At 58.3% G+C, this 57,671-nt stretch carries 48 protein-coding genes (2 of these 48 running past the window's edge); 33 read left to right on the plus strand and 15 right to left on the minus strand.

All coding sequences use genetic code 11. The annotated features are described in order from the left end of the window. Positions 1–1,403, minus strand: the beginning of a protein-coding gene (locus tag H7F20_RS03040) for a glycosyl hydrolase (protein WP_185784657.1). The gene continues 1,729 nt to the left of window position 1, outside the view; 1,403 of the gene's 3,132 nt are visible here — the first part of the coding sequence; the start codon lies at positions 1,401–1,403; its stop codon lies beyond the left edge, outside the window. A gap of 167 nt (positions 1,404–1,570) precedes the next feature. Then, positions 1,571–2,113 carry a porin family protein gene (locus tag H7F20_RS03045; RefSeq protein ID WP_185784658.1) on the minus strand — a complete coding sequence of 181 codons (543 nt, stop codon included), beginning with the start codon at positions 2,111–2,113 and terminating at the stop codon, positions 1,571–1,573. A 265-nt stretch (positions 2,114–2,378) separates the two neighbouring features. Here H7F20_RS03045 and H7F20_RS03050 point away from each other — a divergent pair, with 265 nt between their 5' ends. From H7F20_RS03050 to H7F20_RS03085, 8 genes are all read left to right on the plus strand, one after another. Further along, positions 2,379–2,645: an Ig-like domain-containing protein gene (locus H7F20_RS03050; RefSeq protein WP_185784659.1), complete on the plus strand. Its 267-nt coding sequence runs from the start codon at positions 2,379–2,381 to the stop codon at positions 2,643–2,645. Positions 2,646–2,664: 19 nt separating this feature from the next. Next, positions 2,665–3,273: a hypothetical protein gene (locus H7F20_RS03055; RefSeq protein ID WP_185784660.1), complete on the plus strand. Its 609-nt coding sequence runs from the start codon at positions 2,665–2,667 to the stop codon at positions 3,271–3,273. A 120-nt stretch (positions 3,274–3,393) separates the two neighbouring features. Further along, positions 3,394–3,756: a hypothetical protein gene (locus H7F20_RS03060; protein ID WP_185784661.1), complete on the plus strand. Its 363-nt coding sequence runs from the start codon at positions 3,394–3,396 to the stop codon at positions 3,754–3,756. A gap of 119 nt (positions 3,757–3,875) precedes the next feature. Further along, positions 3,876–5,471: a serine hydrolase gene (locus tag H7F20_RS03065; protein ID WP_185784662.1), complete on the plus strand. Its 1,596-nt coding sequence runs from the start codon at positions 3,876–3,878 to the stop codon at positions 5,469–5,471. Then, the gene (locus tag H7F20_RS03070; protein WP_255443964.1) at positions 5,468–7,009 is read left to right on the plus strand and encodes a glycoside hydrolase family 30 beta sandwich domain-containing protein; all 1,542 of its coding nucleotides are present in this window, start codon (positions 5,468–5,470) and stop codon (positions 7,007–7,009) included. The genes H7F20_RS03065 and H7F20_RS03070 overlap by 4 nt, the downstream gene beginning before the upstream one ends. 9 nt (positions 7,010–7,018) lie before the next feature. Beyond that, a complete protein-coding gene (locus H7F20_RS03075; RefSeq protein WP_255443965.1) occupies positions 7,019–7,864 on the plus strand; it encodes an EcsC family protein in 846 nt (281 codons plus the stop codon). A gap of 178 nt (positions 7,865–8,042) precedes the next feature. Continuing rightward, on the plus strand, positions 8,043–9,377 hold the full coding sequence (locus H7F20_RS03080; protein WP_185784663.1) for a vanadium-dependent haloperoxidase: 1,335 nt from the start codon (positions 8,043–8,045) through the stop codon (positions 9,375–9,377). 118 nt (positions 9,378–9,495) lie between these two features. Further along, positions 9,496–10,563 (plus strand): P1 family peptidase, encoded by a 1,068-nt coding sequence (locus H7F20_RS03085; protein ID WP_185784664.1) that lies wholly within the window; start codon positions 9,496–9,498, stop codon positions 10,561–10,563. 12 nt (positions 10,564–10,575) lie between these two features. On the opposite strand, the gene H7F20_RS03090 is transcribed toward H7F20_RS03085, so the two are convergent. Further along, on the minus strand, positions 10,576–12,240 hold the full coding sequence (locus tag H7F20_RS03090) for a S8 family serine peptidase (RefSeq protein WP_185784665.1): 1,665 nt from the start codon (positions 12,238–12,240) through the stop codon (positions 10,576–10,578). A gap of 123 nt (positions 12,241–12,363) precedes the next feature. Here H7F20_RS03090 and H7F20_RS03095 point away from each other — a divergent pair, with 123 nt between their 5' ends. Both H7F20_RS03095 and H7F20_RS03100 read left to right on the plus strand, forming a co-directional pair. Then, positions 12,364–13,158 carry a DUF1080 domain-containing protein gene (locus H7F20_RS03095; protein WP_185784666.1) on the plus strand — a complete coding sequence of 265 codons (795 nt, stop codon included), beginning with the start codon at positions 12,364–12,366 and terminating at the stop codon, positions 13,156–13,158. Between the two features lie 108 nt (positions 13,159–13,266). Further along, on the plus strand, positions 13,267–14,601 hold the full coding sequence (locus tag H7F20_RS03100; RefSeq protein WP_185784667.1) for a Gfo/Idh/MocA family protein: 1,335 nt from the start codon (positions 13,267–13,269) through the stop codon (positions 14,599–14,601). A 166-nt stretch (positions 14,602–14,767) separates the two neighbouring features. On the opposite strand, the gene H7F20_RS03105 is transcribed toward H7F20_RS03100, so the two are convergent. The 4 genes from H7F20_RS03105 to H7F20_RS03120 form a co-directional block, all read right to left on the minus strand. After that, entirely contained in the window at positions 14,768–15,610 is an 843-nt protein-coding gene (locus H7F20_RS03105; RefSeq protein ID WP_185784668.1) for a hypothetical protein, read from the minus strand. Positions 15,611–15,634: 24 nt separating this feature from the next. Further along, on the minus strand, positions 15,635–17,038 hold the full coding sequence (locus H7F20_RS03110; RefSeq protein WP_185784669.1) for a RagB/SusD family nutrient uptake outer membrane protein: 1,404 nt from the start codon (positions 17,036–17,038) through the stop codon (positions 15,635–15,637). A 16-nt stretch (positions 17,039–17,054) separates the two neighbouring features. Continuing rightward, positions 17,055–20,096, minus strand: a complete 3,042-nt coding sequence (locus H7F20_RS03115) for a SusC/RagA family TonB-linked outer membrane protein (RefSeq protein WP_185784670.1) — start codon at positions 20,094–20,096, stop codon at positions 17,055–17,057. 349 nt (positions 20,097–20,445) lie between these two features. After that, a complete protein-coding gene (locus H7F20_RS03120; protein WP_185784671.1) occupies positions 20,446–21,366 on the minus strand; it encodes a M23 family metallopeptidase in 921 nt (306 codons plus the stop codon). 215 nt (positions 21,367–21,581) lie between these two features. Here H7F20_RS03120 and H7F20_RS03125 point away from each other — a divergent pair, with 215 nt between their 5' ends. The 4 genes from H7F20_RS03125 to H7F20_RS03140 all read left to right on the plus strand — a co-directional run bounded on the left by H7F20_RS03125 (position 21,582) and on the right by H7F20_RS03140 (position 28,086). Next, positions 21,582–22,664, plus strand: coding sequence for a 3-oxoacyl-ACP synthase III family protein (locus tag H7F20_RS03125; protein WP_185784672.1), 1,083 nt, complete (start codon positions 21,582–21,584; stop codon positions 22,662–22,664). Between the two features lie 66 nt (positions 22,665–22,730). After that, entirely contained in the window at positions 22,731–25,856 is a 3,126-nt protein-coding gene (locus tag H7F20_RS03130; RefSeq protein WP_185784673.1) for a glycosyl hydrolase, read from the plus strand. A 213-nt stretch (positions 25,857–26,069) separates the two neighbouring features. Then, positions 26,070–26,642 carry a hypothetical protein gene (locus H7F20_RS03135; RefSeq protein WP_185784674.1) on the plus strand — a complete coding sequence of 191 codons (573 nt, stop codon included), beginning with the start codon at positions 26,070–26,072 and terminating at the stop codon, positions 26,640–26,642. Between the two features lie 187 nt (positions 26,643–26,829). After that, positions 26,830–28,086 carry an NAD(P)/FAD-dependent oxidoreductase gene (locus H7F20_RS03140; protein WP_185784675.1) on the plus strand — a complete coding sequence of 419 codons (1,257 nt, stop codon included), beginning with the start codon at positions 26,830–26,832 and terminating at the stop codon, positions 28,084–28,086. Between the two features lie 62 nt (positions 28,087–28,148). Here H7F20_RS03140 and H7F20_RS03145 read toward each other — a convergent pair whose 3' ends face one another. After that, positions 28,149–28,298 carry a hypothetical protein gene (locus H7F20_RS03145; RefSeq protein ID WP_185784676.1) on the minus strand — a complete coding sequence of 50 codons (150 nt, stop codon included), beginning with the start codon at positions 28,296–28,298 and terminating at the stop codon, positions 28,149–28,151. 124 nt (positions 28,299–28,422) lie between these two features. Between H7F20_RS03145 and H7F20_RS03150 the strand changes: the two genes are divergently transcribed. Then, positions 28,423–28,806: a DoxX family protein gene (locus H7F20_RS03150; protein ID WP_185784677.1), complete on the plus strand. Its 384-nt coding sequence runs from the start codon at positions 28,423–28,425 to the stop codon at positions 28,804–28,806. A 113-nt stretch (positions 28,807–28,919) separates the two neighbouring features. Beyond that, complete coding sequence (locus H7F20_RS03155) at positions 28,920–29,624, plus strand: hypothetical protein (RefSeq protein ID WP_185784678.1); 705 nt, start codon at positions 28,920–28,922, stop codon at positions 29,622–29,624. A gap of 102 nt (positions 29,625–29,726) precedes the next feature. On the opposite strand, the gene H7F20_RS03160 is transcribed toward H7F20_RS03155, so the two are convergent. The 3 genes from H7F20_RS03160 to H7F20_RS03170 are packed head-to-tail and all read right to left on the minus strand — an operon-like array spanning position 29,727 to position 35,539. After that, a complete protein-coding gene (locus tag H7F20_RS03160) occupies positions 29,727–32,957 on the minus strand; it encodes an efflux RND transporter permease subunit (RefSeq protein WP_221898680.1) in 3,231 nt (1,076 codons plus the stop codon). Positions 32,958–32,960: 3 nt separating this feature from the next. Continuing rightward, the gene (locus tag H7F20_RS03165) at positions 32,961–34,181 is read right to left on the minus strand and encodes an efflux RND transporter periplasmic adaptor subunit (RefSeq protein WP_185784679.1); all 1,221 of its coding nucleotides are present in this window, start codon (positions 34,179–34,181) and stop codon (positions 32,961–32,963) included. Further along, positions 34,178–35,539: a TolC family protein gene (locus H7F20_RS03170; protein ID WP_185784680.1), complete on the minus strand. Its 1,362-nt coding sequence runs from the start codon at positions 35,537–35,539 to the stop codon at positions 34,178–34,180. The genes H7F20_RS03165 and H7F20_RS03170 overlap by 4 nt, the downstream gene beginning before the upstream one ends. A gap of 407 nt (positions 35,540–35,946) precedes the next feature. Here H7F20_RS03170 and H7F20_RS03175 point away from each other — a divergent pair, with 407 nt between their 5' ends. Further along, the gene (locus H7F20_RS03175; protein ID WP_185784681.1) at positions 35,947–36,642 is read left to right on the plus strand and encodes a DUF4440 domain-containing protein; all 696 of its coding nucleotides are present in this window, start codon (positions 35,947–35,949) and stop codon (positions 36,640–36,642) included. Positions 36,643–36,730: 88 nt separating this feature from the next. Further along, positions 36,731–37,984 carry a nucleotide disphospho-sugar-binding domain-containing protein gene (locus H7F20_RS03180; protein WP_185784682.1) on the plus strand — a complete coding sequence of 418 codons (1,254 nt, stop codon included), beginning with the start codon at positions 36,731–36,733 and terminating at the stop codon, positions 37,982–37,984. Here H7F20_RS03180 and H7F20_RS03185 read toward each other — a convergent pair. From H7F20_RS03185 to hemH, 3 genes are all read right to left on the minus strand, one after another. After that, on the minus strand, positions 37,981–39,378 hold the full coding sequence (locus tag H7F20_RS03185; RefSeq protein ID WP_185784683.1) for an MATE family efflux transporter: 1,398 nt from the start codon (positions 39,376–39,378) through the stop codon (positions 37,981–37,983). The two genes, H7F20_RS03180 and H7F20_RS03185, sit on opposite strands and share 4 nt — an antisense overlap. A 168-nt stretch (positions 39,379–39,546) precedes the next feature. Further along, on the minus strand, positions 39,547–41,238 hold the full coding sequence (gene ggt, locus H7F20_RS03190; RefSeq protein ID WP_185784684.1) for a gamma-glutamyltransferase: 1,692 nt from the start codon (positions 41,236–41,238) through the stop codon (positions 39,547–39,549). Positions 41,239–41,291: 53 nt separating this feature from the next. Next, a complete protein-coding gene (hemH, locus tag H7F20_RS03195) occupies positions 41,292–42,329 on the minus strand; it encodes a ferrochelatase (RefSeq protein ID WP_185784685.1) in 1,038 nt (345 codons plus the stop codon). Between the two features lie 178 nt (positions 42,330–42,507). Between hemH and H7F20_RS03200 the strand changes: the two genes are divergently transcribed. After that, on the plus strand, positions 42,508–43,581 hold the full coding sequence (locus H7F20_RS03200; protein WP_185784686.1) for a mechanosensitive ion channel family protein: 1,074 nt from the start codon (positions 42,508–42,510) through the stop codon (positions 43,579–43,581). A 38-nt stretch (positions 43,582–43,619) separates the two neighbouring features. Then, complete coding sequence (locus tag H7F20_RS03205) at positions 43,620–44,471, plus strand: N-acetylmuramoyl-L-alanine amidase-like domain-containing protein (RefSeq protein WP_185784687.1); 852 nt, start codon at positions 43,620–43,622, stop codon at positions 44,469–44,471. 128 nt (positions 44,472–44,599) lie between these two features. On the opposite strand, the gene H7F20_RS03210 is transcribed toward H7F20_RS03205, so the two are convergent. Continuing rightward, the gene (locus H7F20_RS03210; RefSeq protein WP_185784688.1) at positions 44,600–45,496 is read right to left on the minus strand and encodes a helix-turn-helix transcriptional regulator; all 897 of its coding nucleotides are present in this window, start codon (positions 45,494–45,496) and stop codon (positions 44,600–44,602) included. 191 nt (positions 45,497–45,687) lie between these two features. Between H7F20_RS03210 and hemA the strand changes: the two genes are divergently transcribed. The 13 genes from hemA to H7F20_RS03275 all read left to right on the plus strand — a co-directional run. After that, positions 45,688–46,944 (plus strand): glutamyl-tRNA reductase, encoded by a 1,257-nt coding sequence (hemA, locus tag H7F20_RS03215; protein ID WP_185784689.1) that lies wholly within the window; start codon positions 45,688–45,690, stop codon positions 46,942–46,944. Next, positions 46,941–47,855: a hydroxymethylbilane synthase gene (gene hemC / locus H7F20_RS03220; protein WP_185784690.1), complete on the plus strand. Its 915-nt coding sequence runs from the start codon at positions 46,941–46,943 to the stop codon at positions 47,853–47,855. The genes hemA and hemC overlap by 4 nt, the downstream gene beginning before the upstream one ends. Further along, positions 47,852–48,523 carry a uroporphyrinogen-III synthase gene (locus tag H7F20_RS03225; protein ID WP_185784691.1) on the plus strand — a complete coding sequence of 224 codons (672 nt, stop codon included), beginning with the start codon at positions 47,852–47,854 and terminating at the stop codon, positions 48,521–48,523. Before hemC ends, H7F20_RS03225 begins: the two co-directional genes overlap by 4 nt. Then, on the plus strand, positions 48,513–49,550 hold the full coding sequence (gene hemE, locus H7F20_RS03230; protein WP_185784692.1) for a uroporphyrinogen decarboxylase: 1,038 nt from the start codon (positions 48,513–48,515) through the stop codon (positions 49,548–49,550). Before H7F20_RS03225 ends, hemE begins: the two co-directional genes overlap by 11 nt. Then, positions 49,540–50,442, plus strand: a complete 903-nt coding sequence (gene hemF, locus H7F20_RS03235; protein WP_185784693.1) for an oxygen-dependent coproporphyrinogen oxidase — start codon at positions 49,540–49,542, stop codon at positions 50,440–50,442. Before hemE ends, hemF begins: the two co-directional genes overlap by 11 nt. Before the next feature lie 59 nt (positions 50,443–50,501). Next, positions 50,502–51,299 (plus strand): PhzF family phenazine biosynthesis protein, encoded by a 798-nt coding sequence (locus H7F20_RS03240; protein ID WP_185784694.1) that lies wholly within the window; start codon positions 50,502–50,504, stop codon positions 51,297–51,299. A 12-nt stretch (positions 51,300–51,311) separates the two neighbouring features. Further along, on the plus strand, positions 51,312–52,301 hold the full coding sequence (gene hemB, locus H7F20_RS03245) for a porphobilinogen synthase (protein ID WP_185784695.1): 990 nt from the start codon (positions 51,312–51,314) through the stop codon (positions 52,299–52,301). 67 nt (positions 52,302–52,368) lie between these two features. Next, positions 52,369–53,748 carry a serine hydrolase gene (locus H7F20_RS03250; protein WP_185784696.1) on the plus strand — a complete coding sequence of 460 codons (1,380 nt, stop codon included), beginning with the start codon at positions 52,369–52,371 and terminating at the stop codon, positions 53,746–53,748. A gap of 49 nt (positions 53,749–53,797) precedes the next feature. Further along, entirely contained in the window at positions 53,798–54,898 is a 1,101-nt protein-coding gene (locus H7F20_RS03255; RefSeq protein WP_185784697.1) for a CNNM domain-containing protein, read from the plus strand. A gap of 35 nt (positions 54,899–54,933) precedes the next feature. After that, a complete protein-coding gene (locus H7F20_RS03260; protein WP_185784698.1) occupies positions 54,934–55,404 on the plus strand; it encodes a methylated-DNA--[protein]-cysteine S-methyltransferase in 471 nt (156 codons plus the stop codon). Positions 55,405–55,656: 252 nt separating this feature from the next. Next, a complete protein-coding gene (locus tag H7F20_RS03265) occupies positions 55,657–56,370 on the plus strand; it encodes a 3'-5' exonuclease (RefSeq protein WP_185784699.1) in 714 nt (237 codons plus the stop codon). A 150-nt stretch (positions 56,371–56,520) separates the two neighbouring features. Then, positions 56,521–57,039: a hypothetical protein gene (locus H7F20_RS03270; protein ID WP_185784700.1), complete on the plus strand. Its 519-nt coding sequence runs from the start codon at positions 56,521–56,523 to the stop codon at positions 57,037–57,039. A 278-nt stretch (positions 57,040–57,317) separates the two neighbouring features. Next, positions 57,318–57,671 carry the beginning of an AraC family transcriptional regulator gene (locus tag H7F20_RS03275; protein ID WP_185784701.1) on the plus strand. The gene runs 705 nt beyond the window's last position, so 354 of the gene's 1,059 nt are visible here — the first part of the coding sequence; the start codon lies at positions 57,318–57,320; its stop codon lies beyond the right edge, outside the window.

Consider the following 57,671-nt stretch of genomic DNA (forward strand, 5'->3'; position numbering starts at 1 on the left):
AAACCGCCGTAGCTGCCCCCGTAGACAATGTCGTCGTTTTCGGGGTCCACTGCGATGTGGGCAGACTCGCCCCCGGCCGTGGCCTCCCAGTCTTCCTCCCCGATGCCGTATCCGTCCGAACGGTGGCGGATCCGGATGGTGGAATTGTCCTGCTGGGCCGCATAGATGCGGTAGGGGAAGGCGTTGTCCGTGGTCACCCGGTAGAACTGGGCCGTGGGCTGGTTGTAATAGGTGCTCCAGGTAATGCCCCCGTCATAGGAGATCTGGGCGCCCCCGTCATCGCCGATGATCATGCGCATCGGGTCCTCGGGCGCGATCCACAGGTCGTGGTGGTCCCCGTGGGGCGCGTTGAAGTCTTCAAAGGTCTTGCCCCCGTCGGTGGATTTGTGGTAGCTCACATTCATGACATAGACCACATCCTCATCCTGGGAATCGGCATAGACCCGGGTATAGTACCAGGCGCGCTGGCGCAGGCTGCGGTCGTCGTTGATCAGGTTCCAGGTGGCGCCCCCATCCTCGCTGCGGTAGAGGCCGCCCTTCTCCTTGTTTTCCACCATCGCAAAAACGCGCTGGGAATTGACCGGCGAAACAGCTACCCCGATGATTCCCAGGGTGTCTTTCGGGAAGCCTTCGTTTTTGGAAATCTCCGTCCAGGTCTCCCCGGAATCCGTCGATTTCCAGAGGGCCGAACCGTCCCCCCCGCTGCTTAGGCTGTAAGGGGTTCGCTGTACCCGCCAGGTGCTGGCGTACAGGATGCGCGGGTTGGTCGGGTCAAAGGTCAGGTCCACGGCCCCGGTCAGGTCGTTGGCGTAGAGGACCTTGCGCCAACTGGCGCCCCCGTCCGTGCTTTTGTAGACCCCCCGGTCCTGGGTGGGTTTGTAGATGTTGCCCAGCACCGCCGCAAAGACGATGTCCGGGTTTTTAGGGTGTACCCGCAGGCGCGGGATGTGCCGGCTTTTCGGCAGGCCGGCTTCCTTCCAGGTCTTCCCGGCATCCACGGATTTCCAGACGCCGTAGCCGCTGGATACATTCCCGCGGACGGTCTGCTCCCCGCCCCCTACGTAGATCACATTGGGGTCGCTTTCGGCAATTTCCACCGCCCCGATGCTCCCGCCAAAATAGCCGTCTGAGATGTTTTCCCAGGTGCGGCCCCCGTCATCGGTGCGCCAGACCCCGCCGCCGGTGGCGCCGAAGTAAAACAGGTTGGGTTTTCCAGGGACCCCGGTAACGGCCGCGGACCGGCCACCCCGGAAGGGGCCGACCAGCCGGTATTCCAGGGAGGAATACAGGGATTCGGGATAGGAAGTGGTGTTGGATTGGTTGCGGCGTTGCGCCTCGCTGTGCCAGGGTGCCAGGCACAGTAAAAGCAGGAAGAGCCCTGCCTTGAAAAGTGGGTTATTCATTTTGAGTAGTATTCGAATTAGTCAGCCGCTGAAGTTACTAAATGTTTTTTTACCGAACCGCTTCCTTTGGCCGGTGCAAATAAAAAAAGGGGGCGAATGCCCCCGATTTGTTTTCCAGTTCCGCCCTGTTTGTAAGGCGTCCTGGCTTGTTTGTAAGGTGTCCGGACCTAGAAGCGGTAACCGACACCGAGCTGAAACCCTTTGGTTTTCAGGGTTACATCCTCGAAACCTGGTTCCTCTTCGGCAATGTTGGACAAACCGAAATTGTACCGGGCATCCACAAAGAAACCAGCCGGCAATTCGTAGGCCGCGCCCAGGTTCAGGGCAAAGTTGGTAGACTTGAGCCCGTCCGTGCCGCCTTCGGCATCCACCAGGAAGCCGATTTGCGGGCCCGCCTGGATGTTGAAACCTTCCACGAGGTAGTATTTCAGCATCAACGGGACGTTGATAAAGCTCACATCTGCGTTTTTGGCGCCTTCGATGGAATACTGGATTTCGGGTTGGAAATTGAGTTTCTCTGCCACGCCTATATCCACAAAACCGCCCACAAAAATACTGGTAGCACCATCGGGGGAAAGTCCCTCCCCGTCAAATTCGAGTTTCAGGTTGGAGAAGTTGGCCCCGGCCTTGATGCCAAAGGTCAGGTTCTTGTCCTGGGCCTGCAATTGAAAGGCCACCAGGATCAAGCTGAATACAAATAGTTTTTTCATTGTTTATCAGAAAATTGGATTGTTAATAACCGGGGTAAATGTAATCTTAAAAGCGATCCGTTGGTCGGAAAAATTACGGGCCTCCAGGGCATCGAAAAAGCCCCTGAGTATCGGCCTCGAACCGTTGTTTCCGTACCCAACGCCAACCCCCGGAATGCCTGTCCGGTAACCCTTTTCTTCCGGGAAACGGGCCTCAGGCCACAACATTGCCGGGATTTACAACAAAAATCCGGCCCGGCCCCCAGTTCTGGGTTAGTTTTAGGGTATGAGACGAAACCGGATTTTATTCCTCGTCGCAGCCCTGTCCGTTTTCTGGGGGGAATCCCTCCTGGCTCAGGGAAGCCCTCCGGTACCCGCCACTGATTCCTATAACGTGGGGTACGATCTCCCCCTGGATATAGCTGCCGTAAATGGCGTTCTGGCCAACGACACGGACCCGGACCCCGGCACGGTACTGACGGTAAGGACCAACCCGGTAGCCAGCCCGGCCAATGGGACCCTGTCCCTGAACACGGACGGAAGTTTTACCTAATACGCCCAACGCAGGCTATGTGGGCCCGGATGCCTCCAGGGTGCACAACAATGCAGTTCAGACGGGATGCGGGATCCGCATCGGGAGCGGTGCCGGAGGGGGCGTCGGTATCGATGTGCAGGTGCCGGATACCGGCAACATCTTTGGGTTTTCCAGTTTCGCCGCATCCTTCGAATACCGGGACCAGGAAAGTACCGCCGATATCATCACCGCCGGGAATTTCCGCATCTACCATATCTCAGCGGATGTGCTCGGGATCCAGGTAGTTGTGATCGACGGCATTACCGGTACCCCCACTACCCATACCCAGGCCCTTGGCAATTTCCTAACCGGCAGCAACCTCTATGAGGTGGAGTATGACGAACTGACCGGGGACGTCATCTATACGGCCAACGGGACTACGACCACCTATACCGTGGCCCCGCCGAATTCCCCCCTGGACACGTCGGCGGCGGATGACATTACCTATGGCCGCTTTATGGACAATAACGGGTCCTCCCTCCCCTCCCTGTGTTATATCGCCATCCGGGATACCAGCAAACGCTGTGCGACCGGGCTGGTCAACCTCGAGGTTTTCGCATCTATCATCACCAACCGCAAGATCACCTACCGCGTAAACCCGGATTGATCCGGACAGGCCCTTTTTATCTCCACATCCTTTTACCGGGATACCCGTTTATCTCCACACCCTTTTGATTGCCGGCATGTAGTGGCCGGCCGGGAATTCGTACCTTAGGGTTTCCGCATCATGGAAGAAAACAGCAAACTCCAAACCGCCTTTTACGCCGGCCTGTTCCTGGCCATGGCCGGGGTGTTGTTCCCCATCTGGGGGGCGCCCCTGGTGTTGGGGGGCAGTGCCCTGTTGATGGCCACTACCCGAAGGTTCGGCGATCCGCATGCCCGCTGGTACCGAGTGGCCTTCCTGATGATCTGCCTGGGCGTGCTCTCCCTTTGGACGCGATTTATACTTAGCGGCTTTGATGCGGAGGCAGCCCTGGCCAATGGCTGGGGGATGCTGGTGCTTCCCTATCCGCTTGGGTGGTTCCTGATCCTGATCCTGGTGTTCATCCGGTTGTTTATGCGTAAGCGCCCACCCGGACCGGAGGAGTGAGGCTTTAGGAGGCAGAACGCCCCGGCGGACAGCTTCCCAATATTTCGTACATTCCGGAGACCGGAAAACTACCCATCCAACGAATACAAACCCATAAAAACAACCTTTACAAACAACCCATGAAAACCAAGGCACTCCTTCCCTTTGTAATGGCCCTGCTGCTGAGCCTCGGGGCCTGTAAAACCGAACCGAACACGGATGCTGGCATCCAGCCCGCGGTGGCGGAACTTCCCGCATCGGCCGCCTACCAGCCGGCCCGGTTCGAAACCGATGACCGGGCCGAAAAGATCCGGGGCGTTGGCCCCGAGCTGCAGGCCCTGATCGATAAGCGGGCAGAGGAGGCCCATATCCCGGGGATTGCCTACGGGGTAGTGGTCGACGGGGAACTGGTCCTCGCTTCCTCCACCGGGGTCCTGGACCTGGATACCGAACTCCCGGCCACCCCGGCCTCGGCCTTCCGGATCGCCTCCATGACCAAGAGCTTTACGGCCATGGCCATCGTGAAGCTCCGGGACGAGGGCAAGCTCGCCCTGAGCGACCCGGCGGAAAAGTACATCCCGGAAATGGCCGGCCTGGAATACCTGACCAGCGATTCGCCCCCCATCACCATTAAAAACCTGCTGACCATGACGGCCGGCTTCCCGGAGGACAACCCATGGGGCGACCGGCAGCTGGACGAGCCGGTGGAGATGCTCACCGGGTTGATGGAGGCCGGTGTCTCCTTCAGCAACCCCCCATCCTTTGAATTCGAGTATAGCAATACGGGCTATGCGCTCCTGGGCCATATCATCTCCCAGGTTTCCGGCCAGCCCTACCAGGAATACATCCGCGAACAGATCCTGCTGCCCCTGGACATGACCCACACCTACTGGGAGTACGACAGCGTCCCTTCAGACCTGCTGGCCCACGGGTACCGGTGGGAGAACGAGGAGTGGAAACCGGAACCCATCCTCCACGACGGGTCCTACGGGGCCATGGGCGGGCTGATTACCACCATCGAGGATTTCAGCAAGTACGTGAGCTTCCACCTGTCGGCCTGGCCGCCCAGGAGCGGGGAGGACTCCGGCCCGGTCAAAAGGAGCAGCCTGCGGGAGATGCAGCGGCCCCGGTACCCCCGACTCTACCCGGAGGGCAGGGACTGGAACGGGGAGGACTGTGCCGTCATGTCCGGGTACGGTTTTGGCCTGGGGAGCACCACTTACTGCAACGGCCTGCGGCAGGTGACCCACGGGGGAGCCCTGCCCGGCTTCGGCAGCAACTATGTGTTCTTCCCGGATTACGGGGTGGGGCTCATGGCCTTCGGCAACCGGACGTATACCTCGCCCTGGCCGCTGCGGGACATCTACCAGCTCCTCTTTGACCAACTCGACCTCCAACCGCGGAAACTCCCGGTTTCCGATATCCTGCAAACCCGGGCCGCAGAAGTGGCCGAATGGGTCCGCAGCGGCGATCCGGAAACCGAGGCCCGGATCATGGCCGAAAACTTTTTTATGGACGAATCCCGGGAGAACCGCCGGGCCTCCATACAGGAAGCCCTGGACCAGGCGGGGGAAATCGCATCCGTATCGGCCGTGGAACCGGACAACCAGCTCCGGGGCACTTTCCATTTGGAAGCAGCCAATGGCCGGGTGGTGGTATTCTTCACCCTGACCCCGGAAAAGGACCCGAAGGTCCAGCAACTCGACGTCCGCTTCGAACCCGGGGAGGCGGATTGACAAGGGAAGACCTGAACATGGAAAACCTGAACGAGGAAAACCCGAATGCGGAAAACCAGAACAGAATCCCTTCAATAACCCATCCCATGAAACACCTATCCTTTTTACCCGCATGCCTGATCCCGATCCTGGCCATGGCGCTGGCGCTACATTCCTGTTCGGAAACCGAGACCCCGCCGGGCACGGCCGTACTTTACCGCACCACCCTGGACCAGCAGCACCTGTTGACCCCGGATACCCTCGGGGTCAACTGGGCAACAGCCGGTGAAGCAGCCTCTGCCGGGGCCGACGCATCCGCCATCCCCCTGTCTATTGATACTGCCCAAACCCTGCAAACCATGGACGGGTTCGGCTTTACGCTCACCGGGGGCAGCGCCCTGAACCTGCAGCGGATGAGCGACGGGGCAAGGGCAGCCCTCCTGCAGGAGCTCTTCGGCAACGGCCCGGGGGACATCGGCATCAGCTACCTGCGCCTGAGCGTGGGGGCGTCCGACCTGGACGAATACCCCTGGTCCTACGACGATTTGCGGGCAGGGGAAACGGACCCGGAACTCGCCCGTTTTTCCCTGGGGTACGACACGCTCTACCTGATCCCCACCCTGAAGGAGATCCTGGAGATCCAACCGGAAATTGCGCTCATGGGATCGCCCTGGTCGCCCCCGGCCTGGATGAAGGACAACCGGGACACCCGGGGCGGCAGCCTGCTGCCGGAATACTACCCGGCCTATGCGCAGTATTTTGTAAAATACATACAGGGGATGGCCCGGGAAGGCATCCGGATTGATGCGGTCACCGTACAGAACGAACCCCTCCACCCGGGGAACAACCCAAGCCTGTACATGCCAGCCGAGGCCCAGGCGGAGTTTATCGCCAACCACCTGGGACCAGCTTTCCAGGAGGCGGGCATCAACACGAAAATCGTCATTTACGACCACAATGCGGACAAGCCGGAATACCCGATTTCCATCCTCGACAACCCGGAGGCAGCCCAATATATCGACGGGTCGGCCTTCCACCTCTACGGGGGGACCATCGACGCGCTGAGCGAAGTCCACGAAAAGCACCCGGACAAGCACCTGTACTTTACGGAGCAGTGGATCGGGGCCCCGGGGAATTTTGCAGAGAACTTTGCCTGGCATACCGAAAACCTGATGATCGGCGCGCCCAACAACTGGGCCAAAGCCGTCCTCCAGTGGAACCTGGCCGCCGACGAGAACCAGGACCCCCATACGGACCGGGGCGGCTGCGACCGCTGCCTGGGCGGGGTGACCCTGCAGGGGGACACCGTTACCCGCAACCCGGCCTATTACATCGTCGCCCAGAATTCGAAATTCATACCGCCGGGGTCCTTGCGCCTGGGCTCCGGGCAGGTGGAAGGTATCAACCATGTGGCCTACCGCACCCCGGAAGGGGACCTGGTGGTAGTGGTCCAGAACCCGGGGGAAGCCTCGCAAAGCCTTCGGGTGACCAACGGGGCCGTGCAACTCGCCTTTGACCTGGCCCCCGGGGAGGTGGGGACCCTGGTTTACCGGAAATAGCCGGGGCGCATGCCCCCGCATATTCGTACCTTTGAGGACGCACCCAAAACCATGGCAAAAAAGCGCAACTTACCCGCAGTCCAACAGGCCCCGACCCTGGAGCCCGCGGACCTGCGTATCCTGGAGTCGGCCAAAAAGCGGATGGAAAACATCGGCTGGGCCATGGAGGGGCTCAACCAGCTGGGCCGGTCCATCGACAAGCAGGTGGCCCGCCTTTCGGAAGGCCAGCAAAAGCAATTGAAGCAAATCAGCTACAATGTGCTTCAGAAGGTGGTATCCTCCAACCTGAAGAGCATGGACCCCGACAAGAAGAATCCCGCAAACCTCAATACCGCCTACCAGGCCATGGCCTCCCTTTCCGGGGCCATCGGGGGCGCCTTTGGTTTTATCGCCTTTGCGGGGGATATGGCCCTGACCACCAAGCTGATGATGCGCTCCATCATGGACATTGCGCGCAGCGAGGGGGAGGACCTCAGGGAACTCGATACGCAGCTCGCCTGCCTGCAGGTATTTGCCCTGGGCGGGAAATCCAAACACGACGACAACCTGGATACGGGGTATTACGCTTTGCGTATGTCCATCCGATCGGCCCTGAGGGGGGTGGCCAATCCCCTGGCCAAGGCCATCGGGCAGATAGCCGGCCGCTTCAGTGTGCAGGTGACGGAGAAGTTCGCCGCCCAGGCCGTGCCGGTGATCGGCGCCTTCGGGGGGGCAGCTATTAACACGGCCTTTATCACCCACTTCCAGAACATGGCGGAGGCGCATTTTTCCGTTAGGCGCCTGGAGCGCAAATACGGGATGGAAGCGGTGGAGGCGGCATACCACAAAATAGGGGATGAGCCGTTGGAGGAGTGAATTAGGGCATAAGCACTTTTCCATCCATTTCATTTTTCTTTTAATCACCTGATTTCATTATATTTATGAGTGCTTTTGCCGGAATCTACCCCCCGGATTTCCCGGCATCCAACCTGCTCGCCATACGTTCCCATTCAGGCAGGGCGAAACCAGATTACGGTAATTAACATCGCTTGAAATGATACGTTTAAAACTCCTCCTGAAGGGCTCTTTTCTGCCCATAGTCCTTTGTGCAGCCGCACTTACCGGATGTGCCGACCAGGAAACCCAACCTGAACACTTTTCGGCCAACATTGCAATAACCTGGAATGCCCGGATCATTGAGTTGGCCGTTGAAACTGACGGACTCTTAACGCTCAATGGTGTGCGCACCGAGGCCATGGCGTTTGCTGCGGCGCATAATGCGCTGAATGCCATTGTTCCCGTTTATGAATCCTATGACTATTCCGGAACTGCGCCGGATGCGAATCCCACGGCTGCAGTGGCCCAGGCCCTGTTCGAGGTGACAGTTGTCAATTTTCCAGATCACCGCCAGGAAATCCAGGGATGGCTGTATGAAGCACTGGATACCATTCCGAAAGGGGATGCCCGGGAATCGGGAATCCAGCTTGGAAAGGAAACTTCGCAAGCCCTTTTAGATAAACGCCGGGCCGACGGTTGGGACGGGGAAGCGGAATATACCTGGCACCCGATGGCGCCCGGGGTCTATGCAGAATTCAACGAGCATAGCGGAACCCCCGAGGGGTTTGTATTCGGGGCCGGCTGGGCCAAAGCCCGCCCCTTCCTGTTGGAATCCCCGGACCAGTTCCGTGCGCCACCTCCCCCAGAAATTTCTTCAGACGCCTATACGGAAGCCTATAATGAGGTTAAATCCGTAGGCAGTGCAGCCAGCACAAACCGGACGGACGACCAAACCCATCTGGCCATGTGGTGGAAGGATTTTGTGGAAAACTCCCATAACCGTTTGGCCCGGAAGCTCGTGGTACGGGAAGGCCTTAACCTGTGGCAAACGGTACGATGTATGGCCCTGTTGAACATGACCATCTACGATGCTTACGTAAACATTTTCGACAACAAATTCCACTACAATCACTGGCGGCCTTATACAGCAATCCGCTGGGCAGCAAACGACGAAAACCCCGACACAGAGCCCGACCCGGAATGGAACAACCTGCACAGGCATACCTATGCCTTTCCTTCATACCCGTCTGCCCACGGATCGGCTAGTTCCGCGGCCATGAGGGTACTTTCCGCGACACTGGGTACGGGTGATACCTATTCGTTTACCATGGAAACCACGGAGGTGGACAGTGCCGGCCCGTTTTCGGGAAAGATGCGCATGGACCCGCCTGTGCGATCCTTCGATTCATTTACCGAGGCGGGACTGGAAGCGGCAATGTCGCGCGTATACCTTGGGATCCATTTCAGGTATGATTCTGAAGAAGGCCACCGGTTGGGCAATCGCATCGGGGACTATGCGGTTCAAAACTTCCTTGCACCTTTGCCGCGTTGACTGGCTCTGCGCGACCCGATTCCTTATCTTAGGGCAGCTAACACCGCTGTCCATGACCCATCTTTTTACCCATCGATCCCCTGTTTCCGCCTTGTTCTTTTCCGTATTTTTCTGTCTGATGATCCATCCCTTACAAAGCCAGCAACGCCTGCGCGACCACGGCATTGAGCTGGGCGTGCTGCGCCCCGGGAAGCTGAACGCCATCACGGATGTACCCGGCGTCGCCGTGGGGCATACCACCCTCATAGAGGGTGATGCCATCCGTACGGGCGTCACCGCCATCCTCCCGCACGGGGGAAACCTTTTCCAGCAGAAAGTGCCGGCTGCCATCTATATCGGCAACGGCTTTGGCAAGCTGGCCGGCTATTCCCAGGTGGAGGAGTTGGGCAATATCGAAACCCCCATTGTGCTCACCAATACGCTGAGCGTACCCACGGCCATGGACGCCCTTATTTCCTATACCCTGGAGCAGGCCGGCAACGAGGAGGTGCGGTCCGTCAACGCGGTGGTGGGGGAGACCAACGACGGCTACCTGAACGATATTCGCGGGCGGCATGTGCAACCGGCCCATGTGCTGGAGGCCATCCGCAATGCAACCAGCGGCCCGGTGCCCGAGGGCAATGTGGGGGCAGGGACCGGTACCATGGCCTTTGGCTACAAGGGCGGGATCGGGACGGCCTCCCGGGTGCTGCCCGGCGCCTACAATGGCTATACGGTTGGGGTGCTGGTGCAGTCCAACTTTGGGGGTGTGCTCACCCTGAACGGTAAAAACCTGGGGAAAGCCCTGGGAAAGGTGCCCGTGCGCTATTCGGATACGGACGGCTCCTGCATGATGGTGGTGCTGACGGATGCCCCCCTGGATGCGCGTAACTTGAAGCGCCTGGCCAAACGCTGCATGCTGGGCCTCGCCCGCACGGGCGGCATCGCCTCCAACGGCAGCGGGGATTATGTGATTGCCGTTTCCACGGCCGCATCGAACCGCATCCCTTACACCCCGGAAGGTATGGTCGTTGAGGTGGCCACCGTATCCAACGATTTTATGTCGCCCCTGTTCCTGGCGGCCATCGAGGCTACGGAGGAAGCCATCTGGAATTCCCTTTTTATGGCAGAAACCCTGGAAGGACGGGACGGGCACCGGGCAGAGGCGCTGCCGGTGGAAAAGGTTCTGGAGCTTTTACAGAATTAAGGGGCTGCCGGATCAGGGCCGTTCCCGGTTCCGGACGGCCGCCAGTTGCAGGGCCGCAAATGCATTGAGGATACCCCCTGACCGCGATAGGCGGGAGAAGGGGACCAGTTCCCGTTCTGCCTGCTCATCCTTCTGGGGCAGGTAGACCTCCGCATCGATCCGCGTGGCGGAAGCCAGCAGGATGTCCTTGATTTCCGCCGCGCTGAAATCCGGATAATACGACCACACCAAGGCAGCCACCCGGGCCACCAAAGGGGCGGCAAAGGACGTGCCCTGCTTAAAGGCACGGGTGTTGCCGGTTTGCGCAGTGTAGATGAGGTCCCCGGGGGCGAACAGGTCCACGTTCCGCTGGCCGTAGCTGCTGAAACGGGCTACCAGCGAACGGCCCCGGCGGGGGGCCAGGGCACCCACGGTGATAAAGGACCGGGTAAATTCCCCATCCCGGGTGTAATCCAGGGGATAGTAATCCACGGCATCCAGGTCGTCCGCCAGGTTCCCGGCGGAGTGCACCAGCAGGACATCCCGCTCGGAGGCATAGCGGATGGCATCGGCCACCCACTCCGGGTAGAGCGACTGCCGCTTCCCCCAGCTCATGTTGATGATTCTGGCCCCGTTGTCCACTGCATAGCGGATGGCCAGGGCCACGTCCTTGTCGTGTTCGTCCCCCTCGGCCACCATGACCACCGGCATGATGCGGATGGGGTTGGCGATCCCCTGCACCCCTAGACCTTGGTCCCGCCGGGCGGCCAGCACCCCTGCCACCCCTATGGCGTGTTCAAAAGGGACCCGGCCCCGGACCATCGGATTGCCGTAGCGGCGGTCAAAGAAGTCGTCCGGCCGGTCGCCGATGATGGCGCGTTCGTCGTAATCCGGGTTGTAAAAATACCGGTTCTGGATGGAGTCGGTCTCCCGGTTGGTTTGGATCAGGGAATCCGACAGGTTATAGCGGAGGATGAAGTCCCGGAAATGGTCGATGGGCCCCTCGAGGCCCGGCTGGAGTTCCGCCAGGCTGTCCAGGGAGGCCCGGTTACGCAGGCGTTTCCCCAACAGGGGTTCCAGGATCCTTCTGGCATCCCGGTAGCTTCCGTAAATGGAATCCAGCAACCGGAAATTATGCCTGAAGAAGGACGAGTCTTCCCGATAGGCTGCGGCATATTTCCGCAAGGTGGCCAGTCGCCGGGGGTCGGAGTGACCCAGGGCTGCCGTGTCGGCCAATGCCAGCAGCCGGGCCGCCCGGGCGGTTTCGCGCAGCTGGTAATGCACGTCTTCCCCGTCGGAATTCCCCAGGAAATTCCAGCCGTGCACATCGTCTGTGTAGCCATTGCCGTCATCGTCCAGGCCGTTGCCGGGGATTTCCCCCGGGTGGGTCCAGAGGTTGTCGCGGATATCCTCGTGGTTGACGTCTATTTTGGTGTCGAGGATGGCCACCACCACTTCTTTGCCCTCCTGCCTGCCCCGGTTTTCGCGGAGCCAGGTGTATGCCTTGTCCAGGCTGATGCCGGGCAGGCTGTCCCGCTGCCAATCCGCATGGTGCCACCCCCGGGCCGACCGGCGCACAGGTTGGCCGGGGGCCTGCCGGTTGGGTGAATACCCATCGGTGGCTTGCCTGCCTGAAGGCTGGGCAAACATCCCGACAGTGGCAAAAACAAAAAAGAGGAGCAGCAATTTTTTAAGCATAACCGAAACCAACAGCATCACTTAAAGATACGCATTCGGGTACAAACGGGAACGTGTCGCATCGACCCTGCGGAAGTCAAAAAGAAAAAACCTTTTTGTACCTTATGCGATCAAATTCCGAGCATGAAAAAATACCTACTCCCCCTGGCGCTCCTCGCGCTGCTGATTTCCTGCAAGAATGAACCCAAGGCTGAGGAAGCCGTTGAGGAATTATCCGAAATGGCGGCCCAGGACACGGGCGAGTGGCAATACCTGTTCGACGGCACCTCCCTGGAGGGCTGGCGCGGCTACAATGCGGAGGTGATGCCCCCCGGCTGGGTGATCGAGGACAGCGTGCTCACCTTCAAGACGGAGCTGGGCCTGGAGCAGGATTACGAAGGTGGCAAGGACATCATGTACGCCGCCGAGGAATTCGAAAACTTTGAATTGTACCTGGAGTGGAAGCTGCCCGAGGGCGGCAACAGCGGCATCTTCTACCACGTGAAGGAAGGGTACGACGCCCCGCCCGTGGTGGCCCCGGAATACCAGCTCATCGACGATGAAAACTACGCCCGCATCCACGACCTGACGGAATACAACCTGAGCCTGGGCTATACGGAGAAGCCCGAAGAGCTCAAGCCCCTGCAGTCTACCGGGGCCGACTATGCGATGCACCCGCCGGACCCCGGCAAGACGCTCCACCCGGTGGGCGAATGGAACTCCTCCAAAATCGTGTTTACTCCGGAGCGGGTGGAACACTGGCTCAACGGGGAGATGATCCTGTCCTTCGTGCCCTGGGACGAGGCCTGGGAGGCACAGAAGAACTCCGACAAATGGAAGAACAGCCCGGCCTACGGAACCTTTAAAAAGGGGTACATCGCCCTGCAGGACCACGCCAGCCCGATCTGGTTCCGGAATATCAAGATTCGAAAATTGTAGGCCTGCAAGTTGGAAGCAGCCGCGCCTAAACGCACCCCGGCTGCAATTCACAAGCAGCGCCACTGAAAAAAACAATAACACTACGGAATAAGCCAAACAAACAAGACCATGAACAAACGCGACTTTATCAAGAAATCCAGCCTGGGCGCCCTTGGCGTGGCCCTGGCCCCCTCCTTTTTGCAAAAACTCCAGCTGGGCCCCCAGGACCGCCTGCGTACCGCCCATATCGGGCTGGGCGTACAGGGGCTGGCCGACCTGCAGGACACGGCTTCCCACCCGGCCGTTGAGGTGGTGGCCCTGTGCGACGTGGACAGCACGGCCCTGGCGAACGCCTCGGCACGCTACCCCAAGGCCAGGACCTATACGGACTACCGGGTGCTCCTCCGGGAGATGAAGGACCAGATCGACGCGGTAGTAGTGGCCACCCCGGACCACACCCATGCCCCGGCCTCCCTGATGGCCATGGAACTGGACAAGCCGGTGTACTGCCAGAAGCCGCTCACGCACTTTGTGTCCGAGTCCCGGGCCATGAAAAAAATGGCCGCCGAAAAAGGCCTGGTGACCCAGATGGGCATACAGGTGCACAGCTTTTACGACTACAAACTGGCCACGCTGCTCATCCGCGACGGTATCATCGGCAAGGTGCACACGGTGCGCGCCTGGAGCCCGAAGGAGTGGGGGTATAACGGTCCGGAACCAACTGGGTCCGACCCCGTGCCGGAGGACCTGGACTGGAACCTCTGGCTGGGCACCGCCCCGGAGCGGCCCTACAAAGAGGGCTTCTACCACCCGGGTGCCTGGCGGCGGATCATGGATTACGGCTGTGGCACACTGGGCGACATGGGGGTCCACATCTTCGACACCCCTTACAACGCCCTGGAGCTGGATGTGCCCCGCACCATTATGACTGAGTGCCGCCCGCCAACCGGCTTCGGCTACCCGGAGAACAATACGGTGACCTATGAATTCCCGGGTACGGACTACACGGCCCAATCCCTGAAATGGGTGTGGTACGATGGCCCCGGTGCCCCGCCCGAGCACGAGGACCTGAAGCTGCCCAACGGCGACCCACTCAACGACCAGGGCGCCATGTTTCTGGGCGAAAAGGGCAAGCTCTACCTGCCGCACTTTATGCTGGAGCCCAAGCTCATCGTGGATGGGCAATACCAGGAAATGGATGTGGAGAAGTATGAGCTGGGTACCCCCGTGCGCAATTACGCCAGCGAAGGCCCCAAGCACTACCACGAATTTGTGGATGCCTGCCTGGGCAAGGCGGAGACTTCAGCGCCCTTTGACTACGCGGCCCGCCTGACCGAGACCATCCTGCTGGGCACCATCGCCGGCCGTTTCCCCGGGGAAACGCTGCATTGGGATGCCAAGAAGGCGCGGTTTAAGGAAGGGAAGGCGAACAAATACCTTAAAGGGAAATACAGAAAGTTTTAACGAACCTGCAATCCTGTTTATTTCACAATGCAATAGGGCATATCGATGCGTGTGGGCGCATTTTTGCCGGCTTTGCAAATTCCCCCTTCCCAGGGATATATCAGCATGGGAGCAGGCCCTTAAACAGGTATCTTAAGGGCCATTAAACAACCATAATGACGCCCGGTTATACTTTGGTCAGCAAGATGCTGATGGGCACGGGTTCCCCGCAGGAACCATCCCGGTCATCCGTGAAATTGATGCTTATCGAACTATCGTCATTTTCATCATATGTGGCGGCTACCTGTGGCGGGGAAACGACGATGTTGATATTGGCGCAACCAACTGGGAGGATCACCGATTTCGAAACGACGACCTCTCCGCAAATTAGGCTGAAGCTGAACGAATAGGGGCCAAACCCGCCAAAGGCCGGATACAGCGTCGATGAAAACTCGCGGTCTGCCACGGTTTCCCCCTGGGTGAGCTCGACGGTTTCCGTGGCAAAGGTGTCAATGCCCAGAAGGCCGGGTTGCGTGACCGTCAGCTGATAGGTCCCCAGGAAATCCTGGCCTGCCCCAAAAGGGCAGAACCGGAACATCGTAACCCGGTGACTCAGCCGGCCTGTCGTCTCACCGTCCAGGATAGCCCCCTCTACACCCTCCAGATTGAGGATTACCTGTGTCTGCCCCAACTCCGGCAGCCTGTCATAATTCCCCTGTACGCGCACCCGGGCGATAAATTCGCCGGCCGGAATCACCAGGGAGGACGGATCGATGGTAACTGCATCGGGACCTGCCGGCGAATCGCCGGCGACCGTCAGGTTTACGGACCGGTCCATGTCGGAGACCGTGGTAACGCCAACGATCACCTCGGTGAAATTTGCGCCCGAATCATCCACGGGGTATAATTGGGAAGACCGGTTGAACGCGGCAAGCGCCACGCCGTTTTCCACATCGTAAATAACCCCTTCCGTCCGTTGACAGGATACCAGTAGGATTAGCGAGCAAATGGTATAAAAGACTCTTTTCATCACAATACGATTGAGTTCATATATCTAAGATCCGTATCCGGGGTTTTGTTCCATGTTGTCGTTCCCGACCAGTTCCGCAAGCGGGACCGGCGGGTTGAAACGGTAGTCGGAGACCGGAAGTTCACAATTCTGGACCTGACAGTCCCGCGGGTCCCGGTTAATTCCCGTCCCTGTCAGTTCCCGGGTGCGACGGATATCCAGGTAGCGGTGGCCCTCAAAGGCCAGTTCAATCCTCCGTTCGTCCAGGATGGCCACAACGGCCTCTTCGGGTGATGAAAAACTCTCCGGTGTCGTATCCGAACCAAACCGGGCATCCCGCAGCTGTTTCAGGGTTTGTGCGGCATCCGTCAGATTCCCCTGTCGCGCGGCCGCCTCAGCCTGTATCAGATACATTTCGGACACGCGGAATACCTTCAGGTCATTGACAAATCCAGGGTTCCTGTATTTGCCAATCAGGTGGCTGTTGTCGGCCGGGGCGCTGACTTCTGCCCAGAAATTCACATCGTACCGTACATCGTCCGGATCCAGCCGATCGAATAGCCCGTTGGACATTTCCAGAAAAGGGAAAGGTCCGCCGCCCACATTAAAGTACCAGATTTCCCCGATTGCGAAGTCCGCGGCGGTCCGCCGCAACTTGAAGATCACCTCGGTGTTGTCCGTGTCCCCGAACATTGCCGTATAGGCATCCCGGTCCGCAAGCGGGTATTTTTGGATAAGCGATCCGGCGAGGGCTCCCGCCTGGGCGTATTCCCCGGTATACAATTTTATCCGGGCTTCCAAAGCCGTTAACATATCGGGGTTAACGAATTCCACCCCATTTGATGCTGCCACCAGGTCCCGAGCCATGGACAGGTCATTTTCAATCCCTGCCAGGACTTCGGAAACCGTATTTCGCGGAAGTTCCTCGATGGTCACCACAAAGTCCACATAGGGCACGGCCAATGCGGCACCGTCCGTATAACTGGTGGCGAACCACTGCAAAAGCTCCCAGTGCGCATACGCCCGGAGCCCGAATAGCTGCCCGCGGATATTGCGCAAGGCTGCCTCCTGCCCGTCCTGCAGTTCCACCGTTTCAACGCCATCCAGCACCCGGTTGACCTGGTTGATCAGCGCGTAGCTGGCCCTCCAGAGCGAATCCGCCTCCCGGCTCTGACTGTTGAGGTTGAAATTGTAAAAATCCACCGACTGCCCTCCGCTTTCTGCCCCGATCTTTACCTCATCGGTGATGATGTCGAACCGGATATTGTGCTCCTGCATCGTGGCCCGGGCATACGCCCCATTGAGCCCTTGTTGCAGGTTTTCCAGGGTTTCAAAGGTGTTTTCATCTGAAAGGAAGCCGATCGGGGCCTGGTCCAATTGGTCGTCGCAGGAAATCATCAGTAAGATCGCCCCTGTAAATACTCCTATGGTTTTTATGAAACTTTTCATTGCTGGTTCTTTCGTTTTAGAATGAGATATCCAACCCGATTGTTAGTATCCTGGGTGTGGGGTAGGTAAAGAATTCCTCGATGAGCAGGACACTGGCCTCGGGGTCAAAGCCCCTCCATTTTGACCAGGTCACCAGATTCTCGGCCTGCAGGTAGATTCTCGCGGAGCTGAAAGGGACCCGGTCCAGGGTAGCCTGCTGCAGGCGGTAGGAAAGGATAATATTCCGCAATCGGAGGTAACTTGCATTTTCCAGATAGCGGTCTGTCAACAAATTCCGGGTACTTCCCGCACTAACCCCCGGAATCGCGGTTATATCCCCGGGTTCCTGCCAGATATCCTTCAGGGCAACCGACGTATTCAATGCCCCGATCAACGTGGGGTCTTCCGTGATCCCATAGGAATCGTTTTGCCGGTATACATCCCCCACGAACGTGAAAAGCGCATCCAGTGAAAGCCCCTTATAACTGATAGACGTCCCGAAGCCCCCGGTAATCTCCGGCAGGGTGGATTTGTCCAGGAACACCCGGTTGCTGGTATTGTAATCCAATGTCGGGTTTCCCTCCGCATCCAGGTAGACCGGTTGTCCGCTGGCCGGGTTCACCCCTGCCCAGCGGACCAGGTAGAAACTGTTGAACGGCCGCCCTTCCTGCAGGGCAACTTGCCCCCCCTCGATGAGTTCGCCATCCAACAACTCGGTAATTTCATTCTTGTTGAAAGCGGCATTTGCATTGACCGACCAGTTGAAATCAGGCGTATCCACAAAAGTTACGTCCAGGGAAGCTTCCACGCCCGTATTCTTCATGGAGCCGATGTTCCTTGAAATAATGGGAAACGTGGATAAAAGCGTATTCGGCGTCGCGTAGAAGAGGTCGGAGGTGCGCTTATCATAAAAATCCAGGGTGCCGCGCACCCGTCCCAGCAGCCCAAAATCCAGGCCCACATTCAGCTGTTTGGTCGTCTCCCATTTCAAATCCGGATTGGCCAGGGAAGAAGCGTAAACGGCCTGGGTGTTGTTGTATCCGTTGCCCACCGAATAAAGGTTGCTGGTGAGGGTGGTACCTCCGTAACGGGTTCCTGTGATACGGTCATTTCCCGAGGTGCCATAACTGGCGCGTAGCTTCAACAGGTCCACCACCTGAGAATCTGCCAGGAATTTTTCCCTGCTGATATTCCACCTGCCTGCAACCGACCAGAAGGTTCCCCATTTATTGGTGTCCGAAAACCGGGAGGAGGCATCCTGGCGGATAGAAGCATCCAGGCCATAAACCCCGTCGTAATCGTAATTGAGAATCCCGAAATAAGAGAAGAGGGAGACCTCGGTCCTGCCAGAGAATATCTCCGGAATATAATACTGTTGGAGGTTGTCCAGGGATTCATCCCCTGGGGCAACCCCGGGAAATTCCCTGAGTCCGCCCGGGGCAAAATTGTATCCTTCTATGCGCGGGTCGATCCCGAACCCGGTAAACCCAAAATTGTCCAGAATACCCTTGTTGAATTCAACAAAGCCCGCCACTTTTACCTGATGCTTTTCACTAAAGGTATTCGAGTAAGTCAGCGAGGCGTTTGTGTTGAACTGCACATCGCGTTCCAGTTGTTCGAACTGCTGTCCTTTGAGTTCCGATCCCACATTAGGGATTTCCTGCCCGCGAATACTCAAGGGGCTGATGATATCCAGATCGTTCCTTTGGTTGTAATCCAACCCAAAGCGGCCCGCCAGCCTTAGGTTGGGCATGATCTCGTATCCCCCGTTGAGGGAACCGACCAGCTTGATCTCCTCATCATTACGTGAATTGAGCTTGGTGGAGTTCAGCGAAACATAGGGCATGACATCGAACCCGTCCCGATTGAGACCCACGGTATTCAGGGAACCATCCGGGTTATAGGGATCTAAATAGGGTTTGGCGAGCTGGGCGACCAGCCAGGGATTATAGATATTGCCGGTCCCCGGTCCCTGGGTGAAATTGCTCTTGCTGAAATTCCCCGTGAAATTTGCTGTCAGATCAAAGCGGTCGTCGTTGGATTTGACGGAGAAATTGCTTCGGAAGGTGAACCGCTGCAGGTTGCTGCCCCGAACGGTTCCTCCCTGTTCAAAATAGGAGAGGGAAGAATAGTTGGATACATTCTGTCCCCCGGCGGAAAGGGCTATCTCGTGCATGACGGATTGGCCGGTAAGGGTAATGATATCCGCCCAGTTCGTGTTGATGCCTTCACCGACCAGGAACGCACGCTGATCCGAATTCATCGCGTCGAATAGCGGGTTTCCAGTTTGGCGTTCCAGCGCTATGATTTCCTGGGTATTCATCATTTCGAAGTTGGGGTCCTGTGGGGTTGTAAAACCCGTTTGCGTCCGGTACCTTATATCCAGTTTCGAATTATAACTGGCGGATTTTGTCTTGATTACGATGACTCCGGCGGCGCCCCGGTTTCCATAAAGTGCCGATGCGGACCCATCCTTCAGGACGTTGATCGATTCTATGTCGTTCGGGTTTAGCGACCGGAAATTAGTTTCGTCAATGGGCACCCCGTCCATGATAAAGAGGGGTTCAATATTCCCGCTCAGTGAAGTCAGTCCCCGGACCAGGATTGTACTGTTCGCTCCGGGCTGCCCCGAAACCGCTGCGATCTGCACGCCGGGTATCTGTCCTTGCAGGGTTTGCACAAAACTGGCATTGGGCCGGGCGTCCAGGGCCTCGGAAGACAAGGTGGTAATGGCGGAAGCCACCCGGTTCTTTACCTGACCGGACCCGTATCCCACCAGGACGATTTCCTCCAGCATTTCGGCGCTTTCCACCAACTGGACATCTATGGTATTGGCGTCTCCCACCAACACTTCCACGGCTGACATACCCAAATAGGAAAAGCGAAGGGTCTCGCCCCGTTCCGCCTGGATGTTGTAGATCCCGTCAAAATTGGTCTGAGCGCCCCGGGTGGTTCCCACGACGACGACTGAAGCACCCGGAAGGGGAACATTGTCCTGATCGACAACCGATCCGGTTACAAAATTCTCCTGAGCAAATAAGCTGTTCATGCACAACACCAACATAACGGGTGCCAGCATTAATTGGAGGTTGGTCCGCATAAACTTTAAGTATTATTGGTCAGTAAATAGGTTTCCGGTTTCGAGAAACCGAATTGGTTTTTTTTTTAAATATACATGATTTATTCACCCGGTCTGCTGCGAAACCAAAAAAGACATTTGAAACTTTGGGGTACCCTACCCAATCAGGCATCCCTTTTTACTGAGTCTGCAGGCATCCGGAGACAGGAACCGGTGAAGACAAAAAGTCATCCCTGTCGGCACTTTTAATGTGTTCCGCTACAGACCGGCCAGCCGGGCCTATGTGATTCCCCGGGCTGTCCCTGATTATCTTCTTTCGCCAGTTCCTCCCTTAGATCGTGAAATCGGACTAGTATTTTATTAAATCCCCCCTCACCAACTCCCTCCCATCAAACTGCATCGGCACGGCCACAAGCGTGGAATCCGCCTGGTAGCGTGCGGCCTGAAAATGCAGGTGGGGCTCCTGGGAGAAACCGGAGTTGCCCACGCGGCCCAGGAGGTCGCCCGTTAAAACCCGTTGACCGGGATGCACGGCCACGCTGTTGTGCTGCAGGTGCACCAGGGAAACGATGACCCCCTCGCAATCCAACACCACATAGTTGCCCATCCCGTCCTCCGGGGAGACGTCCATGGAGGCACTTTCATTGTCGGGAACCGTGTATTTCATCTCCACCACCCGGCCCTTGCAGGGGGCGTACACGGGCTCCCCGTAGATGGCGTGGGCTTGATTGGCAGTGGCCCAGAGCTGGTCGGTGGCCATCCCAAAGGCGCCGAGCTTGTTGATGTCCAGCGCATACCACTGGGAGGTGGCGGCGGTGCCATAGTGGTTGTTGATCGTCCGGTTGGATCCCCCGGAGGCAATATAGTAGGTGCCGTCCCGCAGCGGGAAGGTGAGCGGCACGGCTTCCTCCGGGTAGGTCCGCCCGTCCAGGAGCTGGTAAATGGGGCCGACCAGCAGCAGGGCCATTACCATGGCGGCGGTAGACCGGACCCAGCCCCTTATGCCCCGGGGCCACCAGGCAGTTACCTTGGAGCCGCGGCGGATGCACTTTGCCAACGCCAACAGGATGATTCCCACCAGAACGTATTTAAAGTACAGGCTGATGGCGAGCGGCCATTGCCCCCAGAGATACAGGAAGGTAAGCAGCAATACGTACAGGGCCGTGTTGCCCAAAAGGGCCAGGCGCGACCTGGGCCGGATTCGCAGCACTGCGATCAGCACCAGCAGGGAGAGGCCTGTGTGGATAAAGATAAAGAGGAAGCGTTCCATGTGGCCGGGGTTTACTTAAAGGAGCATCCCATGCGGCATTTTGTTACAGTAAGATTGGGGCATTGGCCCCTAAATCCTTAATTTTGAGAAACATTCCAATTGCTGCCCGGCTACCTCCCTTTTGGTGCCGGGCGCAGGTGCGGGGAGCAGAAGATAAAGGAGGCGACTTTTTGAGCCGGGGGAATGTTTTCAAGACCGAACAATCGACTATTGCTATGACACCAAGTACCTGTAATGTGATCACCGGAACGGGATCGTATATCCCCCACAGGAAAATCCGCAACGAAGACTTCCTGGAAAACACCTTTTTTGACTCCGAGGGAAACAAACTGGCAAAAGCCAACCAGGAAATCATTGAAAAGTTCCTGGAGATCACCACCATTGGGGAAAGGCGATATGCAGGGGACGAACTGAATACCTCCGACATGGCTTTTCTGGCTGCGGAAGCGGCCATCGAGGCTGCCGGAGTGGACCGGGAAAGCCTAGATTACATCATCGTGGCCCATAACTTTGGGGATGTGACCACCAGCGGGGGGCATTCGGACATGGTCCCCAGCCTGGCCGCGCGCGTCAAACACAAGCTGGGGATCGAAAACCCGGACACGGTGGCCTATGACATGATTTTTGGTTGCCCGGGCTGGCTGGAAAGCCTGATCCAGGCCCATTACTACCTGAGTTCCGGGGAGGCGAAACGCGCCCTGGTGATCGGCGCAGATATGCTCTCGCGAATTTCCGACCCCCACGACCGGGACAGCCTGATCTACTCGGACGGCGCAGGGGCCGTGATCCTGGAGGCAAGGCCATGCGAAAAGCCCAAAGGGATCCTGGCCCACAAGACCCGGTCGGATACCCTGACGCACTCCGGCATGTTATCCATGGGCCCCTCGTACCGCAGCGGCAACGGGGACAATGACGCCCGGTATCTTAAGATGCACGGCAGAAAGCTCTACCAGTATGCCCTGGAAACCGTCCCGGGTGCCATCCGGGCCTGCCTGGAGAAAAGCGGCGTCCCGATTTCCGAGGTCAGGAAGATACTGATCCACCAGGCGAACGGAAAAATGGACGACGCCATTTTAAAACGGTTGTACGAAAGCTACGGCATGGATGCCCCGCCGGAAGGGGTGATGCCCATGACCATTTCCTGGCTCGGGAATTCTTCCGTGGCCACCATCCCCACCTTGTTGGACCTCCTGCTGAAGGGAGATGTGGAATCCCATGAACTGGAAGCGGGGGATGTTATCATTTTTGCCTCCGTGGGGGCCGGGATGAATGTCAATGCGATGGTTTACAGGATGTAAACCGGCCTTGGCAAATCCGTCAGGACTCCCTACTTTTAGAAGATTCCATTACCAAACCAACCTCCCATGAAATTACACGCATTCCCTTCCCTGATTTTTACCTGCATCCTAACGCTCTATATGGGCCAGACAATCACGGCCCAGGAGGCAAGTGCCCGGGACATGGACGTCCCGGCTGCTTTCTACGAAGGCCTGGAGTGGCGCAACATCGGGCCCAACCGGGGCGGACGCTCGTTAGGGTGTACGGGAAGCCCCAGCCGGCCGAATGAATACTATTTCGGGGCTACCGGGGGCGGCCTCTGGAAAACGGTGGATGGCGGCAATGAATGGAAGCCGGTCACGGACGGGCAGGTCACCAGTTCTTCGGTAGGCGCGGTGGCGGTAGCCGAATCCAACCCGGACATCGTCTATATCGGCATGGGGGAGGTGCAGCTGCGCGGGAGTATTACCCAGGGCGACGGGGTCTATAAGAGCACGGACGCCGGGGAGACCTGGACGCACCTGGGCCTGGAGGAAACCCAGGCCGTGGCGCGGATCCGCATCCACCCGGAGAACCCGGACCTCGTCTATGTGGCGGCCCTGGGGCATCCTTACGGCGAGAATGAGGAGCGGGGGGTTTTCCGCAGTGCCGACGGGGGGGCCACCTGGGAGAAAGTATTGTATGTAAGCCCGAAGGCCGGGGCGGTAGACCTGATCATCGACCGCAACAACCCCGAGGTGTTGTACGCGACCACCTGGGAAGTGTACCGCAAGGCCTGGAAAATGTGGGGCGGGGGCGGCGACAGCAAGCTCTGGAAATCCACGGACGGGGGCGACACCTGGACGGACCTGACGGGGAACCCCGGCATGCCGGAAGGACCCATCGGGAAGATTGGGGTCACGGTATCCCCGGCAGATTCCAACCGCGTTTGGGCCATTGTGGAGGCCAACGAGGGCGGGGTCTTCCGCTCGGACGATGCCGGGCAGACCTGGGAGCGCACCAACGACGAGCGCAAGCTGCGGCAGCGGGCCTTCTATTACTCCCGCATCTACGCGGACCCGGTAGACCGGGAAACCGTCTACTGCCTGAATACGGGCTTTTATAAATCCATGGACGGGGGCGAGACCTTTGACGTCACCATTGAGGTGCCGCACGGGGACAACCACGATCTGTGGATCGACCCGAACAACCCGGAGCGGATGATCAATTCCAACGACGGAGGCGGGAATGTAAGCATCAACGGGGGGAAGTCCTGGACGGAGCAGGATTATCCCACCTCCCAGTTCTACCATGTGATGGCCACCAGCGATGTGCCTTATCATGTCGCCGGGGCCCAGCAGGACAACTCCACCCTGGCCATGCCCAGCGACGGCTGGGAGCACATGCAGGCCCGCGGGCCCAACCACGGCTGGTGGTACGACATAGGCGGGGGCGAGAGCGGCTGGATTACCCAGCACCCGGAAAACCCGGATATCTTCTATGCGGGCAGCCAGGGGGCACTGCTCACCCGCTACGACCGCAGCAACGGGCAGGTACGCGACATCCAGGTGTATCCGCGTTTCTTCTCCGGGGAACCAGCCGATGCGCTGCCCGAACGCTGGCAATGGACCTTCCCCATCATGTTTGCCAAACAGGACGCAAACGTGATGTATACCTGTTCCCAGCACGTCTGGAAAACCACGGACGATGGGCAGTCCTGGGAGAAGATCAGCCCGGACCTCACCTATGCGGATCCCAGCACTCTGGGCAAGACCGGCGGGGTGATTACCATGGACATGAACGGGCCGGAGATCTATGCCACGGTATTTGCCCTGGCGCCATCCTGGCACGACATCAATACCATTTGGGCCGGGTCGGACGATGGGAAAATGCACATTACGCGCGATGGGGGCGGCACCTGGGAGGATATTACCCCGGAAGGCCTGCCGAAGTTTTCGCGCATCAGCATCATTGACGAGTCCCGCCACCGCCCGGGGACGTTGTTCCTGGCGGCCAACCGCTACCAGGTGGACGATCGCCAGCCCTATGTCTTCAAGACCCATGACTACGGCAAGACCTGGACAAAGATCGTCAACGGGATTCAGGACGGTCACTTTGCCCGCGCCGTCCGGGAAGATCCGGAGCGGCAGGGCCTGCTCTTCCTGGGGACGGAACACGGCGTATATTTCTCCATGGACGACGGGGCACACTGGCAATCCCTGCAGGGCGACCTGCCGGATACCCCCATACGGGACCTGGTGGTCAAGGACAATGATGTGGTGGTGGGTTCCCACGGACGCGGTTTCTGGATCCTGGACGACATCCGGCCCCTGCGGCAGTACAGCCCCGGGATGGAAACACAGGCGGCCGTGCTCTTTGAGCCCGCCGATGCGATCCGGGGGGGATACGATGCAAATGTGCAGTATTACCTGAAGGAGGAACTGGATACGATCACCTTCGAGGTACTGGATGCCGGTGGCAACCTGATCGACACGTTTACCGGCAGCAAGCCCAAGTACGAAAAAGACCCGAATATCCCCTGGTGGATGCAGGGCGGATCCAGCAAGCCCACCACGGCCAAGGGCCTGAACACCTTTACCTGGGACCTGCGCTACCAGGGCGCTACCGATTTTGAAGGGATGATCATCTGGAGCGCGCGGCCCACCCGCGGGCCCAAGGCGCCTTTGGGCGCCTACCAGGTGCGCATGAAAGCCGGGGGCGAAACCCAGACCCATTCATTCTACATCCGTATGGACCCGAATTTGAAAGGCGTCACGGAAGCCGACCTGCAGGAGCAGTTTGAGCTCTCCCGCCAGATCGTGGAGAAAACAAGCGCTGCCAATGAGGCGGTGATCCGCATCCGGGAGATCCGGGCCCATCTGGAAGGGAACAGGGACAAACTCGGGGCATCCACCTATAGGCGCACCGCCCAGCCCTTCCTGGACAAGCTCGCCGCTATAGAACAGGAACTCTACCAGGTGAAGAACCAGTCCAACCAGGACCCACTGAATTTCCCGATCAAGCTAAACAACCGCCTGGCCTCCCTGCGCCGCAGCGTGGAAACCGGGGATGCAAAACCCACCGACGGGGCCTATAAGGTCTTCCGGGAGTTATCCGCAGAACTGGAGCAGCACCTTTCTGAGATGGAAAAGGTAATTGCCGGGGATGGGGCCAAGGTGGATAGGGCGCTGGGGAATGCCGGAGCCGCAAAGCTTCCGGCGGAGAACCAGTAGGGATCCTTTTTCGGGAGACTACTTTCAGGCGATTACGCCCTTCTTTAAAAACCTACCCGGCCCGGGCAGTTTAGCCCCTGCATTTATTTTTGTAGGAAAAGGATTATTTTTCCCATTTTGGACAATTCACCCAAAATTCCGGCGTTTAAACGAAATACCATACGGGAAACCCCTGAGAACGAGTTTAACCTCTGTAACCTACAAACCCCAACTATGGATTTCAAAAGTACCCCCATGTCCCGTTTTGGACTCGCCCTTTTGGCCGTTTGCTTTGCGGTGGCCGCCCAGGCCCAGCAGCAATGTGCCGTATTCAAAAGTGAAATAGGCGATGTACAGAAATACGAACAGGAGGTCAACCACCTGGTGGATTCCCTGAACACCTATGCGGAAAAAGCCGCCTATGCTGCGCGCTTTGACGAGGGCCGGACCAATGCCAAGAAGGTACAGTACCTGGCCGGGGAAGCCCTGGCCGCCGCCCAGGAGGCGATGAACTATGCCGGCGAGGCCCAGTACCATGCGGAAGTCTGCGGGATCGATGCGGTGGTTACCTATGCCATCAGGGCGGAGGAGCTCTCCATCGACGTGCGCGACCTGGCCGAAACGGCCTATGTGAATGCCAAGAAGGCAAGTACTGCCGCCAAGCTAGGCGACATCCACTTTTATATGCGCCGCTCCCTGCAGGCATCCATCGACGCCCGCAAGATCTCGGAAAAAGCCACCTGGGCCGCCATGGACGCCCACGCCAGCTGCACGCATACGGACGATGTGGCGACCGGAAAGAATTAATCCGGCAAACTAAAAGTACTAAACCCGCAACCGGAAAGGACAAAACCTACTGCTGCTTTCCGGCTTTTGCTAACTCAAAAATGCGAAAACCCGCTGCGCCCATCGGCGGGTTTTTTGTTGGTTGCCATCGGCCTGCCAGGGCCTGCCACCCCATTTTTCATTATTTTAGCGACCCTGTTTGATTGCTATGGAAAAAGACGCTGCCTCCCCGCAGATTTACATTATTGGCGCCGGCATCAGCGGCCTGGTCGCTGCCCGGAAATTGGAAGAAGAAGGCTATCGCCCCGTTATCCTGGAGGCGACAGACCGCCCGGGCGGGCGGGTCAAAACGGACCGGCACCGTGGCGCGCTCCTGGACCACGGTTTCCAGGTACTGCTCACTGCCTACCCACAGGCCCGCAAAAAACTCGATTACGCGGGGCTCAAACTCCACCGGTTCAAACCCGGTGCGCTGATCTTCCAGAGGGGGCGCTCCCAGCGCATCGGCGACCCGCTCCGGGACCCGGGCAGCCTCTGGCCCACCCTGATCGCATCGGTGGGCACGGTGGGCGATAAATGGAAGATCTTTGCACTTTCCAACCGCCTCAAGCGCAAGTCCCTTGCAGAGATATTTGCCGCCGAATCCGAAACCACCGGGGACTACCTGCGGGGCCTGGGGTTCTCCCGGCGGATCATCGACCACTTTTTCCGGCCGTTCTTTACCGGGATCTTCCTGGAAACGGAACTGCGCACCTCCTCCCGCATGTTTGAATTCACCTTCAAGATGTTCAGTGAGGGTTATGCCGCCCTGCCCGAAGCGGGCATCGGGGCCATCCCGGAACAACTGGCCGGGGCCCTGGCCAAGACGGAAATCCGCTACCGGCAGGCGGTAGACGCGGTAGGGGAAAAGGAAATCACCCTGGCAACGGGGGAAACCCTCCCCGCCGATGGGGTTGTATGTACAACACCCCTTGACACCACGTCCGGGAAGGTGCAACCGGGTGCCATTCGATGGAAGCGCTGCGACAACCTCTATTTCACCACGGATTCCCGACGGTTCCCGGAAGGCCTGATCGGGCTGGTGGCCGATGGGGGCGCGCTGGTAAACAACCTCTATTATCCCTTCGGGCAATCCGTGGACGGGGATCCGCTCCTGTCCGTTACCGTGGTGCGCCCACACGAACTGGAAACCGAGGACCTCGTGCAACAGGTACGGGAGGAACTGCGCCGGCTCTGTGGCATCGAGGCCAAGGCGTTCATTCGCCGCTATGCGATCGAACGGGCCCTGCCAGACCTGGAGGAGGTCCGCCTGGAGTGGGGGGCTTCCCGTGGCCCGGGGCAGGCTGGGGCACCATCGGTCGTGCTGGCCGGGGATTTCCAGGTAAACGGTTCACTCAACGCCGCCATGGCATCGGGGGAGGCGGCGGCTGCAGCACTCATCCGGAGGCTTCAGGCCCCCTCATAATGAAAAACCCCCCTGCGGCGGCAAGGGGGTTTGACAAATCAACAATCAAAGTGAAAGGGACTTCACGTCCTTCCGGCTGTGGACTCAATTTGCCGTGCAGCATGTAACCGGTGATCGTGCAGCCGTGCCGGATGCAACCGCTGATCGAACCGTACCCCATCCGTATGCATATCTGCCAGTAGGGGAGTGTAGGTATTCGTCTTCTTTTTCATAGTGGTAATCTTTTAATGCCTTGCAAAATGTGGATGCGGTTCCGGGCTTAAACAGCGGCTATCCATATTTGTTTCAGAAAGATAGGAAAAAATGTTTAACTTATGACAGAAAACATTAAACATTATGATATATTTAAGTATTGGCATCAAGGTGCTCCTCTTTATGAGCATCATCAACGTCTGGTTTTTCCGGTTTAACCGGCCCACCCAATGGCGGGGCGCCGGCGCCGGCAACATGAAGGAGGAATTTGCCAGCTACGGCCTACGGGGCAACCTGGTCTATGTGGTGGGGGCCATCAAGGTGGCTGCCGCCCTGGGCCTGTTCCTGTCGGTATGGTATCCGGCCCTTACGATCCCTTCAGCCGCCGTGATGGCCCTCATGATGGCCGGGGCGGTTTCCATGCACCTCCGCATCGGCGATCCGCTGAAGCGTTCCTTCCCGGCCCTGTTGTTTTTGTTCTGCTCACTTTATTTGCTATTCGAGAATTCCCTTTTCAGTGGGATGTAGGCCATTCGGACCCGGGATTATAAGGGTTCCCCTACAAAAATATTTCCCCCTGGTTTCCAGAAACTTAGCCCTACTTTTCATACCTTATGAAGAACAACCTAAACTTCATTTATATGAAAAGATTCCTGTTTATTTCGCTTCTCTGCTTTGGCCTGGCGGGACAGGCGCAAATTGATTACTGGACCTCCTACACTTTTGTGGTGGAACCGCAGAATGTGAGTACCGTCTACAACATGGTGGACACCTATTACAAGGCGCACAAACCCAATGGGGTAAGCGTTCGGCTTTTCGAGAACCACTTCACGGACCACACCAACAACTACACCCATGCCCTGGTATTTTCCGGCTCCCTCGACGCTATGGGGAGCATGTACAAGTTTGAACCGAACGCGGATTTTGACCTTTTCCTCACCCAGTTGAACCAACACATCAAGGATGGCTACAGTTCTTCCATGGGTTCAGGGGTTGCCGGTTTTACCGGCGGGGACGGGCCCTATCCCTTCCGCCGGATGTTCCTGATGGACGTGGACGACCCGGCGGCCTATGCCAAGGCCTTTACGGAGTTCAATTCCGAGAACAACCCAAATGGGCGGATGATCTTCCTGGGGTCTATCAGCGCCGGGCGCTCTCCCCACGGGGAAACGCATTTTATCATAACCGGCTTCAAGGATTTCAAAACAGCCATGAAAGGCGTTTCGGCCCTGGTGCCCGAAGGCCAGTGGGCGGATTACCAGAAACGCTGGGAGGAAAGCATAGAAGCCGGAGGCGGGGTACGCATGGTCAGCAACAGCCTGCGCATCCTGCTGGGCGAGTGGTAGGCCCACCTGCGAGGCGTGCAAAATAGCCCTGAAACCTGAGAATAGTCCCGGTATCCCCGGGGCTTTTTTTATTTGACGGGATCGCTAACTGAGCCGGGCGGCCTATTTATCCGCCAGCACCGGCGCTTTCCCGGGGGCAGGGGTCGGCAGGGCCTCCGCTTCGTTGTCCAGCACGTCTACCCGGTCCACGGTTTCTCCTTTTTTGAAATACAGCTTCGCGTCTTCCAGGGCCAGGTAGAGGCAGGGTACGATCACCAGGATGATGCTCGTGGCAAACACGATGCCGAAGCCCAGGGAGATGGCCATGGGGATGAGGTACTGGGCCTGGCTGGAGCGCTCCAGGATGATGGGCGCCAGCCCGCCGAAGGTGGTGAGCGTGGTGAGCATGATGGGTCGGAAACGCCTCAGGCCCGCTTCGTGGATGGACTCATAGACGGAGTTTTCCCTTCGCTGTTTGTTCGCGTAGTCGATCATGATCAGGGAGTCGTTCACCACCACCCCGGAAAGGGCGATGACCCCCATCAAACTCACGATGGACAGGTCGTAGCCCAGCAGGATGTGCCCGATCACGGCCCCGATGATTCCAAAGGGAATGGCCGTCATCACGATCAGCGGCTGGGTATAGCTGCCAAAGGCGATGGCCAGCAGGGCGTAGATGACGAACATGGCCATGCCGAAGCCGCTCCAGAGGCTGGCAGTGCTTTCCCGCATATCGGCCTGGGAACCCTCAAAGGTCCAGGTAATGCCCGGAAAATCGGCCCGCAGCTGGGGCAGTATTTCTTCCTGCATGCGGGCCAGGACGCGGCTCACCGCATTGGCAGGCTCGGTGTCCATCCCCACGTTGATCACGCGGCGCCCGTCGCGGCGGTTGATGCTGGTAAAGGCCTCCCGCTCTTCCACCTCGACCACGTCCAGCAGGGGGACCTGTACCCCGGTGGGGGTCACCACCAGGAAGTCCTCCAGGTTCTGGATATCCTTGCGTTCCTCGTAGGGGAGTTTCACGCGGATTTCGATCTCGTTCATCCCCCGCAGTTGCCGTAGCGCCAGGGCGCCGAAAAAGGCGTCCCGCACCTGCCGGCCTACGTCCCCGGAGGTCAGCCCCAGGTTCCGGCCCTCAGGCAGGAGCTTGAAGTCGTATTGCATCTTCCCCTTGTTGTAGTTGTCGGTGACGTCCCGGGTGTTGGAGAAGGTCTCCATCCGCTCGATAAAGGCGGCGCTGGCACGTTCCAGTACCTCCTCATCGGAATGGCTCAGGTCGATGCTGATGGCCTGCCGTGCCCCTCCCGGGCCGCGTTCCGCCTCGAAGGAGATCTGGTCCACCCCGTCGATGTCCCCGATGTTGTCCCGCCAGAGTTCGATGACCTCCCCGGCGGTGATGTCCCGCTGGTCCGGCGGCAGCATGACGATTTCCACGTCGATAAAGCTCTGCCCGCGCACATTGGTCTTGATCCCCTCGGCTACCTCGTAGAGGTTGTGTTCCTCGAACATCCGCTGGGTGGAGGCGGTCACGTCGTTGGCCACCCGTGCCGCCTGGTCCGGGGTGGTCCCCACCGGCAGGCGGATCCCGGCCTCGATCTCGTCGGCTGCCACCTCGGGCATCATGATCATCCCCATATGGTCGCTCAGGCCGTACGCGCCTACCATCACCAGCAGGGCCAGGGCGGCCGACAGGGTGACGTAGCGGTACTCCAGGCATTTGTCCAGGAAGGGGCGGTAATAGCGGTCGATGACCCGGTCAAAGCCATTGGCGAATTGCCGCTGCCAGCCTCCCAGGCGGGAGGAGAACTGCTTGATCACCGTGGGCCTTTTGTTCTCTTTGGGCTTATGCGCCAGGTGGGAGGGCAGGATAAAGAGGGCCTCCAGCAGGGAAACCGCCAGGATGACGATGACCACGATGGGCAGGGGCTGCCAGAACATGCCGTTCTCCCCGGGCATGAAAAGCAGGGGCACAAAGGCGATGATGGTGGTGGCGATACTGAAGATGACGGGCTTGGATACGTCGCGCGTACCCATGATGGCCGCCTGCATGAAGGAGTACCCCTTCTGCCGGTATTCGTAGACATTTTCCCCCACCACGATGGCGTCGTCCACCACGATCCCCAGCACGACCAGGAAGCCGAACATGGCGATCATGTTGACGCTTACCCCGACCAGGGGCAGGAAGATCATCCCCCCGATAAAGGAGATGGCCATCCCCATCATTACCCAGAAGGCCAGGCGGGCCTCCAGGAAGAGCGTCAGGATCACCAATACGATGACGATGGCCATGAGCCCGTTTTCGGTGAGCAGGGACAGGCGTTCCCGGAAGTCTTCGGCCCGGTTGGAGTCAATGCGGAACTGCACCCCGGGGGGCAACTGGAAGTTGTCCATTTCGGTTTGTACGGCCTCGGCAATGTCCAGCGGGCTCTGGTCCCCGATGCGGAAGATCTCCAACTCCACGGAGGGGGTGCCGTTGAACTGCCCGTGGAAGCCGACCTCGTCAAAACCGTCCCGGATGGTGGCAATTTCGCCCAGGGTCACCTTGGCACCGCTGCCGGAGGTGATCACGGCGATCTCGCTGAATTCGTCCGCCCATTGCTTGCGCTCCTGCATCCGCAGCAGGATTTCCCCGGCCTGGGTTTCCACGGCCCCGGCGGGGACGTCCCGGCTGCTCTGCCGGATGATATCGGCCACCTGCCCCAGGGTGAGCCCGTACTGCCGCAGGTTGTGGCGGGGGATCTCCACATGGGTCATGTATTCCGGCACGTTGTTCAGGGATACCTGGGTAATGTTCGGGTTGGCCAGCAGGCGGGTGCGCATGCGCTCGGCCAGCTGGCGGAGCGTCCAGATGTCCACGTCCCCGAAAATGCCTATTTCCATCACATCCCGTTGCCGGTCCTGCAGGGCCACCTCGGGCTGTTCGATATCGTCCGGGAAGGTCCGGATGCGGTTGACCGCCTGGTCGATGTCCTGGAAGGCCTTCATCCGGTCCGACCCGGCTACCAGTTCGATGGTCACGCTCCCGGAGCCCTCCCGGGCCTCGGATACGATTTCCTTGATGCCCTGCACGCCGCGGACGGCTTCCTCCACGGGCTGCAGGATGCCCTGTTCCACCTCGGCCGGGGAAGCCCCCGGATAGGCGACGCTCACATTCACGAAATCCAGCTGGAAATTCGGAAAGACTTCCTTCTGGATGTTGAACATGGTCCAGATCCCCCCTGCCAGCAATATGATCATCAGCAGGTTGGCCGCGATGCTGTTTTTGGCCATATAGGCAATGGCGCCCTCTTTGCGGCTGGTTTTCCCGCTTTCTTTCTCTCCGTTTGTCGGCTGTATTTTGTTTTCTTCTTCCATGGGTTAGTCGGTTTGGGCGGTTGTGGCGGCTTCTTCAGCCGTAGGTACCGCAGCCGTTTCGGGCGTGCTCCCTTCGGTCCTCAGGGCGATGCCGTCGGTAACCGTGCTCAGGTTGGTAGTGACCACCTGGTCGTCTCCCCCGAGCCCGCCCGAGATGTAGGCATAGTTCATATCGGTCAGCACCACAGTCACATCCCGGACCGAAAGCTTGCCGTCCTCATTGACCCATACGGTGTTGTTGGACCGCAGGTAATCCCGGCTGATGCGCACCATTTCCTCCATGGGCCGTCCCTCGATCTGGCAATCCACGAAGGAACCGATCATCAGGGGCGGGGTGCCGGGGGGCGCGTTGCGCGCAAGCGGGTCCCTGACTTCTACCAGTACCCGGGCCAGGCGGGTCTGGGCATCCAGGGCCCCTACCTGCCGGAACAGCCGGCCTTCGCGTACGGCCTCGGGGTCCCAGACGGACCGGTTGCGGATGATTACCCGGGCGCCTTCCTGCCCGTCCCGGGGGAATTCAAGCCAGCGCAAATGGGTAACCGGTACGGTGAGCTCTACCCAATAGGCGTGGGTGCCCACCAGGCGGCCGATATTGTCCCCGGGGGAAACCTGGGAGCCCACTGTGACGTTCTGGGTGAGGATATGGGCATCAAAGGGGGCCCGGACCGTGGCCCGGTCCAGGTTGAGCTGGGCCTGTGACACTGCTGCCTCGGCCGCCTTGATGCGTGCCTGTATGGCCTGAAGCTGCGGCTTCCGCAGTACGAGTTCCCGCTCCTCGGGGGAAAGGGAATCGCCTCCCACCAGGGCCAGGTCCTGTTCGGCCACCTTCTGCCGGCCCATCTCCACGTTCAGGTCGGTCTGGGCCTGCATGAGTTCGCTCCGCCTCAGCTCCAGCACATTCTGGAAGTCGGCCCGGTTGATCTGCAGCAGGATTTCCCCTTCGCTCACAAAGCCGCCCGGGGCAAAGGAAGGGTCCCGGCGGACCACCGGGCCCGCGACCATGGAGCTCAGCTGCACGTCTTCCACGGCCCGGACGGAGCCGGTGGCGGAGAGTACAGGCGTAAAGGTGCCGGCTTCGGCCGGGACGGTTTCGACCAGCATGGCGGTCTGCCGCGTGGCAGCCTCCCGCTGGGCAGTGGGCTCGGTGGAGTAGATCAGCAGGGTGACCAGGGCCGCGCCGCCGAGGATGGCCAGGCAGATGAAAATGAGTTTCCTTTGATTCATGGTGTTGTCTTTTCGGAGGTTAGGGCAAGCTCCCTTTGGGTTTCAAAAGGTCCTGCCAGGGCCCGGTAGAGCCCCACGCGGATTTCCAGCTGCTCCAGGCGGGCATCGATCAGGTCGCGCTTGAGTTGTTGTTCCTGGTCGAGCCCGATGAGCACGTCCAGGTAGGGGCTGAAGCCGTTCAGGAATTCGTTGCGTAGCTGGCCGTTGGTCTTCTGAGCTAGCGTCAGTTGCTTTTCCAGGGTGGCCAGGCGGGTTGTCTGGACTTCTTCCCGGACAATGGCGTCCTCTACTTCCCGGAAGGCGGTGAGGACGCTCTGGCCGTAATTGTAGATGGCTTCCTGCCGCACGGATTTGTTCCGGTTGGCCTCGGCCGACAGGGCACCCCCGTAAAAAAGCGGGGCCACGATATTCCCCGCCAGGGTGTAGGCCCATTCCTGGAACAAACTTTCGTAATCATTGGCCCGCTGTTGCCCGGAAAGCCGGAGGGAGAGGCGGGGATACTTGGCCCGGACCGCTGTGGCGTAATCCCGGTCGGCGGCCTGCAGGGACAGGTAGGCCTGTTGGATATCCGGTCGGCGCCGGACGAGTTCCAGAGGCAGGCCGGTAGCCGGTAATTCCGGGAGGTCAGGAAAATCCAGGGCCTCCGGGGCATCCTTGGCTTGGGGCTGCCGTCCCAGCAAGACGGCCAGCTGGTTTTCCAGCAGGGCCACGTCCCGCATAAAAAGCAACCGCTGGTTACGGGTGGATTCCAGCAATTGCTGTTGCCGGAGGATATCAACCGCCCGTACCTGCCCACCTCCGAACCGGGCGCGAATAAGGCGGAAGATATCCTCGTTAGTCTGTATCTGTTCCTCTGCCAGGGCGAGTTGCTGGCGGGCGGCCTTCAGGCGGAACCAGGCGAGGCTTACCTCGGCCGCCAGGGAAAGGGAGGCGGTCTGGTAGTCCGCCAGGCTGGCCCGGGCACGGAACTGTTCGGCCCTGAGGCCGGTGCCGATCCTGCCCCAGAGGTCCACTTCATATTGGGCCGAGGCGCCAAACTGGATGTTCTCCCCCCCGGCAAAATCGGGTTGGGGGCGGCTGATGGCGCTCTGGGCGCCGGCCTCGAACTGGGGCCAGCGGTTGCCTTTTTCCCTTTTGTAGACAAATTGCGCCTGCCGGAAGCGTTCCCAGGTGGCGGCCAGGTTGTAATTGCGGGTCAGGGCAGAATCGATGAGGGTATGGAGGGCCGGGTCGTCGAAGGATTGCCACCACTGCTGGGGCAGGGGTACCGTGCCGGCGCTGGATAAGGTCTGCAGGGAATCCAGGCCCGTGGTAGGCTCTATGCTGCTGCGGGAGGGCCCGCAACCGGACAATATCATCAGGAATATAGCCGTCAGGCAAAGGAAATACCACGCCCTGCCGGTTGGGGCAGACGGGGGCGTTTCAGGAGGTCCCGGTATTTGTTTGTTCTCAGGTATAATAGGTATTCCAATGAAGGATAGGTTGTCTGCTATTATTTAAGATACAATAAATGGCCCAAGGTTTAAAGCAACGGGGACCGGCGAAAACCAGGAATTATATAAGTAATTGAAAAAGAGAATGATAGAAGGTGTTAAACCTTTGCTAAAGTTCAAAATTGCCGAGAAATTAACCGATGTCGGCTTCCGGGTGATTGCGATAGGAATTAATCGCTATCTTGTTGCAAAAGAAAGAGATGGGCCCCCTTAATTTGTCCTGCCGTTCAGGATGGTTTTTGTTCGGGATGCTTGTATTCGGTTGGCCCGGGATGCCTGCCACCTGCCTGGCCCAGGACCCACCTTCCTACACCTGGATCAAAACCCTGGAGCAGGTTCCGGAGCGCTTCGAGGATATGTATACTACCGGGGCCGTGACCGTCCTTCAGGGGGGAGAAGTCCTGCAGGGCTCCAAAGCGATCGGTGCCTGGTGGAAGGAAAGGGAACTGGCCCTGGATTCCATGTTCAGTATCGGCACAGAGCAGGCGCACGTGCCAGGATATGAATATGAGGTTTCGCAATTGGTATCACGGGACGGCACCACCCGGAAATTGATGGTCATCTGGAACCTGGAAGGGGAACACCCACGGCGGGAACTGGAAGTGGTGGCCGAAGTACGGCCGCTGAAGCATTTCCGGGAGCAACTGGAGGCCCGCCGGGCTGCGTGGATGGACCATTGCAATGCGCACCGGGTGGAGCAGCTTGTCAACGATTTATACGCCCCCAATGCTCTGTATTACAACCACCGTCCTCTGGTGCGGGGTAGGGAGGAGATTATAAATACTTACCGGTATATGAAGAATACCGGTTACCGGCTTAAGCTGGAACCACTGCTGGTGGAACCGGTCAATGAACACCTGGTTTTTGAAATCGGCCAGTGCAGTGGCTCCTATCCGGGTAAGTACATTTTGGTGTGGACCCGGGAGGAAGACGGAAAATGGTATATCCTGCTGGATTCGAATATATAGGGGAGCGCTATATGCTGCTACCTGGCTGCATGTCTGGTTTTAAAATCATAAAGGCGCTATTAAACGGCGCTATTAAAGGGGTTTGCAAGTGAAAATCCTACTCGTTTCCATCGGTACCCGGGGCGATATGGAACCCTTCCTGGCCATTGGGGAAATGCTGCGCAAGGCGGGGCATGAGACTATCTGCGTTTTCCCCGAGCAATTCCGCAACCTGGCTGAGGAGGGCGGCCACCATTTCGAATCGCTGGGGCCGGAATTCATGCAGATGCTGGAAAGCGACACGGGGAAGGCGGCCATGGGTGGCAGTGTCTCCACCTGGAAAAAGCTGAAGGCCTACAGGGCCCTCCAAAAGGAATACCTGAAAATCAGTAAAAAGGTCGCAATCAGGCAATACCAGTCGGTACAAAAATGGCTTCCTGACCGATTGGTACATCATGCAAAGGCCATCTATCCAGTGATTTGGGGGCTAGATCACCCTGGAAAAACTATCCTGGTGAGCCCGGTCCCCTATGTGCTCCACCCGGTCCGGAATTATTCCCACATTGGCTTTAACCGAAACCTGGGCCCCTTCCTGAACAGGATGACCTTCAAGATCGGGCACTGGGGGTTGTCCTACACGATACGGAAAACCGCAAAGGAGCTTCCGGGTAACCCCGGGCTGAGTTCAGGGGAAATCAACCAGGCGCTCTTCGATACCCGGGCCGTTTATACGGTTTCACCCGCCTTGTTCGCGCAGCCCCCGGAATGGGCCGACCACGTCCGCGTGCTGGGATACCACGAGCGGGACAAGGCGGTCCGATGGAAACCGGAACCCGAGCTGGTGGCGTTTTTCCACAAGCACCCGAAATTGCTGATGGTCACCCTGGGGAGCATGACCAACCCGGACCCGCCCGGGAAAACCCGGATATTCCTGAATGTCCTGAAAAGGCTGGGCATCCCGGCCCTGATCAATACGGCGGGGGGCGGCCTGGAACCGCCAAAAGCTTACGATACCGATCAGTTTTATTTTGTAGACAGCATCCCGTACGACTGGGCATTGCCACGCATCTACGGCCTGGTACACCACGGGGGCTCGGGCACCACCCACATGGCGGCGAAGTACGGCTGCGTTTCCCTGGTAATACCGCACATCATTGACCAGTTCCTCTGGAACCGATTATTGGCCGCCAAGGGTTTAGGACCAAAAGGACCTGCCATCACCCGGCTGAACGAGGAACGCCTGGAACCCCTGTTAAAGGACCTGTGGTCCAATACCTCCTACAAGGAAAGAGCCGGCGAAATTGCCGTCGAAATGAAAAAGGAGGATTTCCGGGAGGAACTCCTGAAATTAATCCTGGATTAAACCGCTTCCCCTGCTGGCCGGCCAAGGTCCCGGTTTATCTCCCGCTTCAGGAAATACCCCGTCACGACGGTCGATAGGAAATCCGCGATTGGGAAGGAAATCCAAACGCCCAGTTCCCCCAGGTAATTCGGGAGGATCAGGATGAAGGGGATAAAGAAGAAGCCCTGGCGGGTCAGGGTCAGCAACAGGGCCGGGGTGGCCTTGCCGATGGCCTGGAAATACGCCGCTCCGATCAGTTGCAACGCAATGATGGGGGTGGCGGCGAACACCCACCGCATGGCGGAAGGGGCGTTGTTCAGCACAAAGTTATTGGTGGCGATTTCCTTGGCGGACATATCGGCCCGGTTGCTCAGGAACAGGTCGGCTATCTCGGCCGGGAATACCATGAGCACCACAAAAACGAGGGAGGCCACCAGGGCCGCATACTTGATGGCCGTGTAGATGGATTCCCGCACCCGGGCATATTTGGCGGCCCCGTAGTTAAAGCCGGCAATGGGCAAAAAGCCCTGGGTGACCCCGAAGACCGGGAAGAGTGCGAACATGAGCATCCGCCCGATGATCGCATAGACCGCCACGCTGGCTTCCCCGCCCAGGCTGAACAAGATGTTGTTGAGCAGCAGGTAGGTGATGGAGGTAACCGCCTGACGGGCAAGGGTCACGAACCCCAGGGACCCGATCTCCCTGAGGATGGGCCGGTCCAGCCCGAAGTGCGACCAGCCGATCTTGAGCTCCGAATTCCGGGAGAGGAAAAAATACAGGATATACCCGAAGCAAAGCAGGTAGCTGCCGGTGGTGGCCCAGGCAGCCCCGTGCATGCCCCAGTCGAAAATATAGATAAACACATAGTCCAGGACCAGGTTGCCCACCGAGGGGATGATCATCGCGATCATCGCAAATTTGGGCTTCCCCTCTGCCCGGATAACGGTATTCCCCATCATGCACAGGGCGAGGAACGGGACCCCGTAGAGGACGATCTTGTAATAAACTTTGGCAGGTGCAAAGATGTCCCCCTTACCCCCGAAGGCAGGGATGAGCGAATCCACGTAATAGAGCCCGAGCGCTACCATGGAACAGGTAATGAGCACGGTCAGGGTCAGCTGGTTGCCAAAGGTTTTCAGCGCCTTTTCGGTGTTGTTGGCCCCTAGGGCCCGGCTGATGATGCTGCTTCCGCCAATGCCGATAGCCATCCCCAGGGCCGCGATAAAAAAGGAAACGGGCAGGACCACGTTGATGGCCGCAATGGCGATGGACCCGATCCAGTTACCGACGAAAACCGTATCGACCAGGATGTTCAGGCTCATCACCAGGATGCCGATGGAAGCCGGGACGGCCTGGCGGATGAGCAGGGGCCCGATGGGTTGTGTGCCGAGTTGTTCGGAAGTGACTTTTGCCATGGGATGTGTTAGCGACCCTGCAAAACTACGGATGATTCCGCTAGCATGCGCGCTATTGCCTCACGGAATCTACCCGGTAGGATTTCCGGCGGGCTATTCGCAGGTTGTTTCGGTCCACGGTAAGGTCCTGGGGGCCAACAGGAATTGGAATTTCCGCCCGGGGGCTAATTAATACCCGGCAGCCTGTCCGTCCTTACGACTTTCCGAGGCCCCGTGGTACACGCCGTTGGCCGCATCCCACAATATGGCCTGGTAGCCGCCGTAGACGCCCCTGGCAAACTGTACCTCGTGGCCGCGGTCCATGAGCCCGCGCACGGTTTCGTAGGGGATGCCGGATTCGATACGGACGGCGCCTTCCCCGCCCCGCTGCCCGGTGGGGCTCGAGCCGCCGGTATGGTCCCAACGCGGCGCATCCCCCGCTTCCTGCAGGCCCATCCCGAAGTCGATAAGGTTCATCACGATCTGCGAATGCCCCTGGGGCTGGAAATCCCCGCCCATGACCCCGAAGCTCACCCAGGGCTTGCCGTCTTTGGTGATAAAGGCCGGGATGATGGTGTGGAAGGGGCGCTTGCCGGGTTCAAAGGTGTTAGCCTGTCCTTCGCGCAGGCTGAAAAGCTCGCCCCGGTCCTGCAGCATAAAGCCCAGCCCCGGAGGCACCATGCCGGACCCCATCCCCCGGTAGTTGCTCTGGATAAGGGAGATCATGTTCCCGTCCTTGTCGGCGGCGGTGAGGTAAATGGTTTCCCCGGCGCTGATTTCACCCGCCAGGTATTCCCCGGCCCGGTCCTTAATCAGGGCGCGGCGGGAATCGGCATAGGCATCGGACAACAGGGTCGTAAGCGGTACCTCGGCAAAATCCATGTCGGCATAGTATTTGGCCCGGTCCTCAAAGGCGAGTTTTTTGGCCTCGGTGAAAAGGTGCAGGTGCTCGTCACTGCCGAAATCGATGTCCGAAAAATCAAAACCCTCGAGCAGTTGCAGCATCTGAAGGGCGGCAATGCCCTGCCCGTTGGGGGGCAGTTCCCAGACGTCGTACCCGCGATAATTGACCGATACGGGCTCCACCCATTCGGACTGGTGCGCAGCCAGGTCCGCTTCGGAGAGGAAACCGCCCTGGGACTGGATGAAGCCGGCGATGGTCCTGGCCACCTCGCCTTTGTAAAAGGCATCCCGCCCGCCTTTGGCAATCTTGCGGTAGGTACTGGCAAGGAAGGGGTTTTTGTAGACCTCCCCCTCGTCCGGGAGGGTCCCGCCGTTCTGGTCGATGTAGGTTTCCCGGATATTCGGGAACCCGCGCGACTCGTAAAGGGGTACGGACCGCTGCATGTACCAGGCGATGAGCTCGGTAAGCGGGAAGCCCTTTTCGGCATAGGCAATGGCCGGTTCCAGCAGTTCTTCCATGGGGAGTTTCCCGAATTTGCCGTGGAGGCTGAACCAGCCATCCACCGCCCCGGGCACGCTCACCGGCAGGGGCCCCAGGGAGGGGATGCGGTCCATGCCCTGGCTCTTGAAATAGTCCAGGGAGAGGTCCCCGGGGGAGCGGCCGCTCGCATTCAGGCCATAGAGTTTCCGGGTATTGGCGTCCCAGACAATCGCAAATAAATCGCCCCCTATCCCGCATCCGGTGGGCTCCATCAACCCGAGGGCCGCATTGGCCGCGATGGCAGCGTCAATGGCAGTACCCCCTTTTTTCAGGATATCCAGGCCAATCTGGGTGGCCAGGGGGTGGCTGGTCGCCACCATGCCATTGCGGGCCAGGACGTCGGAACGGGTGGCGCTCAACGCCCCGGTGACCCGGTCCTGGGCCCAGGTATTAAAAGTGGTGGCTGCAAGGATACTAAGGAGGAGAAGGCGTTTCATAAGGGTTGTGTTAACGGGGTTCTTAAAAGGCAGTCTTGTTAAAAATACGAAATTCAGCACCCGGCTGGGAGGCTCCCGTCCTGGGCCCAGTCCTGGATCCAGCTGGCCATCAGGGCCACCCAGTCCTCCCGGACGTTCAGGCAGGGGATATGGATGAAATCCGAGCCGCCGGCTTCCAGGAAATCTTCCTTGCCCTCCATGGCGATCTCCTCCAGGGTCTCCAGGCAGTCGCTCACAAAGGCGGGGGTGATCACCGCCAGCCGGGATTTTCCCTCCCCGGCCAGGCGTTCGAATTCAAAATCCGTATAGGGTTTCAGCCATGGGTCCCCTGCGAGCCGGCTCTGGAAGGAGGTGCTCACCTTGTCTTCGGGCAGGCCCAACAGCCGGGTGACGCTATGGGTCATGGCATAGCACTGGTGGCGGTAGCAGGAGTGGTGGGCCACCGAGTTGATCTGGCAGCAGCTGCCGTCGATCTTGCAGTGGAAACGGGTGGGGTCCGACTTGCGGATATGCCGTTCCGGGATGCCGTGGTAGGAAAACAGCACATGGTCGTAATCGAAAGATTTGAGGTGTTCGGCAATGGAAGCCGCGAGCACTTCCAGGTATTCCGGGTTTTTCCCGAAGGCCGGCAGGGTCGTGACCTTTAGGTCCGGGAATTCCGCTTCCCGCACTTCCAGCGCCTTGACCACGACAGTCTCGAAGGAGCTCATGGCGTAATGCGGATAGAGGGGGACCAGCAATACCTCGTCTACGCCCCTGGCCCGGAGGGTGGCCATGCCTTCGGAGATACTGCCGCTGCCGTATCGCATCCCCAGTGCCACCGGGATTTCGACCCGCTTCTGCACCGCATCGCTGAACCGCTCGGACAGGACAATCAGGGGGGAGCCTTCATCCCACCAGATCTTTGCATAGGCCCTGGCCGATTTTTTGGGACGCGTGCGCAGGATGATCCCGCGCACCAGCAGGGTACGCAGCCATTTCGGGGCATCGATAACCCGCTCATCCATCAGGAATTCGTCCAGATAGGGTTTTACGTCTTTGGGCGTTGGGCTGTCCGGGGAGCCCAGGTTTACGAGGAGTACACCTTTCATGTGTGTTGGGGTTGCGGCTGGTTGTCTGGTACAGCTGCAAAAATAAGCTATTGAGGGGAACTCCCCCGGCCAGGGGGCAAAGCATTTTCAAATGCAGCCATAAACCCTGTCAATTCGTGCCCCCGGCACTGGGGAATGCCCTTAAATTTTTATAGCTTACGTAGCTCAATTGGCACGCATGTTCAAAGAATTGTTCCCGGATCCCACCCAGCGCTCCATCCTGCTATTCTGCGCAGGCCTGCTGGCCATGGGTGTCATCTACGTCATTATTACCCGGATCATCCGGCACTATGGCAAGAACCCCAAATACCTGTTGCCCGAGGGGATGGTCCGGAAAGTGGGCTGGCCGCTTTTCTTTTTGATGTTTTCCATTGTGGTGCGCATGGAATCCCTCAGGGCATTGTTGGGCCTGCAGGATTACGCCTGGCATTTCCGGAAGGCCAGTACGCTCCTCTTCATTTTTTCATTTACCTGGCTGATCATCAAAATATTGCGGGTGGTCAAAAAACTGATCGTCGAAAACTACGATGTGCAGGACACCGACAACCTGCGGGCCCGGAAGGTCTACACCCAGTTCACCATCCTGGAGCGGATCGTGATCTTTATCCTCATCATCCTCGCCCTGGGAATTGCCCTGATGAGTTTCGACAGCATCCGGGAGATCGGCGTCAGCGTCTTTGCCTCCGCCGGTGTTGCCGGGATCATCATCGGGTTTTCCGCCCAGAAGATGATCGGCACCATCCTGGCAGGGATTCAGATTGCCCTAACCCAGCCCATCCGCCTGGACGATGTGGTGATTGTGGAGGGGGAATGGGGCCGGATCGAGGAGATCACCCTTACCTACGTGGTGGTCAAGATCTGGGATAAGCGCCGCCTTGTGGTGCCCACCACCTATTTTATCGAGAAGCCCTTCCAGAACTGGACCAAGACTTCCGCTGACCTGCTGGGGACCGTCTTCCTGTATACGGATTACCGGGTCCCGGTAGAGGCACTCAGGGAAGAACTCCAGCGGATAGTAAAGGATACCGACCTGTGGGACGGGGAGGTGGCCATCATCCAGGTGACGGATTCCAAACCGACCCACGTGGAGTTACGGGTTTTGGTCAGCGTGCGGGACGCCCCCACGGGCTGGGACCTCCGGGTACTGGTCCGGGAAAAACTGATCGCCTTCCTGCAGGAGAATTACCCGGACAGTATTGCTCATACCCGCCTGTTATTGAACCAGAAACTTAACGAAGAGGAAACAGGATGAATGGACCGCTCCCCGTATCTTTATATCAAATTAGCTGTATGAAGAAGGTGATTGGCATGGCCCTGCTACTCCTCGGGCTCGGGGGGTATGCCCAGAACGGTTCACTCCATTATTCCGAGCTGGACCGGGCGCTGTTTGACGGGTTGTCCCGGAGCATGGAAGACCGGGGGGATACCGCCATGGGCCCGGAGATGGTCCGGGTGGGAAGGATGTTCCTGGGGACCCCTTACGTGGCCAAAACCCTCGAGGTGGGGGACCTGGAACAGCTCGTTGTAAACCTGCGAGGCCTGGACTGTACGACCTATGTGGAGAACGTGTTGGTGATGAGCCGCCTGGCCCAGCAGGGAAAACTCAGGTGGAACCGGTACCTGAGCGGCCTCGAGGAGGTGAGGTACCGCAAGGGGAAACTGGACGGGTACCCCTCCCGCCTGCACTATTTTACCGAGTGGATCCGCGACAACGAGGCCAAGGGCATTGTGCGCAATGTCACCGAGGAACTTTACGGGATCACCATTTACAAGGACATCAACTTTATGGGGACCCACAGGGACCTGTACCCGTTCCTGGCATCCGATGCCAATTACCGGCAGATGCAGGCCATCGAAAAGGAACTTTCCTCCAAACCGCTATGCGTCCTTCCCCGCAAGGAGGTGGCCCTGAGGGAACACCTGATCCGGGACGGGGACATCATTGCCCTGGCCACCGACATCAAGGGCCTTGACGTGACCCATACAGGACTTGCCATCCGGATGCCGGACGGCCGGATCCACCTGCTGCATGCCTCCACGGTCGGGGAAGTGGTGATCAGCGAGCAACCGTTGGCGGACTACCTGGAAGGCATCAAAGGAAATACCGGGATCATCGTGGCCCGGCCGCTGGATCTGAAATAGGGGGAGAAATTTTTGGCGCAGTGGAGTAGCCCTGGGATTTTGCCCGGCTGTGCCTTACCGGCTCGGGGTGTCGCGCCCTGCTCCCGTTTCCCGGCCTTGCGGAGGTGCCCCTCCGTCGCAAGCAGGCTTCAGGCCAGGGACATCAGGTATTTCTTGGGCGTGGTGTTGTATTTTTTCTTGAAGGCTGCGATGAAGTGGCTGGCCGCGCTGTAGCCGACCTTCAGCCCCACCTCATTCACGTTGAAATTCCCGCTTTCCAGCATTTTCCGGGCGCTTTCCATCTTGTAGTCGAACAGGAAACTGTAGACGGTGTCCCCGTAGATCTGCTTAAACCCCTCCTTCAGCTTTTTCAGGCTGAGGCCCGTTTCCTCGGCCAGTTCCGGCAGTGTCGGGGGCTCGGCCATCCGCTCGATGACGATTTCCTTGGCCAGGCGGATTTTCCGCAGGTTTTCCTCATCGAGGAGGAACGGGCACTGTTCCGCCTGGGTATCCTCGGCCCGGTTAAAGTAGAGGGAAAGTAATTCGTACACCTTGGCCCGGTAGTACAGGGGGCGGACGGACGGGTGTGTGGACTGGTTCCACAACTGGCTGAGCACCACGGATATGGAGGGCCCCACGGGATTTTGCTGGTAGTATTTCTTGTCCCGGTATTCCGGGTTGAGGAAAGGGATGTAGTCTGCCTCCGAAGTGAACAGGCCATGGAAGGTACGGATGCTCATCAGGACCGAAATCATCCAGGTCCGGGGCGCAAGGGTGGCCTGTACAGGCAGTTCGGTTTGGGGGTTGTACAGCAGCAGGGACTGGTCACCGTGAAGGTCCAGATGGTAGGTTCCCCGGTTGTACGCCAATGTGGCATGCCCCTTCAGGCAGAAATGGAACTGCAGGTAGCGGCGCTCGGCCCCCCGCTCCAGTTCAAAGGGTTGGCCCGTTTCGTTCCGGGAGAGCAGCAGCAGGATATCCGGGTCTATCCGGATATCGGAAACAGAACCGCTAGCGGTATTTTCTTCCAGGCTCGTTTGTGCCATATCACACTATTTTATTTAGAAGGATTCTAAATAGGTGAGGGCTTACCCCCTTATTTTCCGGTAAAACTACAAAATCTAGCGAATTTGAGCCCAGCCAGGGCCCCAGGTAACCCGAATCGATATTAAAAGTTCCGCCAGCGTTATTTTTGAAATAGGAATCCCACTATTTTTGTGGGCATCCTTTTTAGGGCATGAAGAAGTACCATATTTCCAGACATCACCGGTTTATCACCGTCGGGCTGAATTACGAGAAGGCAGATGCAGCGACCCGCGGGCTCTTTGCCCTGGACGATGACAGCATCGAAATACTGCTCGACAGGGCCCTGGAAGAGGGGATCGACGGGTTGCTGGTTACCAGTACCTGCAACCGGACGGAACTCCATGGGTTCGCATCCGCCCCCCAGCACCTCATCCGGCTGTTGTGCGACTATTCGAATGGCACGGAAACCGATTTTGACCGCGTGGGCTATGTGTACCAGAACCAGGAGGCCATCGGCCACCTGTTCCGGGTGGGAACCGGCCTGGACAGCCAGATCCTCGGAGACTTCGAGATTATCAGCCAACTGAAAAAATCCTTCAAGCTTTCCCGCAGGCACGGCCTGGCCAACCCCTTTATGGAGCGGTTGGTGAATTCGGTTATCCAGGCGAGCAAGCGGATCAAGAACGAAACCGGGATCTCCTCCGGGGCCACCTCCGTGGCCTTTGCCTCCGTACAGTACCTGCTGGCGCGGGTCCCTGACATATCCCGGAAGAAGATCCTACTCTACGGCACCGGCAAGATTGGCCGGAATACCTGCGAGAACCTGGTCAAGCATACCGGGCACGACCAGATCACGCTCATCAACCGCACCCGCGAACGGGCCGACGCCCTGGGAAGGAAACTCAATGTGCGGGTACGGCCGGCCGAGGCGATCCGCGAGGAGATTGCCGCATGCGACGTCCTGATTGTCGCCACCGGGGCCACCCTGCCCACGGTGACCGCGTCCATGGTCCCGGCTGATAAGCCCCGGTGGATCCTGGACCTGACCATCCCGATCAATGTCGCCACCGGGGTGGGCGAGCTGCCCGGGATCACCCTGGTCCACCTGGACCGGCTCTCCCGCATCACCGACGATACCCTGGCACAGCGCAAACGCTTTATCCCGGAGGCAGAGGCCATCATCGGCGAGGTGCTGGCGGATTTCAACCAGTGGCTGGAAAGCCGCAGGTTTGCCCCAGTCATCCGTGCCCTGAAGGCCAAACTCAAAACCATGAAGGAGGAGGAACTCGATTTCCAGGCCCGGAAAATCGAGGGTTTCGATGCCTCCCAGGCCGATGTGGTGACCGACCGCATCATCCAAAAAATCACCCGGCATTTTGCGAACCACCTCAAGGATTCCGAGATCGATACGGAAGAAAGCCTGGAACTCATCCAGAAGGTCTTCCAACTTGAAATCCCGGAGCGATGAGCAGGGTGCTGCGCATCGGGACCCGCGACAGCGAACTGGCCCTATGGCAGGCCCGTACCGTACTGCGCCAGCTGGAGGCGGCCGGGCAGGCTGCCGAACTGGTCCCGGTGAAGTCCACAGGCGACCTGATCCTGGACAAGCCGCTTTACGAACTGGGGATCACCGGCATCTTCACCAAGACACTGGATGTGGCCCTGCTCCGAAAAGACATCGACCTGGCGGTGCATTCCATGAAGGATGTGCCCACCGCCCTGCCGCAGGGGATCAGCGAGGCAGCGGTCCTCCAGCGCGCCAGCCCGCGGGATGTATTGATACACAAGGGGCTGCATTTCCTCGGGGGTGCCGGCCGGGTTGCCACCGGCAGTCTGAGGCGCAAGGCGCAGTGGCTGAGCCGGTATCCGGGACACGAGGTGGTTGGCCTGAGGGGGAACGTGAATACGCGCCTGAGGCTGCTCCGGGAAAATCCCTGGGACGGGGCCATATTTGCCGAGGCAGGCCTGGAACGCCTGGGGCTTTTGCCGGAATCCTGTGCCGTGCTTGACTGGATGCTGCCGGCCCCGGCCCAGGGCGCCATGCTGGTAGTAGCCCGGGAAGGGGATACGGAGGCCCGGGAGGCTGCGGCACCCCTGAACCACCCGGAGACCGCCCTGCAGGTGGCCGTGGAGCGCGCATTCCTCAGGACCCTTGAAGGGGGCTGTACGGCACCCATCGGGGCGCAGGCCCGCTTGCAGGACGGGGAGTTACTGCTGGAGGGCGGTTTGTTTTCCCTGGACGGCAGCCAGGCTATTACGGTTTCGAGAAAGACCAAACCTTCCGAGGGCGCCCGCTTTGGCGAGGCCTGTGCCGGGGAAATCCTGGATTCCGGCGGCGGTGCCCTGATGGAATCCATCCGTAAATCGCTAGCAACATGATGGACGTATTATCAACCAAACAACTTACCGATGAGCAGCAGGCGCTGCTCCCGGAAACCGAATTTTACCTGGAGCATTACGATGCCCTGAAGATTACCTACCTGGAAGCGGACCTCCATTCGGACGATGAGGCCCTTTGCATCTTTACCAGCAGCCACGCCATTGAGGCGTGTTTCCCTAAAGGGCGCCTCCCGGACCGGATGCTCAATTGCTTCTGCGTAGGCCGGAAGACCGCTGCCCGCCTGGAGGAAATGGGCCACCGTATTCTGGCGGTGGAGGACCATGCCGAAGCCCTGGCTGGCAGGATCATCAGCAAATACCCCAGCCGTTCCTTCCTTTATTTTTGCGGCAGCCGCAGGCTGGATACCCTCCCGGACCTGCTCGGGGAAGCCGGGGTCCGGCTGGAAGAACGCGTGGTATACCGCACCGGTTTCAACGACCGGTTGATCGACCGAAAGTTCGACGCCATCCTATTTTACAGCCCCAGCGGGGTAGAGAGTTTCCTGGGGTCCAATTCCCTGGGGGGCGCCGTTGCCATTTGCATCGGACCCACCACAGCACGGGCAATCAAAAAACATACCGATAAGTATTTAATAGCGGAAACCCCCAGTGTGGAAGGGGTCCTGCTGGCCGTCCAACAACTCCTCGAAAGCAAACATGAAGGATAAATTAGAGAATGACCTGTTCCTGAAAGCCCTCCGGGGGGAAACCGTCGACCGGCCACCCGTCTGGATGATGCGGCAGGCGGGGCGCTACCTGCCGGAGTTTATGGAAATCCGGGAAAAATACGATTTCTTTACCCGCTGCCAGACCCCGGAACTCGCTTCCGAAATCACGGTCCAGCCCATCCGCCGCTACGGCATGGACGCCGCCATCCTCTTCAGCGACATCCTGGTAGTGCCCCAGGCCATGGACATCGAGGTGGAGATGAAACCCGGCATCGGGCCCTGGCTGCCCAACCCGGTGCGGTCCGCCGCCGATGTGGACCGGGTGGTGGTACCGGATGCTGCAGAGGCCCTGGGCTATGTGATGGATGCCATCCGCATGACCAACGAGAAACTGGCCGGGCAGGTCCCCCTGATCGGTTTTGCCGGCTCCCCCTGGACCATATTCTGCTATTGCGTGCAGGGGCAGGGGAGCAAGAGTTTCGACAAGGCCAAGGCGTTCTGCTTTTCCAACCCCGAAGCGGCCCATGCATTGTTGCGAAAAATCACCGAAACCACCATTGCCTACCTGAAAGCCAAGGTGGCGGCAGGGGTGCATGCCGTACAACTTTTCGATTCCTGGGGGGGCATGTTGTCCCCGGCCGATTACCAGGAATTTTCCTGGAAGTACCTGCAGGAGATTGTCGATGCCCTGAAAGGCCTTGCCCCGGTCATTGTATTCGGCAAGGGGTGCTGGTTTGTCCTGGATACCATGGCGCAGAGCGGGGCCTCGGCCCTGGGGGTGGACTGGACCCTGACCCCGCAGAAGGCAAGGGAACTATCCGGGGGGAAGATCACCCTGCAGGGGAATTTTGACCCTGCCCGGTTGTTGTCCCCCCCCGATACCATCCGGCGGATGGTCCACGAGATGATCCGCGGCTTTGGAAAAGACCGGTACATCGTGAACCTGGGGCACGGTATCCTCCCGGAGGTGCCGGTATCCCATGCAGGGGCGTTTATAGAGGCAGTCAAATCATATCGTGAAGGATAGGTTCTACAAATACATCGAAGGGTTGCAGGACCGGATTACCGGTGCCCTGGAGGTCGAGGACGGCACAGCCCGCTTCAGGGAGGATACCTGGGAGCGCGCCGAAGGGGGAGGGGGCCGGACGCGGGTGATACAGGACGGGAAGGTCTTTGAAAAAGGGGGCGTGAACATATCGGCCGTGCACGGCCCGCTGCCGGAAAGCATGCAGCAGTATTTCGGGGTGGAGGAGGCCGACTTTTTTGCCTGCGGCCTGAGCCTGGTACTGCATCCCAAAAGCCCCATGGTCCCTACCGTACATGCCAACTGGCGGTACTTTGAGATGTACGGGCCGGACGGAAAGGTGGCCGACAGCTGGTTCGGAGGCGGACAGGACCTCACCCCCTATTACCTGTATGAAGAGGACGCCCGCCATTTCCACTCGGTCTGCAAGGCAGCCTGCGACGCCCACGACCCGGCTTTCTACCCAAAATACAAGGAGCAGTGCGACCGCTATTTCTGGAATGCGCACCGGGACGAGGCCCGGGGGATCGGGGGCCTTTTCTTCGATTACCTGAAACCGACCCCCGAACGCCCTGCGGAAGCCTGGTACGATTTTGTGACCGGTGTGGGGGATTCCTTCCTGGAGGCCTACCTGCCCATTGTCCGGCGCCGGAAATCCCTGGAATGGGGGGAGGCCGAACGGGAATGGCAGGAGATACGTCGGGGCCGCTACGTGGAATTCAACCTGGTCCACGACAAAGGGACCCTCTTTGGCCTGCGGACCAATGGCCGGATCGAAAGCATCCTGATGAGCCTGCCCCCGGTGGTGCGCTGGGCCTACGACCACCACCCGGAAGCGGGGACACCTGAAGCGCGGCTGGTGGAGGTCCTCAGAAATCCCCAACCATGGTTTTGAGCGCCTGGATTCGGGCGGGTGACCGAATAAATCGTAAATTTGGTTTAGAATAGAGACCCATGAAAAAACAGGAAATCTTCCAGGTAGACGCTTTTGCCGGCGAGTTGTTCCGCGGGAACCCCGCAGCCGTATGTATCCTCGACAGTTGGTTGCCCGATGACCTGATGCAGTCGGTCGCTGCCGAAAACAACCTTTCGGAAACCGCCTTTGCCGTACCGGCCAACGACGGGTACGAGATCCGGTGGTTTACACCGGTCACTGAGGTGGCCCTGTGCGGGCATGCCACCCTGGCCACGGCACATGTGCTGTTTTGCGAACTGCCACCCTTTGGGGATTTGCTCCGTTTTTTCAGCCGGGAGCGGGGCAAGCTGACCGTTACCCGCGACGGGGACTGGCTGGTCCTGGATTTCCCGTCGGATCCGCCCCGGCCGGCAAAGTTACCTGTGGGGATGACCGAGGCGATCGGGCAGGAGCCCCTGGAGTGCATGAAAGGGACCACCGATTACATGCTGGTTTATCCGGACCAGCACACCATTGAAAATCTGCGCCCCGATTTTGGCCTTTTGGGGCAAATTCCTGCGAGGGGGGTCATTGTAACGGCCCCCGGCCGGGAGGTGGATTTCGTGTCCCGTTTCTTTGCGCCCCAGTCCGGGGTGGACGAAGATCCTGTAACCGGGTCCGCCCATACGGTACTGGTCCCCTACTGGTCCGGTCGTCTGAAAAAAAATACCCTCACGGCCCGGCAGCTTTCCCGTCGGGGCGGGGAGCTGCGGTGCGAATCCCAGGACGATCGCGTGGCCATCTGCGGGCAGGCGCAAACCTACCTGAAAGGCCACATTTATTTACCCCGACATTAATCCCATCCCGATATGTTCCCGAACAGACGCAACCGTCGCCTAAGATCCTCAGCGGCCCTCCGGGCCATGGTCCGGGAGACTTCCCTTTCCCCTGAAGATTTCCTCGTCCCCCTTTTCGTCACCGAAGGCAAGGGGATCCGGGAAGGCATCCCCTCCATGCCGGGCTATTTCCGCCTGAGCCTGGACCACCTGAAAAATGAAGTCCGGGAACTCTGGGCCATGGACCTAAAGGCAGTGCTGCTCTTTGTCAAAGTGCCTGACAATCTGAAGGACAATCGGGGCACGGAGGCCCTGAACCCGGAAGGACTGATGCAACGGGCCATCCGCGCGGTGAAGGATGCCTGTCCGGACATGGTGGTTTTGACAGACGTGGCCCTGGACCCCTATTCGGAGTTCGGGCATGACGGCATCGTACAGGACGGGCGGATCCTGAATGACGCTACCGTTGAGGTGCTCTCGGCCATGGGCGTTTCCCATGCTGCCGCCGGTGCCGACCTGGTCGCGCCCAGCGACATGATGGATGGGCGGGTGCGCGGTATCCGGGAAGCCCTGGACCAATCGGGCTATACCAATACCGGGATCATGAGCTACAGTGCCAAATACGCCAGCGCCTTTTACGGCCCGTTCCGGGACGCCCTGGATTCGGCGCCTGTGGCGGAAGCCGGGATCCCGGCAGATAAAAAGACCTACCAGATGGACCCTGCCAACCGCCGGGAGGCCATACGGGAAACCCTGATGGATGTAGAGGAAGGCGCGGATATCGTCATGGTCAAACCGGGTTTGTGCTACCTGGACGTTGTCCGGGAAATCCGCAACGCGGTGGAACTCCCGGTAGCCGTTTACCAGGTTTCCGGCGAATACGCCATGGTGAAAGCAGCCGCCGAGCGCGGATGGCTGGATCACGATGCGGTGATGATGGAACAACTCCTCGCCATCAAGCGATCCGGGGCCGACCTGATTGCCAGTTATTTTGCCCGGGATGCCGTGAAGCTGCTGGGGTAAGACACTGCTGCCCGGCTTGGAATCCGGATCGGGTATTCGACCCGATTGGAGGCATAACAATAAGAAAATGAGGGACCTTCTACTATATATACTAATTGGTATATTATTCTGTGAACAAATTCATGGGCAGTCAGGGGCTTCCGACCCGGAGCGCCAGGCCCTGGTATCCGTTACCCCCGCAACCAAGGCTCCGGCAACCAGGGCACCGGCACGCGATTTGCCCGTGGGTTCCCTGGAGGAATTCGGGGTGGATTCGGTGGCCCTCTACCAACAGGTGGACTCGCTCATGGAGCTCGGCATCCGGTCTGAGGCCTTCCCTGGAGGCCAGCTGCATGTGGCTTACCGGGGCAAACAGGTCTTCCATAAAACTTATGGCTTCCACACATACGACAGCCTGTACCCGACCCGAGCCACAGACCTGTACGACCTGGCTTCAGTCACCAAGATTGCTGCAGCGCTGCCGGCCCTTATGCGCCTCACCGGCGAAGGGAAACTGGACCTGGACGCGCCATTCAGCGACTACTGGCACCCCTGGCGCCGCCGGAGGGACAAGCGCGACCTGACCCTGAGGGAAATCCTTGCCCACCAGGCCGGTCTGGAACCCTATATCGTATTTCTCTCCGACGTTCGTTCCCGCAAAGGCCTTAAGCGCCGGTTTGTCCGGGAGCACCCCTCCCCCCGCTTTGGCAGGGAGGCCTACGCCGGACGGTACGTCAAAGACCGGTTTATCCGCAAGATGTACCGGAAGATCAATCGCTCGGAAGTCTCGAAGGAGAAGACCTACCGCTATTCCGGCCTGACGTTCCTGTTGTTCCCGGAAGTGGTTCGGGAACTCACCGGAAAGCCCTTTGATACGTATTTGCGGGAAAACATATACGACCCACTCGGGCTGGACCACCTGGCCTTTTTACCCGCCCGCCGCCTGCCGGGCATGGAGGCCGTGCCCACCGAGTTGGATACCCTCTTCCGCAACGACCTGACCCGGGGGTGGGTACACGACGAAAATGCGGCCCTGATGGGCGGGATCTCCGGAAATGCCGGCCTCTTTGGCACGGCACAGGACCTGGCTGTGCTCATGCAATGCTATGCAAACTACGGGACCTACCAGGGGGTTCGTGTGCTCGATTCGGCCACGGTCCGGGAATTTGCACGGGTGCAGTACCCCGAAAATGACAACCGGCGGGGCCTGGGCTTTGACAAACCCCTGCCGGACAACCCGGACCTGTCCCTTGAAGAGGCCTATCCGGCCCCTCAGGCCAGCGAGAGGAGTTTCGGCCACAGCGGGTTTACGGGCACGTTTATCTGGGCCGATCCGGAATACCAGTTGGTATTTATTTTTCTCTCCAACCGCGTCTACCCCAGCCGGGACCACCGTCAGCTCTACGAACTCGGCCTGCGCACCCGCTTGCAGCAAGCCTTTTATTCCGCACTAATTTCAGCCCATTAGCTGAGCCCGGCAGACAATTTTTGTATCTTAGGCTTTAGATAGTGCATCCATGGGTTTACTCCTTTTTTACGCCTTAATATCCATATTCTTCTCCTTCCTCTGTTCCGTCCTCGAAGCGGTTTTACTGTCGGTGACCCCGACCTTCGTCAATGTCAAAAAAAGGGAGGGCAAGCATTTTGCCCTGACCCTGGAACGGCTCAAAAAGGATGTTGACAAGCCCCTGATTGCCATCCTCACCCTCAACACCGTGGCGCATACCGTGGGGGCCATCATGGTGGGCGTTCAGGCCAAGGTGGCCTATGTGGAGCGGTACGGGCAGGAAACCTTTGAGATATTCGGCTACCCGTTTACAGAAGACCTGATGGTGGGGGTGGTTTCCACCCTGATGACCATCCTGATCCTGGTGGCCTCCGAAATCATCCCGAAAACGATTGGCGCGACCTACTGGAAACAACTCGCCAATATCTCCAGCCGCATCCTCAACGGCATGGTATGGGTCCTCCGGGTTACTGGCCTGCTTTGGACGCTTCAGTTGTTCACCCGCCTGATCGGGAAAGGGCAGCACCAGAGCATTCTGACCCGGGAAGACTTTTCGACCATGGCCGATGTGGCCCAGGAAGAGGGCGTTTTTGAGGAATCGGAATCCAAAGTGATCAAAAACCTGCTGCAGTTCGACGAAATCCTCGTCAAGGACGTGATGACCCCCAGGGCGGTCATGCTGATTGCGCCCGAGGACCAGACGGTGGCGGAGTTTTTCGGGAAACACCCGAACCTGCGCTTTTCTCGGATCCCGGTTTATGCCGAGCGGGTGGATACCATCAGCGGCTTCGTGCTCAAGGACAGCGTACTGGAAGCGATGATCAACAAAAACGGTGACCGGCCGCTTGCGGACCTCCGGCGGGACCTTTTGGTTACCAAGCGGGACACACCCATCCCCCAGCTGTTCGACACACTGATCCGCAAACGGGAACACATTGCCCTGGTGGTGGACGAATACGGCTCCGTGGCCGGTCTGGTCACCATGGAAGACATCATCGAAACCCTGCTGGGCCTGGAAATCATGGACGAGAGCGACAATGTGGAAGACCTGCAGCTGCTGGCCCGCAAAAAGTGGGAAGACCGTGCCAAGCGGAGCGGCATCATCGAATAATGCAACCCCTTAACTCAAAGGCGCCCGGAAACACCATGGAACAGGCAACCCTACAGACCCCCCTGGGGATGGCAACCATCCTGGGCGATCGCAACGGGATACGGGCCATAAGGGTAACCGACCACTCGGAGGGCGAAGATTCCATCCCGCCGGCACTGGCCGAAGCCTGCGGGCAGCTGCGCGAATATTTCAACGGGGAACGCACTGTTTTTGACCTGCCCCTGGCCCCGGAAGGGACGGATTTCCAGCAAACCGTATGGCAGGCACTCCTTGGGATCCCCTACGGCAAGACCATTTCCTATATGGACCTGGCTAAACAGCTGGGCGATCCGGCCGCCATCCGGGCCGTGGCAGCCGCCAATGGTAAAAACCCGCTTTGGATCGTAATCCCCTGCCACCGCGTTATTGGCTCGGACGGGTCCCTGACCGGGTATGCTGGGGGCATTCACCGCAAAAAATGGCTGTTGAACCACGAGAGCGCCAACCCGCAGCAATCGCTTTTCTGAAAAGAACCAACCGGGTAGTCGGCTGCCGCTACATTCCGGCCACTTCCCTCGACTTCTTCTGTATTTCACCGGGGAAATGGGTTGCTGCCCCGGAAGTGCCAGGGACCAAATATTGATAGCCGGGTTCACAAACAGACCAGGCGGTCGGTTCGGGCCGATTTACTGCATTCGCCCAAAAGCGATCGCAATTTAGATGCCGGGCCTGCTTGAATCCTGCATGCATTTCGTATTTTTTGGTGCAATTCACAGAAGATGCTCCACAAACTCCCCTTACACAAGATCCTGTTCCTGGATATCGAAACCGTACCGGAACAGGAGTCCTTTGAAGACCTGTCCCCGGAGGCCCGGGAGCTCTGGGAACTGAAGTCCCGCTACCAGCGGAAGGAGGAATTCACCGCAGAGGAATTCTACGACCGGGCGGGGATCTGGGCGGAATTTGGGAAAATCATCTGCATCTCTGTCGGGTTTTTTGCCGGTTCGGGCAGGGACCGGGAATTCCGCGTCCGTAGTTTCAGCGGGGAAGAGGAGGCCTTGCTCAGGGAATTTGCAGGCCTGCTGGAGGAACATTTCAGCGGGCCGGGCAAGATGCTCTGCGCCCATAACGGCAAGGAATTCGATTTTCCCTACCTGGCGCGGCGCATGCTCATCCTGGGGATCCCCCTCCCGCCCAGCCTCAACCTGTTTGGGAAAAAGCCCTGGGAAATACCGCACCTGGACACCATGGAATTGTGGAAATTTGGGGATTTCAAAAATTTTACCTCGCTAAAACTGCTTGCCCACGTCTTAGGCGTTCCATCTCCCAAGGAAGATATCGATGGCAGTATGGTTAGGGATGTCTATTACAAAGAGAAGGACCTGGAACGTATCGTACATTATTGTGAACGGGATGTGATCACGGTAGCGCAGATATTTTTGAGACTCCGGAATGAGGAGTTATTACGGGAAGATCAAATAATTCATGTTTAGAGATCTCTAATCAGCAATTTTGCGATTCGATTTTTGGAAAGCACCCTTGTTACTTCTTCGATTTTCAGGGAATAGATTTTTCTATTAAGGGCTATATTTAGGCCGACTTACTAAGTTTGCAACCTTATAAATTTCAATTAAAAAGTTTAAATGGATTTAAAAACCATCCTTAAATGGACAGTTGCTTTTTCAATTATAGTGGGAATTTCCAGTTGTAAAGAAAAAGCGGAATCGACAATGGCGATCGTTGAAAATCATGAAGCAGTAGGAGTTTTTAACTTTCAGGACAAAGAGGAGTCCTCAGAATATAAATCGCTGAATTTGGATGAATCACATCCAAATTTACTGGACCCTCAAATTTCATCCGATCACAATGCCGTTATAAAATCGTGGACTGACTTGCACCAGAGAATTGGAGCATTTTTATCGGATAACGACTTCACCTGGGGGGTCGAGGACAAAACAGTTAACGTACTTCAAAAAATTTACTTCGAGCCGAATGGCAAAATGAAATACTATGCTTTCCGTGTATTCAATGGGAATGTAACGGAAGAAAAACAAGAGCAATTTGCCGATCTTATTGCTGAATTTGCCAAAACAAATAGAATTGATTTCCAACTGGATACAAGCTTTGCTCAATGTGGCAAAACAAAATATATGAATGAATAGACGGGGTTGGCAACACTATTGAAATAGCATATAAATATGGACACTGGGCGTATTCTTGATATAAGGGGTAAAGTGTAAAGATGCCTATTACAAACCAAGCCAGTATTGGCTTCGATAGTATATAGTATATTTCTGGAAATTCGGCGACTTCAAGCATTACACATCCCAAGCTCCTGGCCCATTAATTGGGGGCTTCCTCCCCCAAAGAATACATTGACGGGAGTTTGGCCTCAATTTTACGGGAATTCTGTTTATTATTAAAGGCCAGAGAAAATCAGATGACGGATTTCCATCAGACCCTTTTTCTAGTCGCTTCATTCATGGGAGGGTTACTGGGCTTTGCGTTGATCACCAGGATATTTAATAAGAACAAGGGGGATTTCTTTCTGGGCCTGGTCGTTCTGACCCTGGCCATTGAACTCTTTTTTTCCTGGGGGTCGCTGTCCGGATTCAATAATAATCCGGGGGTCTTTCCCTACTGGATGTTCCTGAATTACCTGCTCCTGCCCCCGGGCATATGGCTGTTTGTAAAATACCATATGGATGACAATTTTCAATTTCATCCAAAGCATTTATGGCTCTTCCTGCCCGCCGTCCTCGCGTATATCCTGGATGTATGGTCCACGGTTAAC

Origin of the sequence: Robiginitalea sp. SC105 (genome assembly GCF_014243345.1) — a bacterium.
GTDB lineage: Bacteria > Bacteroidota > Bacteroidia > Flavobacteriales > Flavobacteriaceae > Robiginitalea.

What these genes read in the sequence shown, in the direction of transcription:
- H7F20_RS03045 (WP_185784658.1), bottom strand. Translation starts at nt 2,113, where the DNA reads ATGAAAAAACTATTTGTATTCAGCTTGATCCTGGTGGCCTTTCAATTG.
- H7F20_RS03050 (WP_185784659.1), top strand. Translation starts at nt 2,379, where the DNA reads ATGAGACGAAACCGGATTTTATTCCTCGTCGCAGCCCTGTCCGTTTTC.
- H7F20_RS03060 (WP_185784661.1), top strand. Translation starts at nt 3,394, where the DNA reads ATGGAAGAAAACAGCAAACTCCAAACCGCCTTTTACGCCGGCCTGTTC.
- H7F20_RS03065 (WP_185784662.1), top strand. Translation starts at nt 3,876, where the DNA reads ATGAAAACCAAGGCACTCCTTCCCTTTGTAATGGCCCTGCTGCTGAGC.
- H7F20_RS03075 (WP_255443965.1), top strand. Translation starts at nt 7,019, where the DNA reads ATGCCCCCGCATATTCGTACCTTTGAGGACGCACCCAAAACCATGGCA.
- H7F20_RS03080 (WP_185784663.1), top strand. Translation starts at nt 8,043, where the DNA reads ATGATACGTTTAAAACTCCTCCTGAAGGGCTCTTTTCTGCCCATAGTC.
- H7F20_RS03085 (WP_185784664.1), top strand. Translation starts at nt 9,496, where the DNA reads ATGATCCATCCCTTACAAAGCCAGCAACGCCTGCGCGACCACGGCATT.
- H7F20_RS03090 (WP_185784665.1), bottom strand. Translation starts at nt 12,240, where the DNA reads ATGCTTAAAAAATTGCTGCTCCTCTTTTTTGTTTTTGCCACTGTCGGG.
- H7F20_RS03095 (WP_185784666.1), top strand. Translation starts at nt 12,364, where the DNA reads ATGAAAAAATACCTACTCCCCCTGGCGCTCCTCGCGCTGCTGATTTCC.
- H7F20_RS03100 (WP_185784667.1), top strand. Translation starts at nt 13,267, where the DNA reads ATGAACAAACGCGACTTTATCAAGAAATCCAGCCTGGGCGCCCTTGGC.
- H7F20_RS03105 (WP_185784668.1), bottom strand. Translation starts at nt 15,610, where the DNA reads ATGAAAAGAGTCTTTTATACCATTTGCTCGCTAATCCTACTGGTATCC.
- H7F20_RS03110 (WP_185784669.1), bottom strand. Translation starts at nt 17,038, where the DNA reads ATGAAAAGTTTCATAAAAACCATAGGAGTATTTACAGGGGCGATCTTA.
- H7F20_RS03115 (WP_185784670.1), bottom strand. Translation starts at nt 20,096, where the DNA reads ATGCTGGCACCCGTTATGTTGGTGTTGTGCATGAACAGCTTATTTGCT.
- H7F20_RS03120 (WP_185784671.1), bottom strand. Translation starts at nt 21,366, where the DNA reads ATGGAACGCTTCCTCTTTATCTTTATCCACACAGGCCTCTCCCTGCTG.
- H7F20_RS03125 (WP_185784672.1), top strand. Translation starts at nt 21,582, where the DNA reads ATGACACCAAGTACCTGTAATGTGATCACCGGAACGGGATCGTATATC.
- H7F20_RS03130 (WP_185784673.1), top strand. Translation starts at nt 22,731, where the DNA reads ATGAAATTACACGCATTCCCTTCCCTGATTTTTACCTGCATCCTAACG.
- H7F20_RS03135 (WP_185784674.1), top strand. Translation starts at nt 26,070, where the DNA reads ATGGATTTCAAAAGTACCCCCATGTCCCGTTTTGGACTCGCCCTTTTG.
- H7F20_RS03140 (WP_185784675.1), top strand. Translation starts at nt 26,830, where the DNA reads ATGGAAAAAGACGCTGCCTCCCCGCAGATTTACATTATTGGCGCCGGC.
- H7F20_RS03145 (WP_185784676.1), bottom strand. Translation starts at nt 28,298, where the DNA reads ATGAAAAAGAAGACGAATACCTACACTCCCCTACTGGCAGATATGCAT.
- H7F20_RS03150 (WP_185784677.1), top strand. Translation starts at nt 28,423, where the DNA reads ATGATATATTTAAGTATTGGCATCAAGGTGCTCCTCTTTATGAGCATC.
- H7F20_RS03155 (WP_185784678.1), top strand. Translation starts at nt 28,920, where the DNA reads ATGAAAAGATTCCTGTTTATTTCGCTTCTCTGCTTTGGCCTGGCGGGA.
- H7F20_RS03160 (WP_221898680.1), bottom strand. Translation starts at nt 32,957, where the DNA reads ATGGAAGAAGAAAACAAAATACAGCCGACAAACGGAGAGAAAGAAAGC.
- H7F20_RS03165 (WP_185784679.1), bottom strand. Translation starts at nt 34,181, where the DNA reads ATGAATCAAAGGAAACTCATTTTCATCTGCCTGGCCATCCTCGGCGGC.
- H7F20_RS03170 (WP_185784680.1), bottom strand. Translation starts at nt 35,539, where the DNA reads ATGATATTGTCCGGTTGCGGGCCCTCCCGCAGCAGCATAGAGCCTACC.
- H7F20_RS03175 (WP_185784681.1), top strand. Translation starts at nt 35,947, where the DNA reads ATGCCTGCCACCTGCCTGGCCCAGGACCCACCTTCCTACACCTGGATC.
- H7F20_RS03185 (WP_185784683.1), bottom strand. Translation starts at nt 39,378, where the DNA reads ATGGCAAAAGTCACTTCCGAACAACTCGGCACACAACCCATCGGGCCC.
- ggt (WP_185784684.1), bottom strand. Translation starts at nt 41,238, where the DNA reads ATGAAACGCCTTCTCCTCCTTAGTATCCTTGCAGCCACCACTTTTAAT.
- hemH (WP_185784685.1), bottom strand. Translation starts at nt 42,329, where the DNA reads ATGAAAGGTGTACTCCTCGTAAACCTGGGCTCCCCGGACAGCCCAACG.
- H7F20_RS03200 (WP_185784686.1), top strand. Translation starts at nt 42,508, where the DNA reads ATGTTCAAAGAATTGTTCCCGGATCCCACCCAGCGCTCCATCCTGCTA.
- H7F20_RS03205 (WP_185784687.1), top strand. Translation starts at nt 43,620, where the DNA reads ATGAAGAAGGTGATTGGCATGGCCCTGCTACTCCTCGGGCTCGGGGGG.
- H7F20_RS03210 (WP_185784688.1), bottom strand. Translation starts at nt 45,496, where the DNA reads ATGGCACAAACGAGCCTGGAAGAAAATACCGCTAGCGGTTCTGTTTCC.
- hemA (WP_185784689.1), top strand. Translation starts at nt 45,688, where the DNA reads ATGAAGAAGTACCATATTTCCAGACATCACCGGTTTATCACCGTCGGG.
- hemC (WP_185784690.1), top strand. Translation starts at nt 46,941, where the DNA reads ATGAGCAGGGTGCTGCGCATCGGGACCCGCGACAGCGAACTGGCCCTA.
- H7F20_RS03225 (WP_185784691.1), top strand. Translation starts at nt 47,852, where the DNA reads ATGATGGACGTATTATCAACCAAACAACTTACCGATGAGCAGCAGGCG.
- hemE (WP_185784692.1), top strand. Translation starts at nt 48,513, where the DNA reads ATGAAGGATAAATTAGAGAATGACCTGTTCCTGAAAGCCCTCCGGGGG.
- H7F20_RS03240 (WP_185784694.1), top strand. Translation starts at nt 50,502, where the DNA reads ATGAAAAAACAGGAAATCTTCCAGGTAGACGCTTTTGCCGGCGAGTTG.
- hemB (WP_185784695.1), top strand. Translation starts at nt 51,312, where the DNA reads ATGTTCCCGAACAGACGCAACCGTCGCCTAAGATCCTCAGCGGCCCTC.
- H7F20_RS03250 (WP_185784696.1), top strand. Translation starts at nt 52,369, where the DNA reads ATGAGGGACCTTCTACTATATATACTAATTGGTATATTATTCTGTGAA.
- H7F20_RS03255 (WP_185784697.1), top strand. Translation starts at nt 53,798, where the DNA reads ATGGGTTTACTCCTTTTTTACGCCTTAATATCCATATTCTTCTCCTTC.
- H7F20_RS03260 (WP_185784698.1), top strand. Translation starts at nt 54,934, where the DNA reads ATGGAACAGGCAACCCTACAGACCCCCCTGGGGATGGCAACCATCCTG.
- H7F20_RS03265 (WP_185784699.1), top strand. Translation starts at nt 55,657, where the DNA reads ATGCTCCACAAACTCCCCTTACACAAGATCCTGTTCCTGGATATCGAA.
- H7F20_RS03270 (WP_185784700.1), top strand. Translation starts at nt 56,521, where the DNA reads ATGGATTTAAAAACCATCCTTAAATGGACAGTTGCTTTTTCAATTATA.